A 57,671-nucleotide genomic window follows, 5' to 3' on the forward strand; every position below is an offset into this window, starting at 1 on the left:
TGAATGAATCGGCTTACAGCGGTATTGTGTCTGTAACAACACCGGTGGAAGGCACCCTGCCTTTAACAACGGTGAATCCTTCACCGGTTCAAAATGCGACCAATGTATTCCTGAACAATCAAACCGCTGCATTCAGCTGGGATGGCAATTATGCAGATAGCTTTGAGGTGTATATAGGTACTACGCCAGATAGCCTGGTGAAAGTGGGCGAGGTGGCAGCTGCCAACGCTACATTTACTCCGGCCAGCCTGGATCCCAATACGCAGTACTACTGGCGCATCGATGGCAAAAACAGCAACGGTACAACCACTGGTACAGTATGGAATTTCCAAACGGCAAATATTCCGGTGTCGGTAGCCGGTGATTACCGGTCAAAAGCCAGTGGTAACTGGGGTACCTCTACTGTAGCCACCGATATCTGGGAAACATATGACGGCAGCAACTGGCAAAGTACGGCCACACCGCCAAACGGTTCAACCCCAACGGTGACTATTAAAACAGGACATACAGTAGCCCTGAACGCTACTACGGGCGTTAATAACGTTGTTGTTGAAACCGGGGCCAACCTTGTTTCGGGAACAACTGATGGAGGAAGCGGCACGGCTTCCCAAAGAAACCTACGGGTAGCCAGCAGCCTTAATAATTATGGTACAGTGGGTTCAGGTGTTACAGCTGCCAACAGAATAAACTTTGAAGGTTATCGCGACAACGGTAAGATCTTTATTACCGGTACAGGTACCTGCTACCTGAATACATTTACAGTAAATGGCATCGCCCAAACACTGGAAGTAGTAATAGATAACAACCTGAACCTGGCCAGTTATATGCGGGCCAACTATGCTACTGCTACCACATTGCCATGGGCATCTGCTCCGCAAAATGATGATAACATCACCATTACCATTAAAGAAGGTAAAACAGTAACCATCGGCAGTTCAGGTTATCTGCAAAATGGCAGCAGTCCAACAACCAATACCGTTGGTGAATTTGGAAACTACACATTTAATATCAACGGTACTTTGGATATGCGGTCAACCGGTACCTCGTGTGTGGTTGGTCACGCTACTTTACCAGGCGCCACTACCATCAATGTAAACGGGACCTGGCTCATGGGGAATGCCATTCGTTTTATCACCTCTGCCACTACGCCATCAGTGGGTACGGTAGTATTGAATATTGGCGACAAAGGTGTTGCAGATGCAGGTGCCAGAACGATCGGCAGCAGTAATGGAGCTACTAATATTGTAGCTACCAACACTAATTTTACCCCAGGTGTTTTCTTTAATATCACCGGCGGTGGGTTGTTAAAAACAAAAGTAGCCACCAGCGCGGTGACCTATCAGATAGGTACCGATAAAACATACGGTCCTGTGAAATTAACCAATACCGGCACGGCTGATATTATTGGAGTAGGGGTGAAGACCGGTGTGAACTTCCCGGTGGCAGACAGTACAAAACTGGTAAACAAATTGTATACGGTTGTACCTGCAACCCCGGCTACTACCAATCTTACTATTGGTTTGGGTTGGCTTACTGCCAGTCAGGGCGCTAACCTGAACCCGGCCGGTTCCATGGTACAGGGCCGGTATACCAACAATACCTGGACTGAATTTCCGGCCACGGTATCCGGCGCGGGTACTTATGCCAATCCGTATTATGCAACGGCAGCCGGTTACACCAGCTTTGGCAACTTTGCTGCCGGTCAAACAGGTGCGGTTAAAGATGCAGAAGCACCAGTCGTACGTACCAAAACGATAGCCATTACACTCGGACTGGACGGTACCGCTTCCATTACTCCTGAACAGGTAAATGACAGTTCTTATGACCATAGCAGTACAGTAACGCTAAGCGTAACACCAAACCGGTTTACAACAGCCGATGCAGGTGTTGACTCGGTAACCCTTACCGCTACAGATGCCAGTGGTAACAGTGCACAGGCAAAGACCACCGTCACAATACAAAAACGTACTCCCTTAATTGTATATACCGGTGACAGCACCGAACAATATTCCGACAAACAAACGCTGACCGCTGTATTGACAGATTCAGCTACTGGTATAGTCATGAAAAGCAAAGCCGTTCATTTTGAACTCGGCAACCAGGCAGTGAGTGCGTTAACAGATACTACAGGTAAAGCCGGTACCAGTCTGCTGATTACACAGGACCCCGCATTGGCTTATATGCTGAACACGGTGTTTACAGGTGACAGCCTGTTTGCACCGGCCATTGACAGCGTTCCTTTTGTAGTGAAACAGGAAGATGCGCGCGCTTATTATAGTGGCTCCCTGTTTGGTTCAACCGGATCAGGTACTACCACTACCATTACCCTGAGTGCCACGGTTCGCGACATTACCGCAGAAACAACGGCTGCTTCAACCGATCCGTTTGCAGGTGATATCAGCAAAGCGAAGGTTACCTTCATCGACCGCACTACCAATACGGTTATTGCCACCGTTCCGGTAAGTCTGGTGAATAACCAGGATACTAAAACAGGAACAGCTACTTATAACTGGCCTGTTGATTTGGGTACCAGCAATGCAAAGGATTTCACCATTGGCGTACAGGTAACTGGTTATTACCAGCGCGATGTGTCGGTTGACAATACCATCGTTACTGTATCCAGATCACTGAAAGAGTTTGTAAGCGGCGGTGGCTTTATTCAGTTATCGCATGCTGCCGGACAAATGGCTGGTGATATAGGTAGCAAGAACAATTTTGGTTTCAATGTGAAGTATAACAAGAGCAGTAAAAACCTGCAGGGTAATTTCAATACCATTATTCGTCGCACCGAGGCGGATGGCGTGCATGTTTACCAGGTAAAAGGAAATGCATTGAATACCTTATGGGCTATTCCTGGTATCGGTATCATTCCGGCATGGGCCAGCTTTACCGGCAAAGCCAGCATCCAGGATATTACCAATCCGATGGCACCCGTATCAGTTGATGGCAACGCCACCATAAAGGTTGATATGACTGACCGTACCGATGGTGGCAGCGGTGATGCCATTGCCATCACCATCTGGAATAAAACCGGCGGCTTATTATTTGCCAGCAACTGGAATGGTATTCTGAACGATCAACAGGTGTTGGCCGGTGGAAATATTAATATCAATAACGGCGCGTCCTTATTGGAAACGATCATTTCAGCTGTTACCGATGCCGTTGATGACAGTCATGGTCAGGGCAGTCTGCTGAGTGTGGCATTAGCGCCTAACCCTGCTGTTTCCAGTACTAATCTTACCATCGATGCCGATCCTAAAAAAGGGAACGTGCGCATCATAGTAACAGACCTGTTTGGTAAAGTGATCGAATCGAAAGAGATCGCGGCAGGTAAAAGCACTATTAAGTTGGGTAATAGTTACAGACCAGGCATTTACGTAATAGAAGTAACCCAGGGTCTGGAGAAGAAAACAGTACAATTGATCAAGTTGACCCAATAGCAGTTTTTGTTAGTTAACATCGCACAAGCAAAGCCTTCCCGATTCATCGGGAGGGCTTTTTTCTTAATTGCCTCGTTCGTCGGGGTAGCCTTTCCAATCACCTAACTGGGTAAAATTCCATATATGCTGTAGTAAATAATACGGTTTATATGGGTTTTTTAATTTCGCGGACTCCTTTTGTAACAGGAACAACAATAGGCAATGGAATTAAACGTTTATTGGCCTGATCTGCGCGAATATTAGTATAAACTACACTGCTATTAAACATATTTTTTCAACACTCATATATTAATAACCCCTAATTGGTAGCAAATTCTATTCGTTTTATGAAACAGATTTCTTTTGTGTTGGTTTTGTGCGTGGCGATATTGTCATGTCATAAGAAGGTTGACAATCCCGCGCCTATTTTGGATTTTAATCAAACTACGCTTTCACTACCAGCTACACCAGGTGCCTCGGCGGATCTGATAGTGGAATCGAATATCGACTGGCAGGTATCGTTATCGTCCGGGGCCGACTGGCTGCAGCTTAATAAAACATCGGGTCATGCAAATGATACCATTCATATTACGGTAATTAAAGAAAGCGATGGTGCACAGAGTCGCACGGCCTCCATTACCGCCGTGCCGGCGAATACCTCAATCAGTTTGCAGGCGCAGGCAACTATCGAACAGAAGCCTTATAATGCGCAATTGCTATCACAAAAAACATTAGGTGGCAATGGTACAGATAATATTGATCAGGCCGTGCACACTTCAGATGGTGGCCTTTTGTTGGTTGGTAAAACCCAAAGTAATAAAACCGGCGATGTAGGTACCAATCATGGAAGTACCGATGCGTGGATCATCAGGTTAAACAGCAACCTGGATACTGTATGGACCCGCGTTATGGGCGGAACCGGTTATGATGAAGCTCATAAAGCTATTGCTACTACAGATGGCGGTTTTATTGTGGCCGGTACTACCGAAAGCAATAATAGTGGCGATGTAGGCGCCAATCATGGCGCTTCGGATTGGTGGATAATAAAACTAAAAAGCAATGGTGATACTGCCTGGACCAGCGTGTTTGGCAGGGCTTATGATGATGCTTTAAGGGGTATGGCTGCTACTGCCGACGGTGGATTTGTGGTTGCTGGGTATACTGTAAACAAACCTTCTTCCAGTGACGTTGATGTAATGGTGGCGAAATTTAACAGCAGCGGAAACGTTGTCTGGCAAAAAATAGTGGGCGGTACAGTGGAGGATTTTGGCAGAGATGTTAGTGTAGCCTCTGATGGATCAATATATGTAGTGGCCAGCACATCGAACAATAATACCCGCGATGTAGGTGCCAGTCATGGACGTGAGGATTACTGGGTAATAAAATTAAAAGATAATGGCGATCCGGTATGGATGAAGCTTTTTGGGGGAGATCAATCGGATTCTCCTTACGCAATAGCCAGTACAACTGATGGCGGAGCCATTATAACAGGTTCAAGCACCAGTAATCAAAGCGGTGACGTTGGCGTCAATCATGGTGGACAAGACCTGTGGGTTGTTAAAGTAAATGCCAATGGCGATATGGGCTGGAACAAACTGTTGGGCGGCAGCGGTTATGAAGCGTCCCATGCTGTAAATGCCACACCCGATGGTGGGTACCTGATAGCCGGATCTTCCAATTCAACTGATGGCGATGTTGGCCCAACACAGGGGGCAGATGATCTGTGGGTATTAAAGTTGAACGGTGCAGGCCAAATACTTTGGAGTAAAACTTTTGGCAGTTCAGGATATGATGACGAAAGCTCCCTCTTGTTAAATTCAGATGGCAGCTTTTACGTAACCGGTTATACCGATAACAATCCACATGGAAATGGTGACGGCTGGTTACTGAAACTCAAAGATCAATAAACTTTAAGTTGTACATACAGCGTTAATTTTTTGTTATTGCACCGGCCCCAGGGTTGGTGCAATTCATTTAGTGCGCGATTATCCGATGTTTTCAGAAGCGAAGTTCCTGGAAGATAGCGGGGAATTTGACTTCAATGTCTTTTTTTATTGCTTCCCATTGCGTACCCACATTTACATAGGCAACGGGTTTGCCCTGAAAATTTACATTTTCTACAAATGTGGCTCCCCGGTGCAGAGCAACCACTTCCCAGGAGTCATTTAAAACGGGTGAACCCGACGAGCCTCCGTCGGTATCGGTAAAATAACGGAGGTCGACATCCGTTGAAGCACTGACCAGGTTGTTGCGTATGCCCACCCTTTTTGCTTTTCCACCGGGGTGCTGAATGATGTTCACGGCTACCGGATTGGCGCTGGAGAGACGCTCCTTAGCGGGTTTTAACCCGGGTCTGCCGGTAGCGGTGATCCGGATCAATGCATAGTCTAATGCTTTGTTAGAGCCAAGTAGTGAGGTGCCTGTGACCGGCGTCCCTTCCACCGTTGCGTCATCAAAGTCAAAGATAGCCACCAGGTTATTTCCCTGTAGTTGCAGGTCTGCGTCCGATGCATCGGGTTCGCCCTCCCTTCTGGCGTTGATCACGTGGTGATTGGTGACGAGGATGGATTCTGTTAAAAGCCATCCTGTACCATTTCCCACCTGCGGCATGCCGGTCCCCAGCATTTTAGGCTGGCCATTTTCAAATGCCTGTACTTTCAGCTTGGAGACCGAACGGGCTATTTTAACTCCCATTTCCATAAATAAAATGGGCAGTGTATCATCTGTATTAACAATTAGCTCCTGCCGTTCCGGAATAGCGGCCACATTAACCCGCGGTGCTCCGTTTACCAGGTGAACAAGGGAATCCCGGATCTTTTTTACAATGGTTTGTTGCGTTGGCGCAGCTTCCATTTCGGGAATAATATTTTCTAAATAGATCAACAGCGGTACATCCCCGTTAGTCAGTTGCTCGGTCATATCCATTATTGCGATGTCTGATTTCACCTGCGCCGCCGGAGGAAGATCTACTCTTAAGGTAGCAACATAAGAGGCTTTTATATACATCATAAATATCGGCCGGAGTTTTACCGTGTCGATGCCGGAATCGATAATAGCTTGTGCCAGTTCCCTTGCTTGTTGTGGAGTTAAGAGCGCCATTATACCAGACTGTTTAAAGTGACAAAATCATCCCCGCTTTCTTCCCAGCCCTCCCGGTATTGCGATAATCCCTGAAGGTCTTCTGATGTTAGTATAGCGGGCGTTATTGAATAGGGACTTGTTTTGTAATTCGAAAGGGAATTCACTGTTTTGGGGAACTCTTCTCCCAGCAGGTCTATCACCAGCACCAGTACAAACCCCAGGTCCACGATATGGCTTTCATTAATCCGTTGTGCAGCTTCATTGAGGGTAACCCTGATAGCCGCGGCCGGTTCGGGTAGAGGAACAGAATAAAACCTGCGTAATAACAGGCGATGACAAAGGATATGGATATAAGCAACGGGGTCTTCGGCATTGACTACCGCTTTACCAGCTTCTGTTAATGATTGATCTGCTTCAGGAATATTTTCCATTAATAACCTTACCTGTGATTGCAGCCAGAAAAGTTCGGCCAGTCTGCCCCGGTTCCCCGATTCACTTAAGAGGACAATACCGCGTTCTATGCATTGAAGGGCGCTGTTTAAATCATCTACGGAGATATAGACCTTTGTTTCCAATGCAAAAAGCGGACTGTTGGGACATCGTTCCTCTCTTTCGCCCAGTAACTCCAGCGCCCGCATAAAATCGGTTTCCGTGATGGCGATCTTTACTTTACGAATAATATAGCGTTCCCAATCGAGGGTATCAACCTGGCGGGATTCCTTTTCCGACAATTGGATCCCTATCCTGGGGGCCAGCCAGCTCTTCATGGTCAATGAATACTCTATAAGGTTGGCGGCAATGGAAGATTCTATACCTTTTATCCATCGTTCTTCAAGGGTTTGCACATTGTCTTCCCCAAGCGCCAGGCGATGGTACATTTCTTCCGCTCTTGCATCTGGTGTTTCCTGTTGCGAATAATATTCAACAGCCTTTCGGTGAAGCATTTTTACCTCACTCAATTTATCCCGGATGAGCAACCGTAACATGGGCTGCCGGATCTCTGTTCTATATACCAGATTTTCTTTTTCTCCTGTTTGAACCAGGGACTGTTCCCGTTTTAAAGTAAGGAACAACTCGTGGGCATCGGCTGGCCCATTTACAAAGATCTCGCATACGGGTGAAAGTACATTCAGGATGATCTCGGGCGTTACGGTGCGAAGTACCATACCGGGGTGAGCGATCTTCCGAACCCGTTCGTCATGTATGTGAGATAAAACCCTTGCATACAGCTGCCCTATCACCAACTGTTCATCTACCTGGAATAAGAGCCATTTACGGGTTACCAGTCCTTTGATGCCATCGCTGCTGTTGGCAGCTGATTTATCAGATCGCACCAGGCTTGCGGCGAGTCTTAACGATAGTGGGTTGCCGCCGATTTGTTTGGCAATGGCTTTTGCCACTTCCTGTTCAACACCGAGGCGTACCAGCAACAATACCTGGTTCTCGCTATCCAGTTCAGCTAATTTCAATTCGGTGAGTATTTGTGGATCAATGCCGAGATCGGCAATACTGTTCCTGCCGGCAATGATTATTCTCAATACAGGACTACTTTGGGTGAGCTGGTACAGCATCCGCCAAAAGGAAGAAAGCCGTTCCTGATCGCGGTAAGAGACTTCTTCGAATGTATCGAAGAATAACAAGGCTTTCTTCGGCGTATTGCCAGAAATGGATACAACAAGCCGGTTGATGAAATAAGCAAAATTTTCAAACAGATCATAGTCGCTCGAAAAGAATTCATGGATCCGCCCTGATCTTGCCGCTTGGGAGAATTCTTTGGAGACGATGCGCCCGCGCCTGTCACGAAATTCGCGCACCCGGTCATTGAACTCCAGAACTATATCAGCCTGTTCGGGGTACTGTTGGCTGATCTGTGAAGCAGCTTCTACCAGCAATGTAAACAGGTCATCGATTCGTAACATAGCCTGGTCAAAGGGCAGGTATGCAAAAGGGATCCGGCGGCCCTCATCCTGCATATTGTCCCAAAGCAATTTTCCAATCAAGGCTGATTTGCCGATGCCGCCCGGCCCATGTACGGATAATACCGGCAGCGGTGTGCCGGGATTGAACCATTCCTTTATTTTTTGTAAAGTGCCGGTACTTTTTCCATTGTAAATATGGCGTTGCAAAAAATCGAGTTCTGTATTCCTGCCGATAAAATTTTCTATGATCAGGTGCTCGAAATTTGTAACAACACTTTTTTTTCGAAGCATTGCTTTTATTTCATCGAGCGGTGGAAGGGTAAGATCGATGTTTTCCATCCAGGAAACGATCTGGCAATAGTCTGTCAATTCGTTATACGATAGTTGGTTTGGGTCAGGCAATTCTCCGGATTTCAGGTAGCGTTGCCACATCTTCATGGTTTGTGTTTGTGGCTGTTCCCTGTTTTTTTCGATCACTGCAAGCATCTCTTCCCGGTTGCTGTAACGGCGGAGTGCCAGCTTGCGGATCTCGGGTTTCAGTATAAAAAGATTTTCATAAGCCCGGCCCGGTGCGTACAACATATCTTCATACAACAAAATTCTCGGGCTTTTTTCAGTAGCAGCGGTAAAAGCAGGTTGCAATGTTTCGGGGTTAAAAAAATGGAGCACCGCGGCTGCCTGTCTGAACGCCCAGCGCGCCAACTCCTCCTGGTCAGTGCTTTCAGACTGCTCCATTTTTTTTTGAAAGTTGGCTAGTATTTTATCTGTGATATTTTCTGGCATATAAAGCTATCCTCTTAAAAATGGTGGGGTAATGATGCGTTAAAGACCCTCCAGCGAACCCTGTAGTGCCAATAGCCGTTTTCTCAATTCTGCTGGTGGCTGAGCCTGGGACTGCAGGTCTTTCAATACCTGTAATAAGATGGCGCCGAAATTGGCGTCCGTCACTGTCGCTATAAGCAGGCTGACCTTTATCACGGCCTCAATCAATACCCGCAGCCGCATATTCAGCACTTCCATCTTTTTTTCGGGTACCGGTAAATTTGTTTTTATAAAATCATAGATAAAAGCCAATACCGCATTGTCGGTAATCGAGGGCCCGCGTTTAAGGATCTCCATAATGGCAACATCCAAATCTGCTTCGGTGCATGGGCCAATGATCTCTTCGTTAACTTTACCTGGTTCAACCGATAATGCAGCCCGATCGAAGTCGATCAGTATGATCCGGCATTTTCTGGGAAATATGCCGGTTGTTACATTGTTGGAAAGGGCAATCAGAAAATCACGGCTATCGGGACGAACATCCTGGTTGTTGAAATTATCCAGGATGAACCAGTGTTGGTTTTCGAGCCGGGATGCTTTATTCAACACCCAAAGCGCCAGATCGTTTACATATTTTTTCTTATTCGTATTTTCCCCGGGCTGGCCCGATGTGTCGGCGCCCATCATCATCACCAGGTTGTTGGCGATCTCGGCAGGTCCCATGTCGAGTTCTGTGCCAGGCTCTATGGTAATGGGGTAAGTGACTACAATACCTTTAATGCCAGAGAAATGTTCGATATACCTGGCGGAATAGCTCTTGCCGCTTTTCTGCGTACCTGTTACTACCAGTATCGGCTTCAATTTAGCCGTGTCAGTTACCAGGGTATCTAATTCGCTTCGAAGGCTTTTTCGGTTAACAAAAGGCGTTTGATTGTTGATGATAGTGGATGCCAGAGGATCGTCTTCCGGAGGCGGCGGGTGTTTAGCTCTTTCCCAGATCTCATTGACTTTGGGAGTCAGCCGTAATTGATACATGTCGAGCAATACTTCCATCCAAATCGGATTGTGGCCCCATCCGTCTGCAATACAAAGACGCATGGCGTCCATCAAAACAACCATGGCGTTGCCTTCAGTAAGTTCATTGGGAAGGTTTGTTCCTATAAACTGACTGGCAATAAATGCCCGGGGCGATGGCTCAAGGGCCAATCGCTCCAGTATTTTTTCAACGATGAAATCTTTGTCCTGTTGTGAAAACATAATTGTGTTTATTCAGTGAACCATGTCTGCCAGGGAATACGTACCATTCCGGGCGGGGTTGGTCCGGTTGCAGGAGCCAGCTCAGGCGTAATGGCTGGTTCCGTATTGATGGGTCTTGTCTGGTTAAACCAATCGAACTCAAATACCTCCGTGTAATATTTCGCAATGTCACGGGAATAGAAGATCAGGCTGCTATCGCGGTTGTACTGGGTACCATCGCTCGACCAGTTATTGCTGCCTACTACAGCGATCTTACCATCTATGATGACCCCCTTGTTGTGCAATTTGCTTTTTTGGATCTTGAACATTTTGCGTTTCCATTTGCGTTTGGCAATTAAGAAATCGCTGTTCACCGGTTTTTGACTGGTGCCTACAATAACTCTTACATCCAGTCCGGCCTGCATTTTTTCACCCACTGCCGTTATGATCTCGTCAAATTTTTCAGCGGGTTTATTGATGTAGGAAAACTGAAGGAACACAGATGTCTTTGCCTTGGAAATGAGATCGAGTATACCATCTGCATAATTATCGGGACTCATTAACGGTACCACGTCGATGGATTCGCCATTGGCGGCAAAATCTTTTGGTTCGAAAGGATGCGGCTGGATCAATACAGCTTCGGGTTGAAAAAATGATTCGGGTACCAGCAGGTCGGGCAGCAGCTGTGCTGCTTCAGGTTCAGGTATATTACTGGCTGCGTCCATATCGAACTTTATCATTTCTTCGTACAGCGCGGCCAGTTTTTTGTCTTTGATGATCACATGCCATTCCCGATTGCCATTGCGATAGATCACCTGATCGCTGCCCGGTGCTATGATGGGCTGACTGTTAGGGCTCCAGTTACCGCTGGAAAGCCACATATCTTTGGAGTCGCGTACGGCAACCTTGGTGTGATAGGAATTGTTAAAAAGCCGCTGCGGCCCTTTTACGGAAGCCTTTACAAATTTCAGTCTGTCGCCCCAGCTTCCCCGTAATTGCTCTTCGCAGTCGGCATCGTTCTTGTCTACCTGCAGTATGAGGTCCAGGGTGGCTTCTGTTTCCTCACCTAGTTTCTTTACCGTTTCCAATATATGTTCAGCATAAAATTCATACATGGCTACGGTAAGGCTTTTTTCTGTTCCTTCCAGAAAGGGCTTTAACATTTTCCAGCCTCTGTCGGGGCCTACATGACAGGTGATATTTTTTACCGGTATCTTTTTTGAATCCAGCGGAGAAGGATCGGGTGGGGTATAATTGATGTGGGGCGCGGCTTCTGTTTGTACATCTTCCCAAAATCTGATTGGTTCAACACCTTCTACAAGGTCCTGCACAGATGCTTTTCTTATTTCAACCGGCACGCCGTTGATCTGAACGGGGAGGCCCGTTACAGTCGCTCCCGGTTGCACCACTGCTACAATGACCGGATATGGATTGTTTGTATCAAGCTGGCTGAAGCCTGGCCGCAGACCGATCACGGGGGCTTTTACATATTGAGCGCCCTCGGCTTTGATGGCTGCAATGGCTTGTTCAAGATTGTCCTGGTCATCAAAAGGAGCAGGAGTTGATCCGGAAACATTGACTAACATAAATAGTTATTTTCGATTAATGATAACAGGGTGATCATACACCGGCCTCTTTCCAGGCTTTTAGATTATCAAATACCGCATCGTGTATGCGGGTGCCTGAGTTCGATTGTTGCCCGCCATAAGCATGAATGCCCACCGCCCATCGTACTTTGTCCTTGATAACATAAACCGGACAACCACTTTGTCCACCGGCAGTGTCTGCCTGGTAATATACTTTTTCCGGTTCCACTTTTCCCATTGCCCTGTTATCGTACCACAAGGTGCCGCTTGTTTTGTCGGAAGGATAGCCGGGAACATTGGCTGGTTTGTTAAGCAGTTCTTCATCGTTATATACCCTGAAACCAAAACTGCCCAGGTCCTTTTCAAAAGGAACAGGCAGAATTATGGCACCATAGTCACAGGTCTCCAAACCCGATTCACCCCAGCCTTTAACAGTCCAGAATTCAGTTGCGGTAATACTGCCATAAGGAAGTTTAATACCACTTCGCCCGGGCATTACCTGTATTTTTTTTACCCAGCCATTTCTTTCAACAGTCTCCTCATTTTTGATATATACGCAATGGCCGGCCGTGATCAATGTTCTGGGGCTTGTGAACCAGGCGGTACCGATCCAGCTGGTATTGTCTGCAGCGGTAATAAGCAGGGAAGCAATAGCGCACCACGGAAATTTGGAAGTGTCTTCGACCTGTATGCGTTCATCGGTGCCAAAACGTGTTTCACGAATAGATAAACCAAATGTAGCGGCGCCAATATCTGCGAGCCCTTCCAGATCTGGTATCCTGAAATCTACAATTGAGGATTCCAAAATGGTGCGCGGAATGGTTTCTATCCCCAGGTCTTCCCCGATGGCCAGTTCGCCCAACTCGCCTATTTGCCCCGCAGAAATTTTTGAGTTGTCCAGGGAAGATTCAGTTCTTACAACGTTTGTTATGGGCGTGTGCAATCCGTTTGGTGTGGTACCAATTGTCATGTTGTGAAAAAATTGAACGTATTAGAATTAGATACTTAGCTCAATCCCTGAAAGTCTGTCAAAAAAGTAAAGAAGAATTCATCTCAAGTTATTAAGATATTGGCTTGTAAAATCAGGTGTTTTTCACGTATTTTTTGTTGCAACGCCTATTGGTGAATAGTTAGATTTGAATGATATTTTTTCCTGCCTTCAACCCATATTCTTTTCCTTTCCAGACGAGGGTACCCGTTGTTTTTACCGGGAGCGAGATCTCCATCATCCATTTGCCGTTTTGTAGTTGATACCTAACGGCAATATTTCCATTAGGGTGCGGCATTGTTCCGGCCAGGCTGGTCAGCTTGCCGGGGTGTGGGGTTATTTTGATCTTTTTAAAACCCGGTGCATCGCTATCGATGCCTAATACCGTTCTGAAAAACTCAATATTCGGACTGCTGCCCCAGGCATGACAATCACTCCGGGTGTAATCTATATTGCTGTCTTCCGTCCAGGTGGTAAGGCCGGCGGCTATGTTTTTATACCAGATGTCGAGCCAGTTCATATACTGATCACCCAAACCTGCTTTAACAAGCGCCTGGTGCAGGTAATACTTAAAATAAATGGTACACTGGGTAAGCGTGCTGTCGGTGAGCAGCCGGCTGGCTACCGCAGTTATATTGGTGCTGTTAAGCATACCGGTTAAGATAGCCAGTGAGTTGGTATGTTGGGAGAAACTGTTTTGTTCTTTGGTGTCGGCATATAAACCATGGGCGGCATTCCAGTATTTGCGCTGGATGGTTTGTTTCAGCTGCGCTGCTTTTTGGGTGTATTGATTGGTATAATAAGGTATGCCGAGCTGGCTTTCCAAACCGGCGGCCCATTGGTACGCCCACAGTAGTTGCAGATCAAGTATGGCCGAGCTGCCATCTGATCCTTTGGGTGGTGAACCAACAAACCAGTTTTGGCCATTGGCCCAGTCAACGAAGGTCCAGTAGGGTGTATTTTTTAAAGAACCATCTGCAGCCTGGTATTTGTTGAAGAACGAAAGGATGGCCCGGGCGCCGGCCAGTTTGCTGCCTATAAAAGTACTGTCGCCACGGTATTGCCAGTAATCGTGCAACATGCCAATGTACCACAGCGAGAAGGTAGAAATGATCTGTGTGCCTTTGGAGGGATACCGGCTAAGGGTAACGCCGTCTGTTAACCGGGAATGGTCCATCAGGTCAATGGCATTGCGGGGCAGCCGGTCATCGGCGCTGTTGTAATACGTGATCATGGCCTGCACACGGGTATCGCCAATGTATTGCAACTGCTCGTAGTATGGGCAGTCGGTATACGTTTCCCAGGCGTTCAATCGCGCTGTGCGCCAGCCTATTTCGAGTATTTTGTTTATGCCGGTATCGGTGGTTACAAAGCTGGATGGCTGTTGAAAAGGATAACCGGTAAAGGTGCCGAAGAGATCATCGATCACCAATGGGTCATTTTGCGTTTGTACCAGTAATTGTATGTATCGAAAAGTACGGAAGTTTAAATTGGTGTATACCTGGTTGTCACTGCCATCGGAAACCAGGCTGTCTTTGCGACCGCTGAAAAGCTTTCCTTCCACTTCATTGCGGTTCCCTTTACGGGCGCCGTATTTGGTGAATTCGGCCACCAGTGATTCTGCATAACGCAGCGAGATGCCGGCGTTTTTACCTTTGCTGAAATGCATAGTAACATAGGCATTGGTAAGAAACGTTTGGTCGAGCAATAAAGTCACGGTGGTGTTTGCGGGAATGGTTACCGCCGTTTTATTTGCCGGGAATCCTGCAGGCATTGCAATACCGGTTGCTTTGCGGCAAACCGGAATGCGTTGATACGTCATTTCCCGCGGTGGCAAAGAGGAAGGCACCAGCATCCACCCAAACCCATCCGACAACCCTTTGGGCTGACCGCTGATGAGGTTATTGGCATGGGGCCAGGCGCTGTCGTCGAAAGTAGTGCTCATCCAGTGGTTGATGGTTTTGTTCCGGTCAACCAGCTCACCAACTGTAGCAGCAAAAAAGCCACCGATAGGGTGGTAGGCATTATCGCGGATACACTTCCAGCTGTTGTTGGTATTGAGTATTTCTTCTGCTTTGGTATTTCCCTGTACAATAAACGCAGTGCGGAAACTTATTTGTGCTTCGGGCCGGTGATCGGCTTCATTCCACACCATGGCGGCAATGGTATTTTTTCCGGCCACCAGGAATGGTGCGAGGTCAACCGTTTCATAGTTCCAGTTGTACAGGTCGCCTCTTGCCGGTCCTAATGATACCAGGCTGTCGTTCACATATAATTTGTACCGGTTGTCGGCCGAGACATGAATGATGAAACTGGCTGGTTTGGCCGTCAGTTCAAGCTGTTTTCTAAAATAGTAAATCCCATATTCACGCCCATCATCACCGGGCGCAGCAATCCAGCTGGCGTTCCAGGCAGTTGGCGGTTCATTGTTGTTGGCCATCGGCCGGGGAGTGGTGTGGGCGGCTTTGCTAAAAACTACGATCAATGCAGTAATGATGAGCGTGAATCGGAATTTCATCTGGTGAATTTAATATTGATTGATTATTGCAATAAAACTTTTGTTACCTGGCTGTATTCCTCATTTTGCACCTGCAGAAAATAGGTGCCGGGTTGTAAGCCTTTGGGCAAGTTAACGGTTAAGTTGGCGGTTGGCCCGCTAACAGCGATCTTATTGCTGTAAACGGACTGTCCGGTTGTAGTTCGCAACACCAGGTTTGCCGTTCTTCCTTTAAACCCGTTGAGCAATACCGTAAGACAAGAATGACCCGGGTTGGGATAAACCGACAACCTGCCACGATGAACAGGGGCAGCCATGCCAAATACATTGGACAAAGTGATGCTGGAATCTAAAAGCGACAATGGCACCCGCAAACCGCGTGGCCGATAGTAATCAGGGTTAAACCCATTATTGATACAAGCCGGTACGCAGGTGCTGAAGGTGTTGATGTCGTAGGTTATGAGGATCTCATTGTTTGTATTGATGTACTCCGGATGCAGGGCCGGTGCATAAAAGAATGGCGTATGCCCCAACTCATTATCGGGTATAGTGTACAACACTTTTCTATTGGTAAACGGACCCGTAATGCTGTTGCTGGTGGCCACATAAATGCGGGTGCCGGCATCGCAGCTTATGCTGAACTCTGTGCTCAATGCCACATATTTATTGCGCACTTTTGCTACGTATACACCATTGGAAGCACCCTGGCTCACTGGTGCGATATGGGAGACCGCGGTATCCCAGGCCGAGCCATTCCAGAACGACCAGGGCGCCCGGGGATTATTTCGGGGGAAACGCGCCACTACAATATTGCTGGTGATAAAAGCACTTTGTACACCCCAGGTATAAATATAATTGCCCGGCTCGTCGGTATCGAAGCCAATGCCGAAGGTGATGTCGTTGAAGTTTTGCAACGCATCAAAACCGACTACGGAAAGACCGGGCATGATCATTTTACCAAGGAAGTCGTTGCCGCCCCGGGTAAAGCCAAGGCCTTCGTTGCTGTTTTTTATATTGCTGTTATATACATACACGGTATCGCCATTCTGGTAACCACCGGTTGGCCACAGCAGATAGTTATCGTCGGTATTGTTCTTGAACAAACTGGGGATGCCCGAACTGGTGCCGATGCGCGTGCTGGTAGCGGTCCAGTTCCAGTTGCCCAAGGGTTGTACCAACGCGGCATTCCGCACCTGGAACAAACAGGGCGTGGTACCGGCCACCGTATCCAGGTGATCGATGTAACTATCGTTCATGGCCCATAATACCCGTCCGTCTGAGAGCGGAATGGTAAGCGCGCCATCGCTGGCGATCCAGCCTGTTTTTCTATCGAAGAAAGCGGTTACCAGCGGATCTTTATAAATACCGGCATTGCCGGGTAGGGTGGTATTGGTGCGCAGCATCAGATTAGGTGCCGGCGTGATGTAGTTGAGTGCGTCCTGGCTACCGGTAAAAAGCATTCGAAATTGATAGATGCTGTCCTTCGACAACGAAGCGGTTGGTTTTATACACCATTCATATTCCTTCCTGTTGCCGGCATTGATGGTATCGGTGAATTGCCAGGTGCTTACCAGCACCTTCCCACCGGTAAACGTACCGGCGCCATCATCCCTGATCTGTAAAGTAGTCGCTTGTTTGTCGGTAACAAATGCACTGGAGCCCGCCATTACAAAATCATGACCGGTTGTGGTGGTGTTGATGGTTGTCCAGGCACCGGCGCTGCCGCGTTGGTATTGCAGGTTTACCACCCCGGTTTCGGTATTGGTTAAACTGTTGTACACCTCTATGCGAAGGCGGAGGGGGGAACCGGCTACAAAGGCCTGGGTGGAAGGGAAATCCTGCGGACTGAACCAGGCCGCTTTATTTTCAGTGCCATTGTCTTTTCGCCAGCGCCAGTGGGCCTGGCTAAAGTTGGCAACAACCTGGCTGCTGAAAATAAACAGCCCCAGGCATACAGCAAGTAATCGTTTTGATCTCATGTTAATTTGGTTTTCTGGTGTATGAAAATGGTGGTGATCAGCAGGAGTAAGCAAATGCAGGCGGGTAATTGGGGGAAACGGACGGCGATGGTTTTAATCGTATTGGGACGGATGGTAACCAGCTCCCCATCATCGATGCGGCCTGATGCACTGACGAGACCGCACCGGCCGTTGTTGCTGTTGATGGCAAGGTCTTTACGGGTTTCTACCGCCCGCAGCCGCGCATTATAAAAATGACTGTTTACGAGATAGGTATTGCGGAACCAGCCATCGTTGCTCAGGTTCAACAAAAACTGCGCGCCCTGCCGCACAGTAGAGGCAGCGGCTTGGGGCAATACCGATTCATTACAGATGAGGATACCCGCTTTTCCATAAGGGGTGAACAAGGGCAACTGGTTGTTACCCGGCAATACCGAATAGCCATTAGCCGAAAAGAAAGGGAGTAACAAACCCTGCCAGGGCCGTTCAATAAACACCAGCGGTGTTGCCTTATCATACCGGCCAGCAAGCCGGCCGCCCGGTAACAGGCAATAGGCAGAGTTACCAACAACGTCGCTGGTAACGGCGGTGTTCATACCCAGGATATGTGTGATGCGGGCAGTATCGGAATTATGAAGCAGTTCCCTGACCAGGTCATCGTCAGGGGAGTAGGTCCACGGAATGGCCGATTCAGACCACAGGATCATGTTGGGGTGTTGCACTATGCACCGGCGTTCCTGTTGCAGCAGTTGCTGCACCAGCGCATTGCCATTGGCTTCATCCCATTGCAGGTTGGGTGGAATATGTTGTTGTAAAAGCGCGAGCCTGAATGTTGCTTGTTGGGCGGTGTTGTTATTAGAATGGTCGAATAAAACCAGCAGCAACCAGCCCCAACCCATAAAAGCGGTAAACAGGGATCCAGGTAACCATAATTGTTTATAGCGGCGTTGGGCGATCGCTTTTGCAATCAGCGCATTCACCAGTACTATTAGAAAGCTGCAGCCGGTAACACCTATTACAGACACCGGCTGAATAGCATATAGATTTGCTGAAAGGGCATTGCCGGCATGAAAAAGGAACCAGGGCAATCCGCCTGCCGCCCCTTGTAAAACAAATTCAGCGAGTGCCCAGATGGCGGCGATATATAAAGGATTGGGAATCAAAAAGGCCAGCCATAACACAAGCGCGCAACCGAGGGCGAAGAACAGGGTGCAGATCAGGAAAGCTGCGATGCCATAACCAACGGATAAACCGGTAAACGCAGGTACGCCGTTGATCATCCAGGCAAAAGCGCAGCATGAAACGGTTCCACCCAAAATAAATCCGGAGAAAAATGACTGCCGCGATGGCTTAGGGCTTATAACTTGCCACTGAAGGCTGAATACCGGTACCAATGCTATCCATCCCAAAATAAATACGGCATGTTGCACGGCAATAAACAGGCATAAGCCGGAAATAATAGCTCCTCCAATTTGTTTATAACGGTTCATAAGCAGGCAATCAGCAGTTGCAGGAATTAAAAGTAAGTGCTAAATATTGAATTTAAATACTTTTATATCAGGCTGAATTTGAGCCATGGTAAAATAATACTACTGGATGGAAGCGGTTTTACGGGTAGAAACAACCAACACGATCAAACCGGTCAGGATCCAACCCAGTGCGAGAAACTGGGCCTGGCTTAGCTTCCAAATGCCCAACTGATAGCGGGGATTAATGCGGATGAATTCAATGCAGAAACGTTCGGCACCGTTAAGGATGGCAAAATAAGCAAAAAGAATTCCTGGTTTTTTTATGGTGCGGCGCAGGCGCCAGAGGAGTAAAAACAGGCAAAAGCAGATAATAGCCTCATACAAAGGGGTAGGGTAAACGGGTGTTTGCAGTATGGTGCAATTGCTGCCGGTGCACCCCGGGATATAAATACCCTGGTGTATACTGTTATGTGGATAGCGGCTGGCCCACAGCCATTCGGGTAACCAGGCGGGGCCCGGTTGTACATTCTTAATACCCCAGTCGCCATCACCGGCTACATGACAACCCATTCTGCCAATAGCATAGGCCAGCATCATACCGGGGCTGCCAATGTCCACAGCTATGGCGGGGCGGATGCCATACCGTTTATTGATGTATAAATAAGTAAGCGTGCCGGCGATCAATCCGCCATAGTAATTCAATCCATTGAAGGAAAAGAAAGAGGCATCACTGGATAAGGCCTCCACTTTGGCAAAAACAACTGCGCCGGCAAAACCAAACAACCCGCAATACAACAGCAGGTAATCCATCAATTGGTAAGGGTGCATGGGTTCGGTTGCGGGGTTAGCTGGTTGTCGTCTTGCTATGAACCATACAATTAGTCCGGTCACTACACCAGCCCACCCATTACCACGGCTGGAGAAGATAAAATCCTGCGGGGTTCCGATATACATATGGCGATGCAGCCACCAGTAAACGAGTTTAGCGCCTGTCACAAACCCCAATAAGGCCCAAACAAGCGGATGCACGGTTAGGGCCGGCCCAATGAAAGGACGGATAAGGCCAACCGCTTCCTTTCGCCGGTATTCCAGCCAAAAGGCAACGTAAGCAGCTGCAAAAGCCAGCAACAGAAATAATCCAAAGGGAGCAATCATTGTACTATTATAACATAACTTATTTTAACGCAGGCAGAAAAGTATATAAAAAAGCTTCCTAAAACGGTTTTTCTTTCTACATTTAATCAGGCAATCACGATTTGCCACGAATAAAAAGCCAAAATCAACAAGGCGCAACCGCCTGAATTCTTAACGCTAATTGCTTGTGTATGATATTAAAACCGTTATTACACCACTCCCGGGCACTACTCCCGAATTACTGCCATCACCATGCTGGTACCCGTTGTTCCGGATTGAATGCACCACACCATTTTTTACCACCATTTACCCAATTAACACCTTTGGTTGACCATTTTCTACCGGGCTGACCAACATTTTTTTAGCCATTTGAGGCTTAAATATCTGTACAATTTTACCATAAGTGGATCTAAACTCTGCTAAAAAATGAAAAAACCTGCCATAGCAGTATTGACGATTGCTGCATTGTTGGCCCTGACGACTGCCTGTAAGAAAACGAGTTTTCTTGACCAGACCGTAACCTCGAGCCTGGATGAGAACAGCACTTTCAGCGATAGTTCGAACGCCATGCAGTTCCTGAATAATATTTATGTAGATATCGGGTTTGCCAGTGACCCACGCCGGTTCACCAATAGCGCCGGTACGTATTGGGGCGGGCTGGAAGCGGCCTGTGATGAAGCCGAGGGGCCCAATGCGGCCAGTACCAATGGCTTTATTCAATTTGCCACCGGTTCGGTAAACCCCACCGTTGTACCCGATGATGCCTGGAAAAAATGTTATACCGACATCCGCGCGGTTAACCAGTTCCTGAAACACCTGCCTGTTATTCCATTCAACAAAGCGTTGAAAACACAGGTATCGGCCGAAGCCCGTTTTCTGCGCGCCTGGTATTATAGCATCCTGATGCAGCATTACGGCGGCGTGCCGTTGATTGGGGATACCATTTATACGTCGGCCAATAACATCGAAGTACAACGCAATACCTATAAGGAATGTGTAAACTATGTATTGTCGGAATTGGATATGGCAGCAGCAGTGCTGCCCACTACCTGGACGGGTGCACAATACGGCCGGGCCAGCAGAGGGGCCTGTATGGCAGTAAAAGCCAGGGTGTTATTATTTGCTGCGAGTCCCTTATTTAATAAAGGCGGAATGGCCGCCGGGGATGCTAACCTCGCGGGTATTGTTGCTTATCCGGATGCTGATCCCAATCGCTGGCAGCTGGCAGCAGATGCCGCCAGAGCAGTAATTGCGCTCAATGCATACCAGCTGTTTGTAGATTCTACCTCAAAACCCGGTGAATTGGGGTATGGCTTTCAGGAGCTGTTTACCAAACGTTACAATACCGAATACATCCTGCCCCGGATGATGGGGGACAATAAATACCTGGAGTCCTTATGGGATGTGCCTTCGCGTGGCGGATCCGGTGGTTCTTTCCCTTACCAGGAAATGGTAGATGCCTTCCCCATGAGCAATGGGCTGGAGATTACCGATCCGGCATCGGGGTATGATCCGCAAAATCCGTATCAGAACCGGGATCCCCGTTTTGGTTATTCTATCATGCACGATTCCACGATGCGGGTAACTTTTGGTACCAACCAGCCTTCGCCGCTTCAGTTATATATCAATACGGCAGGAACGTCAGCCGTGGCATCCAGCGGCGATGCGGTGTACAAAGGCACGCCAACAGGGCTCTACATTTATAAGATGGTAGACCCCAATGTGATCAACAACAGCGTGGGTAACACGGCAAGGGTATTACCGGTTATCCGGTATGCAGAGGTGGTGTTGAATTTCGCGGAAGCTACCAATGAAGCCGTGGGGCCTACTGCGGAAGTGTACCAGTCAATAGAAGCCATCAGACAGCGGGCAGGTTTGCGGCCCTGGCAATTGCCTGCGGGCCTCAGCCAGGAGCAGATGCGCACGGTGATCCGGAAGGAAAGAAGACTGGAACTGGCCTTTGAAGGGTTTCGTTTTTGGGATGTACGCCGCTGGCTGATCGCCGACCAAACGGAAAATCAAACTATGCATGGCATGGAAGTAAGCCGCGGACAGGGTGTTGTGTACAAGCCTTTCGTTGTTCGAAAACACAATTTCACCAACGCGATGTACCTGTGGCCGATTCCGCTGCCGGAAATTGCCAAATCGCCCGAACTGTTACAGAATCCATTATACTAACTGCGATAGCTATATGAAGAAAATCTTATTACCCATATTATGCTCCCTGGCCTTATTTGCCTGTAAGCCGGAGCTGATGATTGCGCCATCAGAACCTGTTAAGAACTTGTCGGGCAACTGGCAGATCATCAAGGCCACGCGCAATGGAACGGACCTTACCACCCGGTTCGACTTCTCACAATTCAGGATCCATTTTACCGACAGCAGCTATACCATCGACAGCCTGGTGCCTTTTATCGTGAGCCGCAATGGGAAATGGGCGTTCGACGATCCCACGTATCCCTTTAAGCTCAGCTTTCAGGCTACCGACAGCAGCGCAAAAACTTCGCCGCTTCAGTATCCGGTTACCGAGGGGCAGCGGAACCTGATCATTACGTTCAGTCCCGGCTGCAGTTTGAACACCTATCAATACACCCTTCAAAAAGCGAACTAATGCATAACCAGCCTGTACAACATAACCCATCGGGTAAACGCAAACTATCAGCCGGTGTGATCTGGAAAATCATTGGCGGTCTGCTGTTGCTGATCATTGCGGCCTGTGGCATCACCATCGATAATGTGGCCATCCCTGCCAGTGTCAATGGGGGCAGTGTACTGCCCATTACCCTTAATGTAACCATTAAAATCGACCAGGGACAAACCTCCAACTTTATGGTAGCGGTGCTGGTGCCAAAAGTGTGGAAGACGGCACAAAACGCTGCCATTACTTTTACCAGCGACATCACCTCCGGCGACCAGGCCATGACGGTGATCCCGGCCGGCACCCCGGCACCACAGGGTGGTGGTATGGATTGGCCCACACTGCTGGCCACTAAAGTAGGGAACGGTGGCAACCTGCTGCCCGATTATGAATGGGTGGCGTTCTATTCCAACGCCAGTTATCCGGTATCTGACAATTCAACCGTACACGCCACCGTGAGTATAAAGATCAAAACAAGTCCCGATAACCTGCTGTTCAAACTGGGCTATTGTGTGGCCAACAGTACAGATGGGTTAAGCAGTTCTGACCGCTATGCTACGGCCTACTCCGGTTGTTTTCAGGTAAATGGTACCGGTGATCTGATCGATTTTTGTAATCCCCAGATCTCCACGGTTGACCCACGCACTTCGCTCGACAATGACATCATCACGCTCTCTTTCGACGGCGGTGTGCAATCAACGAAGCTGGATAATGCCTCGCAGGTTTACCTATGTATTTCGGGTATTACAGAATCGGGCGACAGCCTGTCTGTTTGTACGCAAACCGATGCCACCAAAATGACGACGCTGGGTTTGAATAAATGGCAGAAAGACATCTGGCCCCGAAAACTGTTTAATCTTTCCGCCAGCCAGCACCTCACCGGCCTCCGGTATTGGTTTACCGATGCCAGCGGAAACAACAAGGTGGGGTATGCCGGTGGAACCGCGCCATTCCTGTATACGTTCAAATGTCAATAATAACTCTGCACATTTTAACTGCTTAATATGGTTCACTCCAGTATATATAAAAACATTGTAAAAACCGGCAGCGTGCTGTTCATAGCGCTGTTGTGTATCGCCTGGCCGCACAGCTGCCTGGCGCAAACCGCCGTTAATGGAACGGTGGTGGATGATTTCGGCTACCCGGTACAGGGTGCCATGGTGCACCTGAAAGGGGAGAAGATCGCTCAGGTCACCAATAAGGATGGCGTATTTGAAATAATTGCGACGCCTGGCGCCGTGTTGGTGTTTGAATACCCGGGTTATAATACCATTGAAGTAAAAGCGGGTAATAGACGGCCTTTGTTTGTTCGATTGCCGGCCCGATACCTGGAACAAAAAAACGGCCCGGCCATTAAAACAGTGGCTGCCGGTGATACGATCTATATTGCCAATAAACCGGCGCCTGCTTTGAATGTGTTGTATGGCCAAACCAATGCGAGTTCTTTTTTGGGATCCATTGCAACCGTGGGCTCTAATGAGTTGGGCAATACACCCGCTTCATCGTATACCTACGCCTTACCCGGCCGGCTGGCCGGGTTGAATGTAAACCAGACCAGTGGCTTTTATACACCCTTAACGGGAAGCCTTACCAGCAAGGATATTTTTATTGGGAACATTCCAAACAATACCAGCGGTGCGGGGCCTACTGATAATACCGAGTTCAATATTCAGTTAAGGGGGCACAATGCCAGTGCGGGCCAATCGCCCATTGTAGTGGTCGATGGCGTACAGCGCGAATTTTATTCGCTCGATCCGGAAAATATAGCGTCTGTAAGTGTATTGAAAGATGCCTTGTCAACCATTTTACTGGGGCAGAACAGTGCCCGCGGCGCATTGATAGTAACCACCAAACAACCGGTTACCGGTGCACCACGCGTGGCGTTTACGGCAGAGACCGGTGTGCAGAAACCGGTTCAATTGCCCAAACCATTACCCGCTTATCAGTATGCCTATTTGTTGAACGAGGCGTTGTTGAATGACAACAAAACACCGGCCTATACCGCGGCTGACTTTGCCGCGTACCGCGATCAAAGCGATCCGGTTGGTCATCCTGATGTGAACTGGTACAATACCATTTTGCGCGATCAGGCAAGTTTGAACCGGTATAACCTGAGTGTTACCGGTGGCGGCGCTACAGCCCGCTATGTAATAGGGTTGAACTATATGAATCAGAACGGACTGTTTGTTGAATCTGATTCCAACTCCTATAATACCAATGCGCAGTTGAAACGGTATATGATCAATTCCCGCATTGATATAGACGTAAATAAGAATTTCAATGTAGGGGTACAATTGTTCGGGCGTTTACAGGATGGCACACAACCCGGAGCTACTACTGCTACCATTTTACAGGGATTGTTAACCACGCCCAATAATGCGTATCCCGTGTATAATCCCAACGGATCGTTTGGCGGTTCTGCCAACTATACCCAGAACCTGCTGGCACAAACCATTTCATCGGGTTATATGGCCGATCACCTGCGCGATGTAATGGTTAACCTGGACCTTAACTACAAACTGGATAACTGGGTAAAAGGCTGGTGGGCGAAAGCAAAAGGAAATGTATCGGTACAGGAAGCCAGCAACCAGGACCGCAGCAAACAGGCGCCGGTGTTTTCGCAATCTATTTCAAATGCAGGCGATACGGCTTATCACCGCTATGGCAGTACGATTAACCAGGTAAATAATTTCACCAACACTTCCTGGGCCCGGTATCGCTTTGTGCAGTTGTCAACCGGGTATAACCGGCAGTTTGGCGATCACAACATTGCCGCTATGCTGTTGTTCGATCAAAAGAATGTGTTATTGAATTACGATATCCCTTCGGCGTTGACCAATTTTGCGGGCAAGGCCGCTTATAATTATGCCGATAAATACTTTGTAGAAGGTGCGTTGAACTACAGCGGATACAATCGCTATGCACCCGGTAACCAGTACGGGCTTTTTTATGCCGGTGGAGCAGGGTGGAACATGGCGAAGGAAAGCTGGATGCGGGCGACCTCCAACTGGCTCAATCAACTGAAATGGCGTGTTACGTATGGCCGTACCGGTAATGCCAATGTAGACAACTATGGTTATTTTATCTGGCGGCAGTTTTATACGCAGGTAGCCGGTACTTACCCCATTGGCAGCAATTATCCCAATGGGGCCGGTTTGGGTGAACAGGGTGTACCCGGCAGCCAGGTGCTCGCGAATGTGAGTGCCACCTGGGAAAAAGCCGATAAACTGAATGCCGGTGTTGATATGGCTTTCTTTAATAACCGGCTGTTGCTGACTGCCGATTATTACCACGAACGCTATTTTGATGTGATGCAAACGCGTGGACGCAACATTGCGTTGATCGGTTCTACCTACCCCGTGGAAAATATCGGGATCGATCTGTACGAAGGCGGCGAATTATCACTTACCTACCAGGACCGCATCGGCAGCCTCAACTACTTTGTAACCGGCAATGCTGCCATACAACAATCGAAAGTGATCTTTATGGATGAACAATACCAGGCCTACCCCTGGAATGTTCATACCGGCCACCCCGTGGGGCAACGGTATGGACTTATTGCCGATGGATTGTTGCAAACAGGAGCAGATGCGGCAGCAGCGGCTACGATTGCAGGTTATACGCCACATGCCGGTGATATAAAATACAAAGACCTCAACAATGATCATGTGATCGATCAGTTTGATGTGGCGCCCATTGGAAAGGAACGGCCGTTGATCTATTATGGCGTTACGGCTGGTTTCGACTACAAGGGCATAGAAGCCAGCATCTTACTGCAGGGGGTAGCGAACCGGGAAAATTATGTGGGCAGCAATGCCCTCGATGCTGGTTTTCAGGGGCAGAACAACGGCTATTCGCAAGCCTATATCCAGTCACTGGGCCGCTGGATTCCCGAAACAGCCACCACCGCTCTATATCCCCGGTTGACCGCAGGTGGCAATGGCTACAATTATGCACCGCTGTTTCAATCAAGCTCGTATTTTCTCCGAAATGGGAATTATCTCCGCGTAAAGAATGTGGCAATAGGTTATAATCTTCCTTATGCGTGGATAAGAAAACTAAGGCTGCGGGGCATAAAGGTCTTTGCCAATGCGCAAAACCTGTTTACCCATTCGGCTTATAAAGGGGTAGATCCTGAAGTGCCGTTCCCTGCTTATCCCTTACAAAAAGTAATCAATACCGGTATCACTGTAAAACTGTAAACAACATGAAGCAACTACTTTATATAATTATTGTACTGTTTTTGGTTGGCTCTCTGTTCAGTGCTTGCCGTAAAACATATGAAAGCGTTCCGCTGGGGCAGCAAATAACGCCTGACCTTGCTTTTGATCCCCGCGATTCGCTGGGTAAACAGGCTATGACCTACCTGCTTACCACTTATCAGCAGGCATTTTATAATGGCCACAACAGAATTGGTGGTAATTACCTCGATGCAGCTTCCGATGATGCAGTGGCTTCCGCCTCCGGCATTCCTGCGGTGCAGGGAATAGCAACCGGTGCTTATTCTGCAACACTCACCAATGCCGATGATATGTGGTCGCGTAACTATACCGCTATTCGTAATGCCACTGTTTTTATCGTAAACATTAACCGCGTGCCGATGATCGAAAAGCTGCCCAATGGCCAGCCGGCCCGAGCCGCCTATCGCAGCGAAGCCCGCTTTTTAAGGGCCTGGTTGTATTTCCAACTGGTAAAGCGGTATGGGGGTGTTCCATTGTTGGGTGATTCCATTCGCCAGATAACAGATAACGTGCAACTGCCACGTGCTTCTTTTGGTGATTGTATCAATTATATCGTCAGCGAATGCGATAATATAAAAGACAGTCTGCGTACAGCCGCCATGGTTACGGCCAATACCTATGGGCGTATCACCCGGGGCGCTGCCATGGCTTTGAAGGCAGAGGCGTTGTTGTACGCTGCAAGCCCGTTGTTTAACGGGGGCAATATCGAGGGCGGCAATGAACTCACCGGCTATACCGGTTATGATCTCAACCGCTGGAAGCTGGCTGCCGATGCGGCCAAAGCCATTATCGATGAGGGCGCTTACAAACTGATGCCCAACTTTAACGATGTGTTCATTACCCAGGCAGCACCAGTGGGCAACAATACCGAGATCATTTGCTGGATGCAGGTTGGTACACCGGATAACAAGGTAGAATCATCGAATGCGCCGGTGGGGTATACATCGGCCGGTGGGAATGGGGCTACCAGTCCAACCCAGAACCTGGTTGATGCTTTTGGTTCCGATTCCGGATATGCCATCACGGATCCTGCCGCGCATTATAATGTGAATGATCCGTACGCTCACCGTGATCCCCGGTTGAATTTAACTGTATTTCACAATGGCTCGTTATGGCTGAACAGACAGGTGCAAACATATAATGGCGGGCTCGACAAACCAGGCGGTACTGTACAGCAAACAAAAACTTCGTACTACCTGCGCAAGTTTATGGGCGCCTTTGAAAGTGTGAATAACACCCCCCCTTCTTATTCGGGTATGTACCACGACTGGGTATATTACCGCTATGCCGGTGTGTTGCTGAATTATGCAGAAGCGCTCAACGAGTTCTCCGGTCCGTCTACGGAAGTATACAATGTGTTGTATGCATTGCGAAAAAGAGCAGGCATATTGACCGATGCCGGCAATACCTATGGAGTACCACAGGGAATGAGCCAGGAAGATATGCGCACCTTTCTTCGCAATGAACGGCGGGTAGAGCTGGCATTTGAAGAACAACGCTACTGGGACATTCGCCGTTGGAAAATAGCAGGGCCGGTATATAACAATGCCCCCCTGCGCGGATTAGACCTGCAATTATCCAGCAGCGGACAATTGTTTTACAATCCCATCCCGGTGCTTACAACTGTTTTCCGTGATCCGCAGATGTACCTGTATCCTGTTCCCTATAGTGAAGTGATCAGGAACAGCCAGATGCAACAAAACCCGCTTTGGTAACAACAAACCAATACTAACAACCTAATTTAATTATATGAACAAGCTTGTCGTTCTATTTTCAATAGCTGTTCTTTTTCTTCCCGGTCTTGCTGTGGCGCAGGATAAAGTGGTAACCGGTACAGTGAAAGATGCCAACGGTCCATTGGCGGGCGCAACCGTTGCCGAAAAGCAGGAGTCGCGCAATGCAGTGGCAGCCGATAGCCGCGGCCATTTCAGGATCATCTTACGCGGTAATTCCGGCGTGCTGGTTTTTTCTTACCTCAATTACCAGCAACAGGAGGTGAACGTTAAAAAGGACCACGAGATAGAAGTAATAATGCAACAATCGGTACAGGGGATGGAAGAGATGGTGGTCGTTGGCTTTGGTAAAAAGAAACGTATTACGAATACGGGCGCCGTTAGTTCCATCAATGCGGCAGAGATCCGCGACGTACCTACTTCCAGTGTACAGAATGCGCTGGCGGGTAAACTGCCTGGTTTTTTTACCCAGCAACGTTCGGGTCAGCCGGGTAAAGACGCCTCCGATTATTTTATCCGCGGCGTTAGCTCCCTGAACCCCGATGGCAACCAGCCGTTGATTGTGGTTGATGATATTCAATATACCTACCAGCAACTGGCACAGATAAATGTAAATGAGATCGAAAGCATTTCTATTTTAAAAGATGCCAGCACCACGGCCATCTATGGTATTAAAGGTGCCAATGGCGTATTGGTAGTGACTACGCGCCGTGGTGCAGCAGGCAAACCAAAATTCAATGTACGGATGGAAGGCGGCGCGCAGGCGCCGGTAAGAACACCTAAGTTCCTCGATTCGTACCATACGGCCGAACTGGTGAACGAAGCCTATACCAATGATGGCCTTACCCCGGTCTTCAGTCAGGCCGATCTGGATGCTTTTAAAACAGGCAATGATCCTTATGGCCATCCCGATGTGAACTGGTATAAAGCCATCAACCGGCCTTATTCATTACAGGGAAACAGCAATCTCGATATCTCTGGCGGTACCAGCCATGTAAAGTATTTTATTTCCGGCGGCGCCTTTTCGCAAAGCGGAAGCATCAGGAATTTCTCCACCAATACCGATGGCGTAAACAGCAACTACTTTTACAAACGGTATAATGTCCGTTCGAACCTCGATATACAGGCTACCAAAAACCTGACCGTGCGGCTGGATGCTACCGTACGTTTTGGCGATATCAACCAGCCATATGCGATGGATGTGATCAGCAATATTTACGACTTCTCCAAAATACATCCTTACTCAGCGCCTTTTATCAATCCCGACGGCAGCTGGGCTTATGCGTATGATACGGAAAAGCAGTTGCCTACCATCAACGCGCAACTGGCATCGCAGGGATATAAACGCGATCGCCGTACCGATTACAATGTTTTGTTAGGTTTTACAGAAAAGCTCGATGATATTACGCCTGGCCTGTCGCTCACCGGCCGCCTGGCTTATGCAAGTGTGGAACAAAACAACCTGACCCTGTTCAGGACATTTCCGCCAAGCTATCATTACGATCCGAGAGATAACAGCTATCACCTGAATACCGGCGTAAGTACCGGTGGTTATACCTATGGTACTTACAGAACATTGGGCAATACCGACATCGACAACCAGCGTACCAACGTACAGGTTTACCTGAATTATGATCGCGTATTTGCTGCCGATCACCATTTCTCGGGACTGTTGTTATGGAACCAGGAAAGTTACCGGGTAGATGTAGATAATACCGGCTTTTTCCCGGTTGTTGGCCAGGTACCGCATAAGTACCGCGGTTATTCATTAAAAGTAGGGTACGACTACAAACAAAAATACCTGATCGATTTTAACGGCGCGTTCAATGGATCAGACCGTTTTCAGGCCAGCAAACGAAATGGGTTCTTCCCCGCAGTGGGTGTAGGCTGGAACATGGCCAAAGAAGAATTTTTCGACAAACTGTTACCGGCTTTCAGCCTGTTCAAGTTACGCGCCACTTATGGCATAGTGGGTTCCGATGTGGCGCCGGGCAATCAATATCTCTACAACCAGGTGTACAACCAGGGCGGTGGCTACAGCTTTGGACAAAACAACCAGGGCGCGGGTACTATTTATGAAGGCGCATTGGGTACGAAAAATGTTACCTGGGAAAAAGCAAAGAAGTTTGATGCCGGTTTAGACGTGAACCTGTTCAATGATAAAATATCATTGTCGGCCGATTATTTTCATGAGTACCGCTATGACCAGCTGGTAACACCGGGTAATATACAATTGATTGCGGGTATAGGCGTTTCACCCACCAACGTGGGTATTACGGTGAACAGGGGCTGGGAGGAAACATTCAACTACCACGACAAAATAGGAAACGTGCAATACAGCGTAGGACTGGTATGGTCATACGCAAAGAACAAGATCCTGTATATGGCGGAAGCTTCGCCGCGGTTTCCCTGGCTGGCAAAAACAGGTCATTCCATTAACCAGCCGCAGGGTTATTTATTCAATGGATTTTACAGCGAAGATGACATAGCCGATCCCAAGGCTGCCAAACCCGTTGGCTCGGGAACTTTACAGGCGGGTGACCTGAAATACAAAGACCTGAATGGCGATGGCATTATTGATCAGAACGATATCACCAATATTGGCAAGCCTAACCTTCCTAATACAACCATTGGTTTACCGATAAAGATCGGGTACAAGGGTTTTGATGCCAGCGTGCTTTTCCAGGGCGCCTTTGGCTATAGCCTGGGGCTCACCGGTACCGCCATCGAACCATTCAAAGGACAGTTTCAGCCGTTGCATGAGGACCGGTGGACACCCGCCACGGCAGCTACTGCGCGGTTCCCGCGGTTGACTACCAATCCAACTACCATCAATAGCCCGGGAGCATATAACTCCGATTTCTGGGTGATCAATGCGCATTATATCCGCCTTAAAACAGTGGAGCTGAGTTATATTTTACCACGCCGGTGGCTGCCCTTAAAAATGAATAATGGCCGCCTGTACCTCAGCGCCTATAACCTTGCTACGTGGAGCAATGTAAGCAAGAAATACCAGGCCGACCCCGAGGTGGCCAGCAATACCGCGGGTGATGCCTACCTGGCACAACGCGTAATAAACATTGGATTACAGCTGGGATTTTAGCTGTAAGCCATAAGCTGTAAGCGGTAAGCAAAGGCAGGCAGCATGCTTTACAAAGGCAACCTGGCCGCGATGGCTTAAAGCTTACGGCTTGAAGCTTATAGCCTGGCCTTATTCGAAGGACAAAAATTTAATCTTTCGGTTAATATTATATGAACAAAAAGAGACAATATTTAATGGCGTCCCTGTTGTTAACTACCTTATCAGGCGCTGGGCAGTTATTAAGACAACCCGTGTCGTATGTGAATCCTTTTATTGGCGCCAGCACCAGTATCGATAAAGCAGGTGCCAGCCATGGGTTAGGAAAAACTTTCCCCGGCGCTACCACGCCGTATGGCATGGTGCAGGTGAGCCCGAATACAATAACGGGCGGCGACAATGGTTCAGGGTATAGCTATGAACATACTTCCATTGAAGGGTTCGCTTTTACGCAATTAAGTGGTATAGGCTGGTATGGCGACCTCGGTAATTTTTTAGTGATGCCGGCTACCGGGCCATTAAAAACATCGGCCGGCCGGCCTGATCATGAAGCAGAAGGGTACCGGTCGGCTTTTACCAAGCAATCGGAAGCTGCCAGTCCCGGTTACTACAAAGTAGTATTGTCGAAGTACAAAGTAAAAGCGGAGATGACGGCTACACCGCACAGTGGGATGTTGCGTTTTACCTTTCCCGCCAATGACCGTTCACGCATCCAGATCGATCTGGCGCGCAGGGTAGGGGGCACTTCAACGGAACAATATGTGCGGGTGGTTGATGAGCATACCATCGAGGGCTGGATGAAATGCACCCCCGATGGCGGTGGCTGGGGCAATGGCGAAGGCCATGCAGACTATACCGTTTACTTCTATGCTCAATTCAGCAAACCGTTAAAACAATACGGCGTTTGGAGTGCTGCTATTCCCGATGACTGGACACGCAAAAGAGAAGATATCGAAAGCCAGCGGTACCAGCAACAGATTGCCGCTGCGGCCACCAATGGCATCACCAAACAACCGCGGGAACAAAAAGGAAAACACCTCGGTTTCTTTACCGAATTCGCTACCAAAGAAAATGAACAGGTACTGATGAAGGCCGGTATTTCCTTTACCGATGTGGCGCATGCGAAAATGAACCTGGAACAGGAGATCACCGGCTGGGACTTTGATAAAGTACATGCCAATGCCCGCACGCAATGGAACCAGGCGCTGGAAAAAATAAAAATAGAAGGGGGTACCGAAGAAGAAAGGGCGGTCTTTTATACGGCCTTATACCATACCATGATCGATCCCCGCATTGTATCGGATGTGGATGGCGCCTTTACCGGTGGTGATGGAAAGATACATACCGGTGCTGCCGCTCAAACCCGCCGTACTGTCTTCAGCGGTTGGGATGTGTTCCGCAGCCAGATGCCTTTACAAACTATTATCAATCCGTCGCTGGTGAATGACCTGCTGCGTTCATTGACCGACCTGGCCGATGAAACCGGCCGGCATTATTTTGAACGCTGGGAATTACTGAATGCCTATTCAGGTTGTATGATCGGCAACCCGGCCGTATCAGTGCTGGCCGATGCCTATGCAAAAGGCATCAGGAATTACGATATGGCGAAAGCGTATGCCTATGCCCGAAATAGCTGTGAACGATTTGGGAATGGTGATAAGGGCTGGACCTTCAGCACCGAGCCGGAAGACAACCGTCGTAATTCTTATGGCAATTCCCCATTTCCTATTTCCAATACATTGGAGAATGCCTATTCGGAATGGTGTTTGTCGCGCCTGGCAGCAGCACTGGGAAAGAAGGATGACGAAAGTAAATATGCGCAACGGGCGCAGAGTTATAAGAACGTGTTTGATGTATCGAAGAACTGGTTCCGGCCACGTAAGGCAGATGGCAGTTGGGAAGACTGGCCAGCTGAAGGCCGCCTGAAACAATTCTATGGCACCGTAGAAAGCAATCCCTATCAACAGGGCTGGTTTGTGCCGCACGATGTACCGGGGATGGTACAACTGATGGGTGGCCGCGACAGCGTGATCGCCGACCTGCTGCATTTCTTTAACAATGCCCCCGCAGACCTTTTATGGAACGATTACTACAATCATGCGAATGAACCGGTGCATCATGTGCCGTTTCTTTTTAATCGCCTCAGCGCACCCTGGCTAACGCAGGAGTGGAGCCGCAAGATCTGCGCCCGCGCTTATCATAACAAAGTAGAGGGGCTCGTGGGTAATGAAGATGTGGGGCAAATGTCGGCCTGGTATGTGCTCGCGGCATCGGGCATTCATCCCGTATGTCCCGGTGAAACACGGTATGAGATCACCAGTCCGGTGTTCGCTAAAATTGAAATGCAGTTAGACCCGCAATATGCAACAGGCAAAACCTTTACGGTGATAGCCAAAAATAACAGCACAAAGAATGTATACATCCAGCGTGCCTGGCTGAATGGAAAACCCTATAATAATTGTTTTCTCGATCATGCCGATATAGCTGCAGGCGGGGTGCTGGAACTGGAGATGGGGCCGGCGCCTAACAAACATTGGGGCGTTGAAACAACTGACGACCTGGTGAAATATGCGAACACCCTGCAGGGCACGGCCTCAGATTTTGGTTGCAGTTACGGCAATACGTATCCTACTACTGCGCTTCCGTTTAGCATGAATGCCTGGAGCCCGCAAACAGGGAAGAATGGCGATGGCTGGAAATACCAATACAGCGCTACTACCATCCGTGGGTTTGGTCAAACCCATCAATGCAGCCCCTGGGTGAATGACTATGCCGTGTTTACCCTGATGCCGGTTGCCGGTACGCTGGTAGTGGATGAGAACAAAAGGGCGGCAGCCTTTCATCATGAAAAGGAGACCGGCCGGCCGGATTATTATAAAGTAACATTCGACAATGGAATAACTACTGAAATCACTCCGGTGGAACGCGGTGCGGCCATGCGATTTTCATATCCGCAAACGGCCGAAGGTTACCTGGTGCTGGATGGCTATACGCAGCTAAGCGGCGTGAACATCGATGCCGGTCATCGCCGTATAAGCGGCTGGGTGAACAATGCCCGTTGGACGCCCGCCCAATTCCGCAATTATTTTGTGCTGGAATTTGATCAGCCCTTTGTGCGTTACGGTACCTGGGAGAATGAAAAAAATACCATCCTTACCGACAGTACCCACAGAGAAGGCAAAGGCGCCGGCGCCTGGTTGCAATTCCCAAAAGGCGCTGTAGTGCAGGTAAAGATCGCTTCTTCCTATATCAGTCCCGAACAGGCAGTCATCACCCTGCAGCGGGAGCTGGGGAAGTATGCAGGTGTCGATGATACCCGCCAGGCAGCGCAACAGGTCTGGAACAAATTGTTCCACCGCGTGCTGGTAGAAGGGGGAACAGAAGAACAGAAAGCTACATTCTATTCCTGTCTGTTCAGGGCCAACCTTTTTTCGCACCAGTTCTTCGAATATAACGAACAGGGACAACCTGTTTATTATAGTCCTTACGACGGCGCCATTCACAATGGCTATATGTATACCGATAATGGTTTCTGGGACACCTTTCGTTCCCAGTTCCCGCTCAATACCATTTTGCACCCAACCATGGAAGGGCAGTATATGCAAGCCCTGCTGGCAGCACAGCAACAATGTGGCTGGCTGCCCGCCTGGTCATTTCCTTCCGAAACAGGCGGTATGCTGGGTAACCATGCCATTTCGCTGTTAACGGATGCCTGGGTAAAAGGTATTCGCCCCTTTAGTGCCGACTCGGCCTTAAAGGCTTATTATCACGAAGCTACCAACAAAGGTCCCTGGGGTGGCGCCAATGGGCGCCAGGGCTGGAAGGATTATTTCCAGCTGGGTTATGTAACCTATCCCGAATCGCAGGGGTCTACAGCGCAAACGCTGGAATATGCCTATGACGACTTTTGCGCCTGGCAGTTGGCATCTAAAACGGGCAACCGCTTTTATACCAACGTGTTTGCCCGCCAGATGTACAATTACCGGAATGTATTTGACCCAGCTACCAACTTTATGCGTGGCCGGCAAATGAACGGTCAATGGGCGCCGCAGTTCGATCCGCTCGACTGGGGCGGGCCATATACGGAAGGGAATGCCTGGCATTATACCTGGTCGGTCTTTCACGATGTGCAGGGACTGATCAACCTGATGGGGGGTGAACAAAAATTCACTGCCAAACTTGACTCAGTTTTCTCTCTGCCTAATACCATAAAGCCCGGAACTTATGGCGGTATTATTCATGAAATGAAAGAAATGCAGCTGGCCAACATGGGACAATATGCCCACGGTAACCAGCCCATTCAACATATGATCTACCTGTACAATTATGCCCGGCAGCCCTGGAAGGCACAGGCGCATGTAAGGGCGGTGATGGACCAGTTGTACAATGCTACAGAAAAAGGATTCCCGGGCGATGAAGACCAGGGCGGCATGTCATCGTGGTATGTACTGAGCGCGCTGGGTATTTATGCCGTATGCCCCGGTACCGACCAGTATGTGATCGGCAGCCCGCTGTTTCCCAAAGTGACCCTCACCCTGGAAAATGGAAAGCAATTTATCATAGAGGCGAAAAACAACAACGCCGGCAACGTGTATATTGCCAATGCCACCCTGAACGGAAAGGCATACACGCATAACTGGATCACGCATGCCGACATCGTCAACGGCGGTGTTTTACATTTTGATATGAGCAATAAACCCGCCACCGGCCGGGGTATTTTGAACGCAGATAAACCGTTTTCTTTAACAACCAAATAGGATGGCTAGTTTTTATTCACGAATGGCAGGCGGTCTTTTATTATTGACCGCTTTAACAACAACAGCACAGGAAAAGACAGACCTCAATAGTTCAACCGGCATCCAATGGAAATTGACGCCGCAGGCGGAGATAGGCCGGGACAGTGTGCAGGCTTTTAAGGAGGGATATGATACGAAACGCTGGGTGCCCGCCGTAGTGCCGGGTTGTGTGTTTACTTCTTATGTGCAGGCCCGGCTGGAGAAGGACCCCAATTTCGGTGATAATATTTACCAGGTTGACCAACAAAAATACAATCGCAATTTTTGGTACAGAACGGAGTTTGCCAGTCCTGCAATGGGAGGGGGTAAAACCTGCCGGCTTCATTTCAAAGGCATCAACCGAAAGGGCGAAGTATTTTTCAACGGCGTACGAATAGGGCTGCTGGATGGATTTATGGATAGAGGCGATTTTGATGTAACGAAATTATTGTCGCCATCAGGAAAGAATGTGCTGGCAGTACTGGTTTACTGGCCGGGCAAACCCATCGCCAATCACGCCAGCCCAACCTATATTTCAAGTGATGGCTGGGATTGGATGCCCTCGGTTCCCGGTTTGTTACAAGGTATTGTAAGCGATGTGTACCTGTCGGTGACAGGTGGTGTTGTTATTTCCGATCCCTGGGTACGCACAGCGTTGCCAGCTAAAAACCAGGCTGTTTTATCGCTGAACCTGGGTTTGAATAATTTGTCTGACAAAACAGACTCCGGTGAACTGACAGCTGTTATTCAACCAGGGAATATTGTAGTTAAGCAATCCGTACATATGCGTGCCGGCGAACATGCAGCGCTGCAATTTAATGCGGCTAAGTTTTCACAGCTACAGATAAAGGACCCGTTGCTGTGGTGGCCCAATGGGTATGGCGATCCAAACTTATATTCCTGCACTATTAAATACACTTCCGGGGGGCGGGTTTCCGACAGCCAACGGGTGCAATTTGGCATTAGGAAATACAGTTACGATACAACAGGTGGTGTGCTGCATATTAAGATCAATGGAGAAAAAGTATATGTGCGTGGCGGCAACTGGGGTATGAGTGAGTACCTGCTGCGTTGCCGCGGTAGTGAATACGAGGTAAAAGTTAAACTGCATCGTGCCATGAACTTAAACATGATCCGCAACTGGATCGGTTCTGTTACCGACGACGAACTGTACGAGGCCTGTGATAAATATGGCATTATGATCTGGGATGATTTCTGGTTGAATTCGCATCCCAATTTGCCCGATGATGTTTATGCGTTCAATAAAAATGCGGTCGAGAAAATAAAGCGGTTGCGGAACCATCCTTCCATTGCCGTTTGGTGCGGCGATAATGAAGGCTATCCGTTGCCACCTTTGAATGGCTGGCTACGCGAAGATGTAACAACCTTCGATGGCGGCGATCGCTGGTACCAGCCGAATTCGCATTCCGATGCGTTGACGGGCAGCGGCCCCTGGACCAATTTTCATCCCAACTGGTACTTTACGAAATATCCGGGCGGTTTTGGCGGAAATGCCGGGTGGGGGTTTCGTACTGAAATTGGTACGGCGGTGTTCACCACCTATGAGAGCTTTAAGAAATTCATACCTGATAGTTCCGCCTGGCCCAGATCAACCATGTGGGATAAACATTTCTTTGGTAAGTCGGCTGCCAATGCAGGGCCCGATAACTACGACGCTGCGGTGAAAAGTTATGGGGTGCCAACCGGCATTGAAGATTATTGCCGCAAGGCGCAGCTGGTAAATATAGAAACGAACAAGGCTTTATACGAAGGCTGGCAGCATCATATGTGGAATGATGCCTCAGGCGTAATGACCTGGATGAGCCAGTCGGCCTACCCCTCGTTTGTTTGGCAGACCTACGATTATTATTATGACCTTACCGGCGCGTATTGGGGCGTTAAAAAAGCCTGTGAACCGCTGCATATACAATGGAGCTATGCTGATAACTCCGTGAAGGTGATCAACACCACGTTGGAAAACCACCCGGGGTTAAAAGCGGAAGCGATCATCTATGACCTCAATGGCCGGGTGCAAACAAAGTATGGTAAAACAGCAACAATAGAAGCTGCTGCTGACACCACTACTTCCTGTTTTGATCTTAACTTCAGCACCGAAAACATTGCGTATAAAAAAAGTGCTGTAGCTTCATCAGGTGCGGTGGAAGCGCCGGATGCTGCAGCCATTACAGATGGCAACAGTGGTTCCCGCTGGAGCAGTGGGTATTCAGATAACGAATGGGTATATGTTGACCTGGGTGTTGAACAAACCATAAAAACCGTGGTCCTGAATTGGGAAGCAGCCCATGCCCGCGCTTATATAATACAGGTGTCGAACGATGCAATACATTGGACAGATGTATACAGCACCAGTGAAGGCAGGGGCAGCGTTGAACAGATCTCATTGACGCCGGTAAAAGCCCGTTTTGTAAAAATGCAGGGGCTGCAACGGGCTACTGATTTTGGCTATTCGCTGTACGATCTGGAAGTATACAATACCAACCGGCCGGCCCTTACCGATGTACAGTTTATAAAACTGTTGCTCACGGATGCGCAGGGTAAAACAGTGTCTGATAACTTTTACTGGCGCAGCAATAAGCTGGCCGATTATACAGCCCTGAGTAAATTGCCGAAAGCAGCAGTAAAATATGAATCGAAGCTGGTAAACAGCAATGGCAAGGCGGTCATTGAAGTAACGGTGAGTAACCCAACTGCACCTGTTGCCTTTGCCATTCGGGTACAGGCAATAAGAACAAGCGACGGCGAGCGGCTGTTGCCTGCCCTTATGGATGATAACTATTTCACCTTGTTCAAAGGCGAACGTAAAAAGATCGAAATTGAATTTGATGCGGCCCTGTTACAGGGCGGCGGTTATAAACTAATTGTGGAACCCTATAATAAGTAGCCATGAAAAAAGTATGGATGACCTTACTGGTTGTTTGTTTTTATCCGGTAATTGCGTGTGCCAATTTGCAACTGGGCAGTGGTTTGCAGGACAGTATGGTGGTGCAGCAAAATAAACCTCTAACCATTTGGGGCAAGGCACCGGTTGGTTCAGTTGTGTCCATTCGTGCTGACTGGATGCAGACAGCTGTAACAGTAAAGACTGATGAGGATGGGAATTTCTTAGGCATAGTGACTGTTCCTGCCGTGCAACCGGGCGATTACCATCCGCATACCATCGAGGTAACAGATGGAGTTGCTTCCACTGTGTTGAATAATGTATTGATAGGGGAGTTGTGGTTGTGCAGTGGGCAATCGAACATGCAATTCAGTATGAAGGAAGTAGTGGATGCCGGCAATGAAGTAGCGGCGGCTAATTATCCCAACCTGCGATTGTTGAATGTGGGTCTGAACTTCAGCGCCACGCCGTATGATTCTTTCTCTGGCAAATGGACGGCTTGCCGTCCGGCCACGGTAAAAGATTTCAGCGGTGTTGGTTATTATTTTGGCCGTGAGCTACAACAAAGACTGGATGTGCCGGTTGGAATTATCTTCTCCGGTATTGGCGCTTCTGCCGCGCAGGCCTACGTACCGCAACCAGTGCTGGCTGCTGATACTATGTTGAACCGGGTGTACCTGCAGCCTTATTTGAACGGTCCGAAATCGAAAGAGAAAATAGATGGCGGTTTTAGTTTTGAAAAAGTAACGCGTCCGTATTTATTATACAATGCGCTTATTTATCCATTGCGGCATTTCAGCATCAGAGGTGTTTGCTGGTACCAGGGCGAAGCCAACAGAAAAGAACGTGATTGTTATACAAAACTTACACAAACGCTGATCCAGAGCTGGCGGCAGACCTTTGAGCAAAACGATCTGCCTTTCTATTATGTTCAGGTAGCGCCTTATTTCCTGGAAAAGGAAGATCCCACGCTGGCCGATTACGCCTTCTTTCGCGAAGCGCAGGAAAAAGTATCGGTATTGAACAACACCGCTATGATCACCACCATCGATGTGGGCGAGGCAAAGAACCTGCATCCGCACAACAAAAAGCCTATTGGCATAAGGTTGGCGAAAACTGCATTGAACCGTACTTACGGACAACTGAATGTTGTTTGGCGCGGGCCGCAATACCAGTACCTGGAAGTGAGTGGTAAAAAAGCCATTGTACATTTTGAACCCGGTACCACAACTGGTGGTTTGCAAACAGATGATGGCAGCGCGCCAAAGTTCTTTCTCATAGCTGGCGCCGATCAGCAATTCTATCCGGCTGAAGCCACTTTAGATGCCGATAAAGTCATTGTATGGAGTGATAAAGTGAAAAAGCCGGTGGCAGTGCGGTATGCATTTACCAATTACGCGGTCACCAGTTTACATAACGGCGAAGGCTGGCCTGTAATTCCATTCCGTACCGATAACTGGACAGAACCAACTCCAAAAACCGATTAATGAAGCAACTACTGTTTTCTATATTATTGTTTTGTGTATTGAAGGCCCCTGCCCAAACTGCCTGGTTTATCGATGGTTATCATGGCGGGATCTATGGGCATATCCCATCGTGGCAAACCAAGTTCATGGTGGAGAAGCTGGCACAATATCCCAGCTGGTTTATCAACCTGGAGCTGGAACCCGAATCGTGGGATACGATTGCCGTGCGTGATGCAGTCAACTATGCGGCATTTCAAAAACTGATCAGTGATCAGTCGGCCAATGCCCGTATTGAATATGTTAACCCGGCCTATGGACAGGCGTATATGTATAATATTGCCGGCGAAAGCGTGATCAGGCAATTTTATTATGGGATAAAAAAACTGCGGCAGCATTTTCCGGGCATACCATTCACGACCTATTCCTCGGAGGAGCCTTGCTTCACCAGCGCCTTGCCGCAAATCCTGCAGTCCTATGGGTTTAAGTATGCCTCTTTGAAAAATCCCAATACCTGCTGGGGTGGTTATACCCGTGCCTTTGGCGGAGAACTGGTAAACTGGATTGGTCCGGATGGGAGTTCGATACTTACTTCACCCCGGTATGAAGTGGAAGCTTTCAAACCCCATTCCATTTGGGAAACCATTGCCTCGGGCAACAGCAAAGAATATGTACAAAAGGCATTTGCCTATGGCATACAACACCCGGTAGGGATGTGTTTGCAGGATGCCGGCTGGTCTTTTGGCCCCTGGTTACGGGGCGCTAATGAAACCGGTAACAACGGCGTGTATGTGCCCACGAAATATACCACCTGGCGGAATTATTTCCGGAACGTCGCCGAAGGCCATGTTATTAAAGACTGGCATTTCTCCCAGGAAGATGTGCTGGTAGGACTGATGTGGGGCGCGCAGGTTTTACAACGCATCGCACAACGGGTACGGTATGCCGAGAATGCCATGCTCCAGGCAGAAAAGCTGGCCGCCATGGCAACCAGCTGGAAAGGGACAACCTGGCCGGAAAACAGCTTTAGTGAAGCCTGGCGCACTTTGTTATTGTCCCAACACCACGATTGCTGGATTGTTCCTTATAACGGAAAGAAAGACGATACCTGGGCCGACAAAGTAGTTAAATGGACGGGTTTCACCAATCATCTCAGCGACAGCATAACAACGCTGGCTACACAACAACTGTCGGGCAGGGCCGGTGATTACGTACGCGTATTCAATACCACGGCAACAGAACGTAACGAGTTGGTGCGGTATGGCGATCAGTTGTTCCGCGCCAAGGTACCGCCAATGGGTTATGTTAGCTATCAACTTAATGCCCTGCCACTGGTAAAAGGAGCTTCCTTAAACAAGCTTACCAACGGCTTGTACCAGGTAGAAACTGATCTGTATCGCATTGTAATAGACCCGGCAAAAGGCGGTACTGTTACCAGTTGGATTGCCAAACAGGTAAACAACAAAGAATTTATAGAACCAGGCAAGCGGTTGAATGAATTGCGTGGCAATTTTTACAATAAGGGCGGCATGCTGTCAAGCGCCGATAAAACAGCAGAAGTAGAAGTGTTGGAGAACGGTCCGGCAGAAGTAAAGCTGGCCATAAAGGGCAGCATAGCTGGTACTCCTTTTACGCAAACGATAAGAGTACAGCAAGGGCAGCCACGGGTAGACATCCATTTAAAAATTGATTGGAAAGACAACCCAGCCATCGGTGAATATTATGATGAACCGAAGGATACCCAGGTAAGAAAGGCATATTATGACGACCGGTTCAAACTGCTGGCCTTGTTCCCGGTAAACCTTTCTGCTCAAAGAATAGTGAAGAATGCGCCGTTCGATGTAACGCAAAGCAAACTCAGCAATACCTTTTACAATCGCTGGGATAGTATCAAAAACAATGTGCTGTTAAACTGGGTTGATGTGGAAGATGGAAAAGGGGAGTACGGCCTGGCCTTGTTCAGCGATCATACCACCACCTATACGCATGGAGAAAATTTTCCGCTGGGGTTAACCATCCAATATTCAGGCAACGGCATCTTCTACCGCAATTATACCATTGACGGACCAACCGAAATAAACTATGCCTTACTACCGCATAAGGGTAAGTGGGATGCAGCCGGTTTGTGGGCTGAAGGCACCAAATGGAATGAACCACTGATCACCACGGCAGCGGCTGATGATGGCCGGCGTTCTTTGCTGCAAACGGAACAGGGGATAGAAGTGTCTTCCGTAACAGCTGTTGACAATGCATTACAGGTACGACTCTTCAATGCCGCCGCAAAAAGTCCCGTGGTAAAGGTATACCTGGGTTTTACTGCCAGGTCTGCTGTGGAGGTAGAACTGGATGGCCGCACCATAAAGACATTCCCCATTCATACCGATAAAACCGGGCGCCGCTGGGTAGCATTACCTATGCCCCAATTTGCAATCCGAACCATAAAATTTGAACATGCATAAAAGAATCTTTCTCTCCTTACTGGCTATAGCTAGCCTGACAACTAACAGCGAGGCACAGGTACAACCGCTATCCCCCTTTCAGGCGGGCGAGCGGGCTTGTTTTGTAGGCAATAGTATTACCGAGGCCGGTTATTACGAATCGTATATCTGGCTGTATTATATGCTTCATTTTCCGGGTCGCAAAATAACTGTGTACAATTGTGGCATCGGGGGCGACCGGGCACAAAACATTTTAGGTCGCATCGAAGCCGATGTGTTTGCAAAAAAGCCTACCACCATTTGTGTGACCTTTGGCATGAACGACAGCGGCTATTTCGAATACCTGAGTGGCAATGGCGATTCAACCGGAAAGAAAAGAGCGCAGGAAAGCCAGCGCTATTTTGATACCATTTCCCTTAAGTTAAAAGCATATACCGCGGCAAAGAAAATAATGATCACTTCTTCGTTGTACGACGAAACCATGAAGAACCCCAAGAACTATTTCCCTAAGAAAAGCCTGTCAATGAATACCATTGCGGCTTTCCAGGAAAAAGCGGCGCAGGACAATCACTGGGGCTTTGTAGATTTTTTACATCCCATGACCGAGATCACGCTGCTTGAGCAACGCAAAGATTCTGCCTTTACACTCACCAGTTCCGACCGCATCCATCCCGGTAATGCTGGGCATTTTGTGATGGCCTGGTTGTTTTTAAAACAACAGGGTCTTGCCGGTAAACCGGTGGCTGATATAGCGATCGATGCCGCGGCTAAGAAAATACAACACGCTGAAAATTGCCAGCTCACATGTTTAAGTGTAACACCTGGTACCATTCAGGTAGATTACCTCGCTAATTCATTGCCTTTCCCGCAGGATACAGTTTCACGCATGTGGGAGAATCCGCAGCGGCAGGCAGATGCGTTAAAGGTGATCCCCTTTACTGAAGAAATGAACCGCGAAATGCTGACTGTGCATGGATTGAACAATGGTAATTATTCCCTGCTGATAGATGGAAAGTCCATTGGTAAATACTCAGGTGAACAACTGGGGGCTGGTATCAACCTGGCGCTGATAAAAACCACTCCGCAGTACGATCAGGCGATGACGGTGTTATTGCTGAATGAGGAGCGCATGGCAATTGAATCCAGGTTGCGTGCTTATTACTGGTTACAGTTTAATTACCTGAAAGAGATAGGCATGCAGTTTAATGATAACAAGGTGGCGATGGATTCTGTAGCTTCCAGGGCAACGCGGGATTGGGCCGTTGCATCAAAAAGAGATAACTACCGCGCGGCACGGTATGCAGCTGTGCGTGCCAGCTGGCAGCGGCAGCTAGATGCATTGGTGAATGAGATCTATACGCTCAATCAACCAAAGAAACATACGATCCGGATAGTAAAAGCAGATTAAAAAAAGAGGCGTTCGCCCACGTTGCCGTGTTTATGGCGAAAATCTTTGGGGGTAAGACCTTTTTGACGTTTAAAGGTCCTGTTGAAGTTGGAAATATTGATAAACCCACAAGCGGCGGCAATTTCTGCAATAGAATCTTTGGTGTCGATCAACAAACGGGCGGCATGACCGAGGCGGATATCGTTTAAGAAATCAACAAAGGTTACGCCCGTTTTTGTTTTAAAGAACCGGCTGAAGGCAGTCTCGGCCATATTTACCAACGTGGCCGCTTCTGCTAACCGCACCGGCCGGTTAAAATTGGCGTTCATAAACTCGATCAGTTTTTCCATACGAACACTGTCCATATAGATATAATCTGCATTGTAGATCTTCTCACCCGATAAACAACGGGCACGCGGATCAATAGACAGGTCGTTCAGGATGATCATCAGTTCTACTACTGAATCAAAACCCGTTTTATGTTCCAGTTCTTTTAACCGCGGTGCAATGCGTTGAATGGTTTCTTTGGAGAACAGGATGCCTTTGATGGATTGTTCAAACAGTTCGCGGATGGAACTGAGTTGTGTTCTTTTTAGCAGGGTTTCAGGAAACAGGTCGCGGTGAAATTGAATGGTGACCTCAAAAATTTTATCGCTCTGGCATTTGTGGGTGAACCAGGCATGCGGAATATTAGGGCCTACCAATACCAGTTCCAGGTCATCGATCTCTTCCATACTATCGCCCACCACGCGTTTAACGCCTTTGGCATTTTCAATAAAGTTCAATTCATATTCTTCATGAAAATGAAGCGGAAAATCGAATTCCGATTTGAACCTGGCAAACAACGAGAAGCAGTCCGACTTGGTCAAAGGGGGTGCTTCTTTGAGAATTGATCTGGACATACTACTAAGTTAATGAATCCGCTGAGATGAACAACGGGCTATCAGGGTGGTCTTCAGCACCGTGGTGGCGGCAATATTGTATTTAGGGTCGTTTATTTTATTCAGCAGCAGGTGTATGCAGGTTTCTGCCATCTGGGTGATCGGTTGTTCCAGCGTGGTAAGCGATGGCTCTATCACTTCAGAGCGTGAATCATTGCTGAAACCCACTATACCCAGTTCGGGGCCTACTTGTATGCCTTTCTTTTTTGCTTCAAAGATCAATTGAATGGCCGCCGGATCATTAACTGCAAAAACCGCATCGGGCCGGGGCGATCTCTCCAGTAAAGTTTGGGCGCAGTGTATTGCTCCGGCCGGGGACAGATCATGGTAAACGATCCAGTCGGGATTGTATTCCAATTTATATTTATTTAATGCATCCTTGTAACCCTGAAACCGGTTTTTGCTTATCTGCAGGTTCTCGGGGCCGCCAATATGCCCTATCTTTTTATACCCGTTATTAATAAGGTGTTCAACGCCTATAAAAGCGCCGTGGTAATCATCGGCCAGTACTTTGGGAAAACCGGGTTTGTTTTTTACGCGGTTGAACTGGATCACCGGCACCCCGGCATCTTCAAATGGCTGTAAATGTTCAAGTGATTTTGTTTCGCTGCTCAACGACAACAGGATGCCATCCACCTGATAGGCAAAAAGCCTTTTCAATACGTCCCGTTCATTGCTGAAGCTTTCGTTGCTGTGGCAGATAACCACTTCATAGCCGGCCAGGGAAGCGGCTTTTTGGGCACTGATAATAAATTGGGAAAAGAAATTGGTGATCAGTTCGGGTACTACTATTCCAATGGAATAACTTCTTCTTTTTACCAGGCTCGATGCAAAATAATTGGGCACATAATTCAGCTTCTGCGCCATTTTCAACACGGCATTCCTTGTTTCCAGGCTGATGTCTGTACTGTTTCGCAGCGCCCGGGAAACGGTGGATTTCGAAATTTTTAATTTCTGGGCAATGTCCAGTATAGTGGCATGGTGCCGGGTGCTGTTTGTTTCGGTAGCGGTGGGGGCAGCTGATTGTAACGTAAAATAATAACCACAATGTTTACAATGGTACCGTTGTTTACCCCTTACTTTTCCTGCTTTGGCAATCCCGCTTACCTCATCGCATTTGATGCATCTTATCACTGATCGGAGAGTTTTATTTGAACCTTTGTTGAAAATAATAAAAAAAACTGAATATCGGGAACGGTTCCGACATCGTTCCCGATACATGTTGTTGATGCTCAGGTTATCGGAAATAAAAATCAGCTGTAAATTGGGCATGAACTTTACATGGTTACTCCGGTAACAACCTTCTATTAGAAACAACGATTGAATGCTTATGAACAAAAGAATCCTGAACCAGCTCAGGCTGCGTCCTGTAAGTCTGATGCTACTGACCATGCTACTTTTCGGGTTTGCGGCTACCGCCCAAACGCAACCCATTAAAGGAATTATTGTCGATGAAAAAGGCCAGCCTGTTGCCGGTGCTACCATCCGGGTAAAAGGCAGCCAGGCAGTTACCACCTCCGGTGATGATGGTACTTACTCATTAAATGCACCCTCCGGCGCCTCGCTGATTATCAGCTACACCGGGTTTGAAGAAACGACCATCAATACGCAACACGACAATTACGAAAAAATTAAACTAAAACGACGCGATGCCAGTCTGGATGATGTGGTGGTGATTGGTTATGGCTCGCGTAAAAAGTCTGAAATAACCAGTGCTATCACTTCGGTAAAAGCGGCAGACCTGTTACAAACGCCGGTGGCCAACCTGGCCCAGGGTTTACAGGGCCGCGTAGCTGGTTTGCAGATCACCCAAAACAATGCGGCCCCGGGCGGCAGCATCAGCGTGCGGTTGCGCGGTACCAACTCCATCAATGGTTCCTCTGAACCACTATATATTGTAGATGGAGTGCAGCTTCAGAATTCAACCGCGCCCGGTGTTTCCGGTCCCCCTACATTGGGCAATATCAGCGGCGTAGGCGGATTCTCCAACCAGGTGAGCTCACTGTCTTTTCTTAATCCAAACGATATCGAATCTATTGAAGTATTGAAGGACGCCTCTGCCGCCGCCATTTATGGTTCACAGGCTGCCAATGGGGTGATCATTATCACTACTAAAAAAGGTAAAGCCGGTACTTCCGTCATCAGCTACGATGGGTATTATGGCGTACAGCAGGTTTCAAAAACCCTTCCTGTGCTGAATGCTACCGAGTTTGCCAAAATAGAGAACGAAACCTACAATACCAACCGGTTCCCGGATCCTGACTCGTTTGCCACCGGTACCAACTGGCAGGATGTATTATTTCGCGATGCCGCTATACAAAACCATCAGTTGAACTTTTCAGGGGGTAACGATAAAACCCAGGTATTGCTGTCATTAAACTATTTTGACCAGGAAGGCGTAGTGAAGCAATCCAGGTTTGACCGGTATGCCATCCGTTTCAACCTCGATCATACCGTAAAGAAATGGTTGAAGATAGGGACCACTACTACCTTTACCCGTTCCATCAATAACCGTATTCAGACAGGCTCTGTCAATAACGATGGCGGTGGGTTAACACAATCGCTGATCGGTGCTGCATTAAGTGCGCCGCCGGTACTTAAGCCTTACAACGACGATGGCAGTGTATATGCCTGGAAGGACCAGCCTTACGGTTCTTACTACTCTGAATTGAGAAATCCGGTGCTTGGGTTACAGGCAACAGATGTTACCCGTACCAATACCATTTTGAGTAATTTTTACCTTGATCTCACTTTATTGAAAGGATTGAAGTACCGGATGAACCTGAGTGTGAATACGAACAATGCGCTGAACGATTACTATTTCCCCACGTCTGCGTTTTCTGCAGGTGAGATCTCCCTGGCCGGAGGCCTTGGTGGCTATGGGATGAAATACAACAGCAATTTCATCAGGCTCATGCATGAAAGCATACTCACGTATGATAAAACCTTCAACGATGATCATGTGTTCAAATTCACCGGGGTGTTCAGTGCACTGGAGAACAACAATAACTATAACTACATGATCGGGTATGGCTTCATCAATGATGCCACTACCAACGAAGCCCTGCAGCTGGCGAAGAACTTTTCCATCAACTCAGGCCGAACCAAAGACGATCTGATCTCTTACCTGGGAAGGATCAACTATAATTTCAGGGGTAAGTATTATCTCGATCTCACTGCCCGTGTAGATGGCAGCAGTAAATTCGGAGAGAATAATAAGTATGGTTTCTTTCCGGCTGCATCGGTAGCCTGGAACCTTAAGCGCGAAAATTTCCTACTAGGAGTAAGGTCCATTTCCAACCTGAAATTAAGAGCAAGTTTGGGTAAAACCGGTAACCAGGCCGCTATCGATCCTTATCAGTCACTGGCAACTGTTGCCGCTGGTAACGACTACATTTTCAACAATGCGCTGGCAAAGGCAATTCTGCCAACGGGAGTTCCCAACCCCGACTTAAGATGGGAAACCTCGGTACAATCAGACATTGGGCTGGAAGCCGACCTCTTCGACAACCGCGTAAATTTTGTAATGGATGTGTACCGCAAAAAAACAACCGACCTCATCTATAAGAAAAACCTGCCGTTGTCATCAGGTTATGAAACAGTAACCGGCAATTTTGCTTCGCTGGAAAATAAGGGCATTGAGTTGTCATTGGGCGGCGACATCATCCGCAATAACGATCTGCGGTGGAATGTAAATGCCAACGTAACCATCAATCGTAATAAATTACTTCGCCTGTCTGATGATACTACGCAGGAGATCGCCATCAATAACTACAACATCCTGCGCGTAGGCAGTCCATTGGGGCTTTTCAAAACCTATGTATATGATGGTTTAATGCAGGTAGGCGATCCGCTCATTCCCGGCCAGCCGGTTACCAATCCAAGACCGGGCACCCAACGGGTAAAAGATATTACCGGCCCGGATGGCAAACCCGATGGAAAGATCACCGATGCAGACCGCGTTATCACCGGCAATGCCAATCCTAAGTTTGTATATGGGTTCTCTACCAACCTGAAATATAAGAACCTTGATTTCTCGGCTTTCTTCTCCGGAGTGCAGGGGAATAAGATCTTCAACCTGGCCCGCTGGTCGCTGGAGAATCCCGTGGGTGGCCGTAACCTGCTGGCAGGTGCTGCTGACCGGTATACACCCACCAATACAGATGGTACTTTCCAGATTGCTGCGGGCAGTCTTGGCGGACGCCTGCCTTTATCTGACCACTACCTGGAGGATGGTTCATTCCTGCGTTGTAAGAACATCTCCCTGGGTTATACCTTCCAGGTAAAAGGCATTTCAAATTTAAGGGCCTATGTAAGCGCCAATAACGTGTTCACCGTAACCAGTTATACTGGTTTCGATCCTGAAGTAGGTTCATTCGGTAATTCGAATACCCAATTTGGCGTAGATAACATTGTATACCCCGCATCCCGCTCATTCCTGATTGGCGCCCAGGTAACTTTCTAAAACGATTATCATGAAAAAGCTTCCATATATTTTAATCCTGTTCATTGGTGTTACCAGTTGTAAAAAAGCACTGGAAGAAAAGGCCTATTCCAATACCTATACCAAGGACTTTTATTCCAACGCAGCAGAAGCCGAAGCGGCCATTACGGCGGTGTATGGCAACCTGTATGGTATGTATAACAGCGGGGCGCCCTTCTTTGCTTCCGACTGGTCGGCCGATCAAACTTTTCCCCGCAATGTAGTGGGCAGAAATACGCTGACGCAATTTTCATACGATGCGCAATATTCCGTACAAAACAGCTTTGGCCGCTCGAATGAATCACCCATGGAGATCTGGAAACGGGCCTATATTGCCATCGAAAGCGCCAACTGGGTTATTGCAAAAGTTCCTGCAACGCCCATGGATCCGGTGAGAAGGGATAACATTGTAGGTGAAGCTTATTTTCTGCGGGCGTTTTTCCACTGGACGCTCACCAAAAATTTCGGCAACATTGTAGTGAAAATAAATCCAACCAATGCCATCAGCAACACCGTGGTAGGCAAAAGCTCCATCGATGATGTATATAAACAAATATTTGATGACCTCACAAAAGCAGAACAACTGTTGCCGGATTATTCGGCGTCCTTTGTAAAAGGACGGGTATCGAAACAGTCAGCCCTGCTGCTTCATGCAAAAGCGGCGCTGTACAACGAGAAGTGGGCAGATGCGTTAACGAGTGCAAAGGCGGTGATCGATTCAAAAAAGTATACACTGGTGCCTTCGTTTACCGATCTGTTTACAGCTGCGAAAAAGGACCTGGCGCGACAGGAAGTGCTGTTTGATGTAGAGTTGAACAATACCACCAACCCGGTGCGGCAATCACAGATCCATTACTTCTATGCACCCAATGGATCGTCTGACTATAACAAAGGCGGTGCAGGCGGTATCTATGTGTACAGTAAATTCTATAATTCATTTATTGCCGGGGACAAACGCAAAGACCTGCTGGCCACCAGTTATACCACCAGTGCCGGCGCTGTAGTGCAGCAGGCAAACATCGATACCCGGCTGGCCACAAAAGACCTGGTGTTGATGGGTAAATACAAAGATCCCAATTCAGTGGGCGCTTATGCCAGCAATAATATTTACCTGTTGCGTTTGGCCGATGCGTATCTCATCGCTGCAGAAGCGGAAGGGCATCAGAATGGAGCCACTGCGGCTGCGTATTCCTACATCAATGAAGTGAGAAAAAGAGCCGCCATACCTGATCTAACCGCAGGTCTTACCCAACAGGCATTTATCGATTCTACGCTGCAGGAAAGATCCTGGGAGTTTTATGGCGAAGGCGACCGTTGGTACGATCTTACGCGCACCAACAAATTCCTGACGGTGATCCCGGCTGCGGTGAATGCCGATTACCCGGTAAGAACACCCGCAGCAAAAAACAAATACTTTCCAATTCCCCAGATAGAGATCAATGCCAATACTTTGTTGGAACAAAACGATGACTGGAAATAATAACGGCAATATCATTTCATCAACCATATAAACCTTAGTAAGTATCAACGTATGATAGTGAATGAAGGCGGAAACGCGAGAAGTCTTTTTAAGGAAACGATCAATTCAGATTTTATTATTGTGGGTGGCGGCATGAGCGGCGTTTGCTGCGCCATCACGGCTGCACGGGAAGGGTTAAAAGTAACCCTTGTGCAGGACCGGCCTGTATTGGGCGGCAACGCTTCCAGTGAAATACGATTGTGGATCCTCGGCGCTACCTCGCATATGGGTAATAATAACCGGTGGGCGCGGGAAGGCGGGGTTATCGATGAAATACTGGTTGAGAACACCTATCGCAATCCTGAAGGCAACCCGGTGATCTTTGATTCCATCCTGCTGGAGAAGGTAGTGCAGGAAAAGAATATTACACTGTTCCTGAATACCGCAGTGTATGAAGTGATAAAGAACACCCCTGATTCAATAAAGGCCCTTACGGGTTATTGCAGCCAGAACCAGACCGCCTATACATTTCAGGCGCCTTTGTTTTGCGATGCATCGGGTGATGGCGTGATCGCCTTTTTATCAGGTGCCGCATTTAAAATGGGCGCTGAGTCAAGGGAGGAGTTCGGCGAACAGTTTGCCCCGTCAAAAGAATATGGGGAGTTACTGGGCCACAGTATGTACTTCTATTCAAAAGATACCGGCCAGCCTGTGGAGTTTATACCTCCTTCCTTTGCCCTGACAGATATAACTGCCATTCCCCGTTATAAAACATTTAATCTGCAGGACCAGGGTTGCAAACTCTGGTGGATCGAATATGGCGGCCGCCTCGATACCATAAAAGATACCGAGCTTATAAAGTGGGAACTGTGGCGTGTTGTTTATGGCGTTTGGAATTACATCAAGAATTCAGGCAATTTCCCTGAGGCTGCCAACTATACCCTTGAATGGGTGGGCGCCATTCCCGGCAAACGCGAAAGCCGCCGGTTTATGGGCGACTATATGCTGCGGCAGCAGGACGTTGTGCAACAGCGCCCGCAGGAAGATGCCGTTTCATTTGGCGGCTGGTCAATAGATCTGCATCCCGCTGATGGCGTCTTCAGCGAACTGCCGGGGTGTAACCAGTGGCATAGCAAAGGCATTTATGAAATCCCTTACCGTTGCCTGTATAGTAAAAACATCACCAATCTTTTTTTAACAGGTCGTATCATTAGTGCTTCGCATGTTGCTTTCGGCTCTACCAGGGTAATGGGCACATCGGCAAATAATGCGCAGGCTGTAGCCATGGCTGCTGTGCTGGCAACAGCACAACAGCTATTACCGAGGCAGGTGAATGAACAAATGAAGACCCTGCAGCAACAATTGTTAAAGAGTGGTCAGTTTATACCGGGTATAAAAAACGACGATGTCAGCGACAAGGCAACAGAAGCAACCATAACAGCTTCCAGTGAATACAAACTATCCGGCCTGCCCGAAAATGGTGAACTGTATGCACTGGATGCCGGCATGGCCCAGTTGCTGCCGGTATCGCCGGGTAAATTGCCGGTGATGCGTTTTCATTTGCAGGCCAAAGAAAAAACAGCTGTTGTCATTCACCTGGCTGTGTGCAGCAGGAAGGGAAGTTATACCCCCGACCTTGTGCTGGAAGAACGCACCATCACTTTACAGGCAGGTAAGAATTGTGTAGAGCTGGAATGGGAAACCATCATTGCCGATAACCGGTATGCTTTTGTGATCCTTAGAAAGAATCCCGGCGTATCGGCCTATTTATCCGGTACAAGAGTTACCGGTGTGTTGTCGTTGTTCCAGGCCGAGAACAAAGCTGTTTCCAACACCGGCGTACAAACGCCGCCCGAAGGCATCGGCATGGATGCCTTCGAATTCTGGACACCCAAACGCCGCCCGGAAGGACTTAACCTGGCCATTGGTTTTGCAACGCCTTTATATACCTATGCCGCAGCTAATGTACAGAATGGGTATGCCCGGCCATACCATGCGCCCAATGCCTGGGCTGCTGATCTGGCCGATGTTTCACCCCGGCTTACCTTACAGTGGGATCAGCCACGAAGCATTCAAACTATACAATTGAGTTTTGATACAGACTTCGATCATCCCATGGAATCGGTGCTGATGCGTCATCCCGAACATGTGATGCCTTTTTGTGTAAGGAATTACGCTGTATATGATGGCCAGGGTAATCTGTTGAGAAAAATAAGTGGTAATTACCAAACAAGAAATATCATTACCTTACAGGAACCGCTTGTTACTGATACCCTGGTTATTGCCTGCGAACATCCGGCGGCCCATGTGCCCGCTGCTATTTTTGAGATAAGATGCTATTAAAATATTTATGAGTAAACTGGATTTTGTTGTAATGAGTGTTTTCGCTATCCTGATGGTGATCATCGGGCTGGTATTTACTGTACAAAGCAGTAAAAGCTCAAAATCATTTTTTGAGGCAGGGGGTGCAACACCCTGGTGGATCAATGGGCTTTCACTGTTCATTTCCTATTTTTCAGCAGCCACCTTTGTGGTGTGGGGCTCTATTGCCTACAGGTACGGACTGGTATCGAATGCCATTCAATTCACCATGTGTGTGAGTGGACTGGTGACTGCCTTGTTTATTGCGGGCCGGTGGAAAAATACGGGCGCTACTACGGCAGCCGAATACCTGGGCAAACGGTTCGGCCGCACCGCTAAACAATATTACAGTTACATGGTCTTGTTGTACAGTCTGGTGAGCACGGCCGCGGTGTTATACGCTGTTGGAAAGATCGTGTACGTGGCTACACCTTTTTCACTGGAAGCCTGTATTACGGTGATCGGCATTACGATCGTTATTTATACAACAGGTGGCGGATTGTGGGGCGTACTGGCCACTGATGTAGTACAGTTTGTAATTCTCTCCGCTGCTGTGATCATCATCATACCCTTGTCGTTGTCAGACGTGGGTGGTATGTCGAACTTTTTACAGAAGGTACCCGATCGTTTTTTTGAACCGGTGAATGAAGAATACAGCATTGGGTTTATGGCAGCTTTTTTTATTTACCAGGTGGTATACATTGCTGGTAACTGGAGTTATGTGCAACGTTATACCTCGGTATCGACAAAACGCAATGCAAAAAAAGTAGCGTATCTGTTTACGGCCCTGTACCTGGTGGCGCCCATTATCTGGATGTTGCCACCCATGATCTACCGGGTAATAAATCCCGGTTTGCAGGGAACAGAAGCGGAAGGGGCGTACATGATGCTTTGTCAAAAAGTGCTGCCGGCGGGGTTGATCGGACTGGTATTGTCGGGTATGATAGCAGCTACAGCAAGCAAAGCAAATACCACTATCAATACTGCCGCCATCATTTTCGCACAGGATATCTATAAAGGAGTGTTTTTTAAACGCGCATCAGAGAAACGGACCATCCTGGTGGCCAGGTTATTTACCGTGCTTTTTGGGGCCGGCACAATATTCCTGGCCATCCTGGTCCCGGCTGCCGGGGGGATTGTAGAAGTAGTGTTAAGCACAGCCGCTATTGCAGGCGGTAGCTTATTCGGCCCGGTCATTTATTCGCTTTTCTCAAAACGACAAACCGCCACTTCATTGATCACGATCTCTGCTGTTTCTATGGTGGTAAGTCTTTTCTTCAAAATATTCGGGCCGTCTGTGCTGGGCATTACTTTATCCCGTACCATGGAAACGGTGTTAGGCGTTGGGTTCCCTTTTCTGTTATTAGTGCTATTCGAAATGTATGCGCGCGCAACAAAAAAAGAAGTGCCTTTTCTCTTGCATGTGGAAAAAGAGACAGGCGCATATACCAGTCCTGAAGCGGTCAAACAGAACCGCTTTGGCGTGCGGGTTATAGCCTGGAGCACCGCATTTGTGGGACTGGGTATTGCCATACTGGGGTATATAGCCGAAAACGGAAGAATAGCCCTGATTGTAGGTATTACCATCCTGGTGGCAGTGGCGGCCGTGCTGATAAAACAATATTCAAACACCTCCAAGGTTGAACTAAATATTTCGCAATAACGAATCATGACTGGCAGCAGCGCAAAAAGAAACTGTTTATTATCCGGGCCCTGTTGGTTGGTACTGCTGTTGCACGTATTGTGTACTACTGCTTCCGCCCAACAGCGATATTATAAAGCCGATCAGCAAATAACTTTCAAATGGCGGTACGGCTATAGTGAGTTCCCATTCCCGGCAGAAAGCACCGTGGCGCAGGAAGATGCGCAGCGGGGTACGTTTGGCTGGTACGATGGGGCACTTTGGTCGCAGGCATACAAATGGAATGACAGTACCATCTTACATGGGGTTCAGTTGCTGTTCAGAGGCGGTTCTCCTTATGCACGCGAAGTAATGTGCACCAGTGACCTGGTGCCTTATCAGGCAGCCGGTGCGCCGGTATCGTTCCTGATGCCCTTCCAATATACCATCGGCAGCGAAGAAGAACTGGCGTTCTCCTTACGAATAAAAGGCAGTACGGAAGAAACCATCGTTTGCAAATTGCATCCGAAGGCCGTTACCACCTTCACCGGTGGTTTGTTCAAGGTTTCGTTTATCACCCTGAAAGTAAGCAGTCCGGAAGGCCCCAAACCATTGGTGACCGTTACAGGTATGATGCACATCCGCGCTTATCCGCAATTGATTAATTACGGCAACAGGCTTTCTATTATATTTAGTTCTGTTACGCATCATATGGATGTAGAATCCTCACTGGTACTTGGTTCTGTTTTTAAGAATATGGCTGAGGTGGACCCTTACCAACTGGCAGATAACATAAAACTGTCGTCCGATTCAATAACCGCCGCCTGGCAACGGCATGATACGCGGTTGCGCCAATGGCGGCAAACCACCGCCCAACGCGCGGCCTCTTTATTACAAAAGGGCAGGGTAGAAGTGGCTTGTCAGGGCCCGGTACAACCAAGAGATAAAGGGGAGTTGCGCGTAATGGCGTATTCGGGCAACCCAGTCAAGGATTTTCAATATGGGCCGCCATCTTCACAAATGAAAGAAATGGCCCAGGCGGTAACAACGGTTTTGGGCAGGCATTTTTCGCTGTTCCGCTATCAGCATCATTACCTGCCCTGGAAAATGGATAAGCCTGCAGAGTTAGACTCCACCCAGTTGCCTTATCTGCAACAATGGCTTGAAGCAGCTGGCGCAGCAGCCGATACCGTGTTGCTCGATCTGCAGCTCTCACCCATAGTAAAATTATACAAGCAATACAGTCAAATGGGACAACTGCCTTTACCGGCGGCAGGCATTCCCGGGGTGGAATGGGACAAGATAAAACAGGGTTATTTAACCACTTTGATCTATGCAAAGAAGATTTGTCCGGCCTTACGTATTGTACAGATGCCGTATGAGCTGGATAATATAACCAACACAGCAGTACATGCCGATGCGCATTATCAGTTCTTCAAATGCCTGTACGAAGCAGTGGCCTCATTCAATGCGCTACAAAGAAAAGGGGATCAATTACTGATCGCAGGGTTGGGAAGTAACAATCCTACCAGTCGCCGGGATTTTATAAAAGGTTTTCTGCAGCGTTACAGTATGGACACCTCTTCCAACAAACACCTTGATTTTATAACCTGGCATACCTATCTCTTTCCCGGAAATTATCCGGCACAAATAAAAGGCGTGGCAGACAGCCTGCAACGTTTTCAACAGCGTTACCATCTTGAAAAAAGTATTCCGGTGATCGTTGATGAAATGGGGCTTGCAGAACCTTCTACCATTGAAGACCTGAGCGACCTGCAAGGCGCCATGAAGAAAGAAGCAGCCATGGCCTGTTTTACTACCGCCTTACAGGATTATTATGAAAAAGAACCGGGAACGTTTTTTCCTATCAGCGGCGCAGGCTGGCATTTCGCATTACTGACCTATGGCAAACAAAATGTATTGTCAACCTATGCCAAAGGGCTGGTGTTGCGCAGTAAACTGGGTGATGAGAAATTACCGGTGCATACAACACCAGTAGATGCAGAAGGCTGGGGTTTACATGCAGTGGCTACGAAAGAAAGAAATAAGCTCAGTGTTTTATTGTTCAGCGCCTCGCCTTCGATCTTTTATGAACAGGCAGCAC

29 protein-coding genes and 1 pseudogene (2 of these 30 only partly in view) are annotated in these 57,671 nt (G+C 48.2%); 19 read left to right on the plus strand and 11 right to left on the minus strand.

The window, feature by feature from the left end:
* Together BMX95_RS11170 and BMX95_RS11175 are read left to right on the plus strand one after the other, a co-directional pair.
* Positions 1–3,440 carry the end of an autotransporter-associated beta strand repeat-containing protein gene (locus BMX95_RS11170; protein ID WP_081204536.1) on the plus strand. The gene continues 3,607 nt to the left of window position 1, outside the view, so 3,440 of the gene's 7,047 nt are visible here — the last part of the coding sequence; the start codon falls outside the window, past its left edge; it ends in the stop codon at positions 3,438–3,440.
* Positions 3,441–3,766: 326 nt separating this feature from the next.
* Positions 3,767–5,326, plus strand: coding sequence for a BACON domain-containing protein (locus tag BMX95_RS11175; RefSeq protein ID WP_081204537.1), 1,560 nt, complete (start codon positions 3,767–3,769; stop codon positions 5,324–5,326).
* Between the two features lie 91 nt (positions 5,327–5,417).
* Here the strand turns inward: BMX95_RS11175 and BMX95_RS11180 are convergent, their stop codons facing one another.
* From BMX95_RS11180 to BMX95_RS11220, 9 genes are all read right to left on the minus strand, one after another.
* Positions 5,418–6,518 (minus strand): trypsin-like peptidase domain-containing protein, encoded by a 1,101-nt coding sequence (locus tag BMX95_RS11180; RefSeq protein ID WP_081204538.1) that lies wholly within the window; start codon positions 6,516–6,518, stop codon positions 5,418–5,420.
* Positions 6,518–9,202, minus strand: coding sequence for an ATP-binding protein (locus tag BMX95_RS11185; RefSeq protein ID WP_081204539.1), 2,685 nt, complete (start codon positions 9,200–9,202; stop codon positions 6,518–6,520). Before BMX95_RS11185 ends, BMX95_RS11180 begins: the two co-directional genes overlap by 1 nt.
* A 39-nt stretch (positions 9,203–9,241) precedes the next feature.
* Positions 9,242–10,438 (minus strand): hypothetical protein, encoded by a 1,197-nt coding sequence (locus tag BMX95_RS11190; protein WP_081204540.1) that lies wholly within the window; start codon positions 10,436–10,438, stop codon positions 9,242–9,244.
* A gap of 8 nt (positions 10,439–10,446) precedes the next feature.
* A complete protein-coding gene (locus BMX95_RS11195; RefSeq protein WP_081204541.1) occupies positions 10,447–12,003 on the minus strand; it encodes a phospholipase D-like domain-containing protein in 1,557 nt (518 codons plus the stop codon).
* A 34-nt stretch (positions 12,004–12,037) separates the two neighbouring features.
* The gene (locus tag BMX95_RS11200) at positions 12,038–12,973 is read right to left on the minus strand and encodes a trypsin-like serine peptidase (RefSeq protein ID WP_081204542.1); all 936 of its coding nucleotides are present in this window, start codon (positions 12,971–12,973) and stop codon (positions 12,038–12,040) included.
* A 160-nt stretch (positions 12,974–13,133) separates the two neighbouring features.
* Positions 13,134–15,509 (minus strand): alpha-L-rhamnosidase-related protein, encoded by a 2,376-nt coding sequence (locus BMX95_RS11205; protein WP_081204543.1) that lies wholly within the window; start codon positions 15,507–15,509, stop codon positions 13,134–13,136.
* 23 nt (positions 15,510–15,532) lie between these two features.
* Entirely contained in the window at positions 15,533–17,467 is a 1,935-nt protein-coding gene (locus BMX95_RS11210; RefSeq protein ID WP_081204544.1) for a T9SS type A sorting domain-containing protein, read from the minus strand.
* A complete protein-coding gene (gene lnt, locus BMX95_RS11215) occupies positions 17,464–18,936 on the minus strand; it encodes an apolipoprotein N-acyltransferase (protein WP_081204545.1) in 1,473 nt (490 codons plus the stop codon). Before lnt ends, BMX95_RS11210 begins: the two co-directional genes overlap by 4 nt.
* 99 nt (positions 18,937–19,035) lie before the next feature.
* The gene (locus BMX95_RS11220; protein ID WP_081204546.1) at positions 19,036–20,070 is read right to left on the minus strand and encodes a prolipoprotein diacylglyceryl transferase; all 1,035 of its coding nucleotides are present in this window, start codon (positions 20,068–20,070) and stop codon (positions 19,036–19,038) included.
* Positions 20,071–20,475: 405 nt separating this feature from the next.
* Between BMX95_RS11220 and BMX95_RS11225 the strand changes: the two genes are divergently transcribed.
* From BMX95_RS11225 to BMX95_RS11275, 12 genes and pseudogenes are all read left to right on the plus strand, one after another.
* Positions 20,476–22,227, plus strand: a complete 1,752-nt coding sequence (locus BMX95_RS11225) for a RagB/SusD family nutrient uptake outer membrane protein (RefSeq protein ID WP_081204547.1) — start codon at positions 20,476–20,478, stop codon at positions 22,225–22,227.
* A 13-nt stretch (positions 22,228–22,240) separates the two neighbouring features.
* Positions 22,241–22,660 (plus strand): DUF5004 domain-containing protein, encoded by a 420-nt coding sequence (locus BMX95_RS11230; protein WP_081204548.1) that lies wholly within the window; start codon positions 22,241–22,243, stop codon positions 22,658–22,660.
* Complete coding sequence (locus tag BMX95_RS11235) at positions 22,660–23,664, plus strand: DUF4961 domain-containing protein (protein ID WP_081204549.1); 1,005 nt, start codon at positions 22,660–22,662, stop codon at positions 23,662–23,664. The genes BMX95_RS11230 and BMX95_RS11235 overlap by 1 nt, the downstream gene beginning before the upstream one ends.
* 27 nt (positions 23,665–23,691) lie before the next feature.
* Positions 23,692–23,961, plus strand: a pseudogene (locus tag BMX95_RS35825) (carboxypeptidase-like regulatory domain-containing protein); the annotation flags it as partial.
* Between the two features lie 192 nt (positions 23,962–24,153).
* Positions 24,154–26,889 carry a SusC/RagA family TonB-linked outer membrane protein gene (locus BMX95_RS11240; protein WP_394335011.1) on the plus strand — a complete coding sequence of 912 codons (2,736 nt, stop codon included), beginning with the start codon at positions 24,154–24,156 and terminating at the stop codon, positions 26,887–26,889.
* A gap of 5 nt (positions 26,890–26,894) precedes the next feature.
* A complete protein-coding gene (locus BMX95_RS11245; RefSeq protein WP_081204551.1) occupies positions 26,895–28,643 on the plus strand; it encodes a RagB/SusD family nutrient uptake outer membrane protein in 1,749 nt (582 codons plus the stop codon).
* Positions 28,644–28,677: 34 nt separating this feature from the next.
* On the plus strand, positions 28,678–31,764 hold the full coding sequence (locus tag BMX95_RS11250) for a SusC/RagA family TonB-linked outer membrane protein (protein WP_081204552.1): 3,087 nt from the start codon (positions 28,678–28,680) through the stop codon (positions 31,762–31,764).
* Positions 31,765–31,913: 149 nt separating this feature from the next.
* Positions 31,914–36,497, plus strand: a complete 4,584-nt coding sequence (locus tag BMX95_RS35470; RefSeq protein ID WP_081204553.1) for a GH92 family glycosyl hydrolase — start codon at positions 31,914–31,916, stop codon at positions 36,495–36,497.
* Position 36,498: 1 nt separating this feature from the next.
* Positions 36,499–39,417: a galactose-binding domain-containing protein gene (locus tag BMX95_RS11260; RefSeq protein ID WP_081204554.1), complete on the plus strand. Its 2,919-nt coding sequence runs from the start codon at positions 36,499–36,501 to the stop codon at positions 39,415–39,417.
* Positions 39,418–39,419: 2 nt separating this feature from the next.
* Positions 39,420–40,901, plus strand: a complete 1,482-nt coding sequence (locus BMX95_RS11265) for a sialate O-acetylesterase (protein WP_081204555.1) — start codon at positions 39,420–39,422, stop codon at positions 40,899–40,901.
* Positions 40,901–43,336, plus strand: coding sequence for a glycoside hydrolase family 38 C-terminal domain-containing protein (locus BMX95_RS11270; RefSeq protein ID WP_081204556.1), 2,436 nt, complete (start codon positions 40,901–40,903; stop codon positions 43,334–43,336). Before BMX95_RS11265 ends, BMX95_RS11270 begins: the two co-directional genes overlap by 1 nt.
* Positions 43,329–44,723 carry an SGNH/GDSL hydrolase family protein gene (locus BMX95_RS11275; RefSeq protein WP_081204557.1) on the plus strand — a complete coding sequence of 465 codons (1,395 nt, stop codon included), beginning with the start codon at positions 43,329–43,331 and terminating at the stop codon, positions 44,721–44,723. Before BMX95_RS11270 ends, BMX95_RS11275 begins: the two co-directional genes overlap by 8 nt.
* Here the strand turns inward: BMX95_RS11275 and BMX95_RS11280 are convergent.
* Positions 44,720–45,604 carry a helix-turn-helix domain-containing protein gene (locus BMX95_RS11280; RefSeq protein WP_081204558.1) on the minus strand — a complete coding sequence of 295 codons (885 nt, stop codon included), beginning with the start codon at positions 45,602–45,604 and terminating at the stop codon, positions 44,720–44,722. The two genes, BMX95_RS11275 and BMX95_RS11280, sit on opposite strands and share 4 nt — an antisense overlap.
* 9 nt (positions 45,605–45,613) lie before the next feature.
* The gene (locus BMX95_RS11285) at positions 45,614–46,777 is read right to left on the minus strand and encodes a LacI family DNA-binding transcriptional regulator (RefSeq protein ID WP_165759111.1); all 1,164 of its coding nucleotides are present in this window, start codon (positions 46,775–46,777) and stop codon (positions 45,614–45,616) included.
* A gap of 196 nt (positions 46,778–46,973) precedes the next feature.
* Between BMX95_RS11285 and BMX95_RS11290 the strand changes: the two genes are divergently transcribed.
* The 5 genes in view from BMX95_RS11290 to BMX95_RS11310 are tightly spaced (at most 51 nt apart) and all read left to right on the plus strand, a layout consistent with a single transcriptional unit that may run on beyond the window.
* The gene (locus BMX95_RS11290; RefSeq protein WP_081204560.1) at positions 46,974–50,108 is read left to right on the plus strand and encodes a SusC/RagA family TonB-linked outer membrane protein; all 3,135 of its coding nucleotides are present in this window, start codon (positions 46,974–46,976) and stop codon (positions 50,106–50,108) included.
* A 10-nt stretch (positions 50,109–50,118) separates the two neighbouring features.
* Complete coding sequence (locus BMX95_RS11295) at positions 50,119–51,606, plus strand: RagB/SusD family nutrient uptake outer membrane protein (protein WP_081204561.1); 1,488 nt, start codon at positions 50,119–50,121, stop codon at positions 51,604–51,606.
* 51 nt (positions 51,607–51,657) lie between these two features.
* Positions 51,658–53,928, plus strand: coding sequence for an FAD-dependent oxidoreductase (locus tag BMX95_RS11300; RefSeq protein WP_081204562.1), 2,271 nt, complete (start codon positions 51,658–51,660; stop codon positions 53,926–53,928).
* Between the two features lie 7 nt (positions 53,929–53,935).
* Entirely contained in the window at positions 53,936–55,609 is a 1,674-nt protein-coding gene (locus BMX95_RS11305; RefSeq protein ID WP_081204563.1) for a sodium:solute symporter family protein, read from the plus strand.
* 6 nt (positions 55,610–55,615) lie between these two features.
* Positions 55,616–57,671: the 5' portion of a hypothetical protein gene (locus tag BMX95_RS11310; protein WP_081204564.1), read on the plus strand. It continues 329 nt past the right edge of the window; the window shows 2,056 of its 2,385 coding nt (coding positions 1–2,056); its start codon is at positions 55,616–55,618; its stop codon lies beyond the right edge, outside the window.

Origin of the sequence: Niastella yeongjuensis, assembly GCF_900110245.1 — a bacterium.
Lineage (GTDB): Bacteria > Bacteroidota > Bacteroidia > Chitinophagales > Chitinophagaceae > Niastella > Niastella yeongjuensis.

Excerpts from the sequence above, each read along its gene's own strand:
- BMX95_RS11175 (WP_081204537.1), top strand. The coding sequence starts at position 3,767 with ATGAAACAGATTTCTTTTGTGTTGGTTTTGTGCGTGGCGATATTGTCA.
- BMX95_RS11180 (WP_081204538.1), bottom strand. The coding sequence starts at position 6,518 with ATGGCGCTCTTAACTCCACAACAAGCAAGGGAACTGGCACAAGCTATT.
- BMX95_RS11185 (WP_081204539.1), bottom strand. The coding sequence starts at position 9,202 with ATGCCAGAAAATATCACAGATAAAATACTAGCCAACTTTCAAAAAAAA.
- BMX95_RS11190 (WP_081204540.1), bottom strand. The coding sequence starts at position 10,438 with ATGTTTTCACAACAGGACAAAGATTTCATCGTTGAAAAAATACTGGAG.
- BMX95_RS11195 (WP_081204541.1), bottom strand. The coding sequence starts at position 12,003 with ATGTTAGTCAATGTTTCCGGATCAACTCCTGCTCCTTTTGATGACCAG.
- BMX95_RS11200 (WP_081204542.1), bottom strand. The coding sequence starts at position 12,973 with ATGACAATTGGTACCACACCAAACGGATTGCACACGCCCATAACAAAC.
- BMX95_RS11205 (WP_081204543.1), bottom strand. The coding sequence starts at position 15,509 with ATGAAATTCCGATTCACGCTCATCATTACTGCATTGATCGTAGTTTTT.
- BMX95_RS11210 (WP_081204544.1), bottom strand. The coding sequence starts at position 17,467 with ATGAGATCAAAACGATTACTTGCTGTATGCCTGGGGCTGTTTATTTTC.
- lnt (WP_081204545.1), bottom strand. The coding sequence starts at position 18,936 with ATGAACCGTTATAAACAAATTGGAGGAGCTATTATTTCCGGCTTATGC.
- BMX95_RS11220 (WP_081204546.1), bottom strand. The coding sequence starts at position 20,070 with ATGATTGCTCCCTTTGGATTATTTCTGTTGCTGGCTTTTGCAGCTGCT.
- BMX95_RS11225 (WP_081204547.1), top strand. The coding sequence starts at position 20,476 with ATGAAAAAACCTGCCATAGCAGTATTGACGATTGCTGCATTGTTGGCC.
- BMX95_RS11230 (WP_081204548.1), top strand. The coding sequence starts at position 22,241 with ATGAAGAAAATCTTATTACCCATATTATGCTCCCTGGCCTTATTTGCC.
- BMX95_RS11235 (WP_081204549.1), top strand. The coding sequence starts at position 22,660 with ATGCATAACCAGCCTGTACAACATAACCCATCGGGTAAACGCAAACTA.
- BMX95_RS11245 (WP_081204551.1), top strand. The coding sequence starts at position 26,895 with ATGAAGCAACTACTTTATATAATTATTGTACTGTTTTTGGTTGGCTCT.
- BMX95_RS11250 (WP_081204552.1), top strand. The coding sequence starts at position 28,678 with ATGAACAAGCTTGTCGTTCTATTTTCAATAGCTGTTCTTTTTCTTCCC.
- BMX95_RS35470 (WP_081204553.1), top strand. The coding sequence starts at position 31,914 with ATGAACAAAAAGAGACAATATTTAATGGCGTCCCTGTTGTTAACTACC.
- BMX95_RS11260 (WP_081204554.1), top strand. The coding sequence starts at position 36,499 with ATGGCTAGTTTTTATTCACGAATGGCAGGCGGTCTTTTATTATTGACC.
- BMX95_RS11265 (WP_081204555.1), top strand. The coding sequence starts at position 39,420 with ATGAAAAAAGTATGGATGACCTTACTGGTTGTTTGTTTTTATCCGGTA.
- BMX95_RS11270 (WP_081204556.1), top strand. The coding sequence starts at position 40,901 with ATGAAGCAACTACTGTTTTCTATATTATTGTTTTGTGTATTGAAGGCC.
- BMX95_RS11275 (WP_081204557.1), top strand. The coding sequence starts at position 43,329 with ATGCATAAAAGAATCTTTCTCTCCTTACTGGCTATAGCTAGCCTGACA.
- BMX95_RS11280 (WP_081204558.1), bottom strand. The coding sequence starts at position 45,604 with ATGTCCAGATCAATTCTCAAAGAAGCACCCCCTTTGACCAAGTCGGAC.
- BMX95_RS11290 (WP_081204560.1), top strand. The coding sequence starts at position 46,974 with ATGAACAAAAGAATCCTGAACCAGCTCAGGCTGCGTCCTGTAAGTCTG.
- BMX95_RS11295 (WP_081204561.1), top strand. The coding sequence starts at position 50,119 with ATGAAAAAGCTTCCATATATTTTAATCCTGTTCATTGGTGTTACCAGT.
- BMX95_RS11300 (WP_081204562.1), top strand. The coding sequence starts at position 51,658 with ATGATAGTGAATGAAGGCGGAAACGCGAGAAGTCTTTTTAAGGAAACG.
- BMX95_RS11305 (WP_081204563.1), top strand. The coding sequence starts at position 53,936 with ATGAGTAAACTGGATTTTGTTGTAATGAGTGTTTTCGCTATCCTGATG.